The 57671-nt window shown below is 61.2% G+C and carries 52 protein-coding genes and 1 pseudogene (2 of these 53 only partly in view); 5 read left to right on the top strand and 48 right to left on the bottom strand.

Translation table 11 applies throughout. From position 1 onward, the window contains the following. From xdh to AAAX32_RS01545, 5 genes are all read right to left on the bottom strand, one after another. On the bottom strand, positions 1-2537 hold the 5' portion of the coding sequence (gene xdh, locus AAAX32_RS01565; protein WP_217108323.1) for a selenium-dependent xanthine dehydrogenase. It extends 241 nt beyond the left edge of the window; the window shows 2537 of its 2778 coding nt (coding positions 1-2537); it begins with the start codon at positions 2535-2537; its stop codon lies beyond the left edge, outside the window. 12 nt (positions 2538-2549) lie between these two features. Then, positions 2550-3029: a 4Fe-4S binding protein gene (locus AAAX32_RS01560; protein WP_055309382.1), complete on the bottom strand. Its 480-nt coding sequence runs from the start codon at positions 3027-3029 to the stop codon at positions 2550-2552. 11 nt (positions 3030-3040) lie between these two features. Further along, positions 3041-6040: a putative selenate reductase subunit YgfK gene (gene ygfK / locus AAAX32_RS01555; RefSeq protein ID WP_343011720.1), complete on the bottom strand. Its 3000-nt coding sequence runs from the start codon at positions 6038-6040 to the stop codon at positions 3041-3043. 148 nt (positions 6041-6188) lie between these two features. Continuing rightward, positions 6189-7544, bottom strand: a complete 1356-nt coding sequence (ssnA, locus tag AAAX32_RS01550; protein WP_226802699.1) for a putative aminohydrolase SsnA — start codon at positions 7542-7544, stop codon at positions 6189-6191. A gap of 195 nt (positions 7545-7739) precedes the next feature. Further along, on the bottom strand, positions 7740-9134 hold the full coding sequence (locus AAAX32_RS01545) for a solute carrier family 23 protein (protein WP_349099728.1): 1395 nt from the start codon (positions 9132-9134) through the stop codon (positions 7740-7742). A gap of 352 nt (positions 9135-9486) precedes the next feature. Here AAAX32_RS01545 and AAAX32_RS01540 point away from each other — a divergent pair, with 352 nt between their 5' ends. After that, complete coding sequence (locus tag AAAX32_RS01540; RefSeq protein WP_349099727.1) at positions 9487-10143, top strand: PAS domain-containing protein; 657 nt, start codon at positions 9487-9489, stop codon at positions 10141-10143. A gap of 122 nt (positions 10144-10265) precedes the next feature. On the opposite strand, the gene AAAX32_RS01535 is transcribed toward AAAX32_RS01540, so the two are convergent. Then, the gene (locus tag AAAX32_RS01535) at positions 10266-10643 is read right to left on the bottom strand and encodes a RidA family protein (protein WP_349099726.1); all 378 of its coding nucleotides are present in this window, start codon (positions 10641-10643) and stop codon (positions 10266-10268) included. 379 nt (positions 10644-11022) lie between these two features. Here AAAX32_RS01535 and AAAX32_RS01530 point away from each other — a divergent pair, with 379 nt between their 5' ends. Both AAAX32_RS01530 and AAAX32_RS01525 read left to right on the top strand, forming a co-directional pair. After that, a complete protein-coding gene (locus AAAX32_RS01530) occupies positions 11023-13515 on the top strand; it encodes a U32 family peptidase (RefSeq protein ID WP_349099725.1) in 2493 nt (830 codons plus the stop codon). A 15-nt stretch (positions 13516-13530) separates the two neighbouring features. Continuing rightward, positions 13531-14190 carry an RluA family pseudouridine synthase gene (locus AAAX32_RS01525; RefSeq protein WP_232049565.1) on the top strand — a complete coding sequence of 220 codons (660 nt, stop codon included), beginning with the start codon at positions 13531-13533 and terminating at the stop codon, positions 14188-14190. A 342-nt stretch (positions 14191-14532) separates the two neighbouring features. On the opposite strand, the gene AAAX32_RS01520 is transcribed toward AAAX32_RS01525, so the two are convergent. The 27 genes and pseudogenes from AAAX32_RS01520 to AAAX32_RS01390 form a co-directional block, all read right to left on the bottom strand. Then, positions 14533-15279 (bottom strand): DeoR/GlpR family DNA-binding transcription regulator, encoded by a 747-nt coding sequence (locus tag AAAX32_RS01520; protein WP_349099724.1) that lies wholly within the window; start codon positions 15277-15279, stop codon positions 14533-14535. 3 nt (positions 15280-15282) lie between these two features. Then, complete coding sequence (locus AAAX32_RS01515) at positions 15283-16362, bottom strand: Gfo/Idh/MocA family oxidoreductase (RefSeq protein WP_349099723.1); 1080 nt, start codon at positions 16360-16362, stop codon at positions 15283-15285. Between the two features lie 516 nt (positions 16363-16878). Continuing rightward, a complete protein-coding gene (gene rplX / locus AAAX32_RS01510; RefSeq protein ID WP_006235043.1) occupies positions 16879-17184 on the bottom strand; it encodes a 50S ribosomal protein L24 in 306 nt (101 codons plus the stop codon). Positions 17185-17197: 13 nt separating this feature from the next. Continuing rightward, positions 17198-17566, bottom strand: a complete 369-nt coding sequence (rplN, locus tag AAAX32_RS01505) for a 50S ribosomal protein L14 (protein ID WP_006235041.1) — start codon at positions 17564-17566, stop codon at positions 17198-17200. A gap of 118 nt (positions 17567-17684) precedes the next feature. After that, entirely contained in the window at positions 17685-17945 is a 261-nt protein-coding gene (rpsQ, locus tag AAAX32_RS01500; protein ID WP_006235040.1) for a 30S ribosomal protein S17, read from the bottom strand. Positions 17946-17961: 16 nt separating this feature from the next. Then, complete coding sequence (rpmC, locus tag AAAX32_RS01495) at positions 17962-18177, bottom strand: 50S ribosomal protein L29 (protein ID WP_006235039.1); 216 nt, start codon at positions 18175-18177, stop codon at positions 17962-17964. A 107-nt stretch (positions 18178-18284) separates the two neighbouring features. After that, positions 18285-18680 (bottom strand): annotated as a pseudogene (gene rplP / locus AAAX32_RS01490) (50S ribosomal protein L16); the annotation flags it as partial. Next, positions 18680-19390, bottom strand: a complete 711-nt coding sequence (rpsC, locus tag AAAX32_RS01485) for a 30S ribosomal protein S3 (protein ID WP_006235037.1) — start codon at positions 19388-19390, stop codon at positions 18680-18682. The gene rpsC and the pseudogene rplP, both read right to left, overlap by 1 nt. Before the next feature lie 6 nt (positions 19391-19396). Further along, positions 19397-19768, bottom strand: a complete 372-nt coding sequence (gene rplV, locus AAAX32_RS01480) for a 50S ribosomal protein L22 (protein ID WP_006235036.1) — start codon at positions 19766-19768, stop codon at positions 19397-19399. Positions 19769-19782: 14 nt separating this feature from the next. After that, positions 19783-20043 carry a 30S ribosomal protein S19 gene (rpsS, locus tag AAAX32_RS01475; RefSeq protein WP_006235035.1) on the bottom strand — a complete coding sequence of 87 codons (261 nt, stop codon included), beginning with the start codon at positions 20041-20043 and terminating at the stop codon, positions 19783-19785. Between the two features lie 32 nt (positions 20044-20075). Continuing rightward, on the bottom strand, positions 20076-20906 hold the full coding sequence (rplB, locus tag AAAX32_RS01470) for a 50S ribosomal protein L2 (RefSeq protein WP_055250219.1): 831 nt from the start codon (positions 20904-20906) through the stop codon (positions 20076-20078). 179 nt (positions 20907-21085) lie between these two features. Further along, a complete protein-coding gene (gene rplW / locus AAAX32_RS01465) occupies positions 21086-21373 on the bottom strand; it encodes a 50S ribosomal protein L23 (RefSeq protein WP_022094197.1) in 288 nt (95 codons plus the stop codon). Then, positions 21374-22000, bottom strand: a complete 627-nt coding sequence (gene rplD, locus AAAX32_RS01460; protein ID WP_006235032.1) for a 50S ribosomal protein L4 — start codon at positions 21998-22000, stop codon at positions 21374-21376. A 46-nt stretch (positions 22001-22046) separates the two neighbouring features. Further along, entirely contained in the window at positions 22047-22667 is a 621-nt protein-coding gene (gene rplC, locus AAAX32_RS01455; RefSeq protein ID WP_089572481.1) for a 50S ribosomal protein L3, read from the bottom strand. 449 nt (positions 22668-23116) lie between these two features. After that, positions 23117-23743 (bottom strand): histidine phosphatase family protein, encoded by a 627-nt coding sequence (locus AAAX32_RS01450; RefSeq protein ID WP_349099722.1) that lies wholly within the window; start codon positions 23741-23743, stop codon positions 23117-23119. Between the two features lie 39 nt (positions 23744-23782). Then, positions 23783-24937 carry a cation diffusion facilitator family transporter gene (locus tag AAAX32_RS01445; RefSeq protein ID WP_349099732.1) on the bottom strand — a complete coding sequence of 385 codons (1155 nt, stop codon included), beginning with the start codon at positions 24935-24937 and terminating at the stop codon, positions 23783-23785. 149 nt (positions 24938-25086) lie between these two features. Next, entirely contained in the window at positions 25087-26301 is a 1215-nt protein-coding gene (locus AAAX32_RS01440; RefSeq protein WP_349099721.1) for a PTS transporter subunit EIIC, read from the bottom strand. A gap of 40 nt (positions 26302-26341) precedes the next feature. Next, on the bottom strand, positions 26342-28066 hold the full coding sequence (accD, locus tag AAAX32_RS01435) for an acetyl-CoA carboxylase, carboxyltransferase subunit beta (protein WP_349099720.1): 1725 nt from the start codon (positions 28064-28066) through the stop codon (positions 26342-26344). After that, positions 28053-29396: an acetyl-CoA carboxylase biotin carboxylase subunit gene (locus AAAX32_RS01430; protein WP_349099719.1), complete on the bottom strand. Its 1344-nt coding sequence runs from the start codon at positions 29394-29396 to the stop codon at positions 28053-28055. The genes accD and AAAX32_RS01430 overlap by 14 nt, the downstream gene beginning before the upstream one ends. A gap of 10 nt (positions 29397-29406) precedes the next feature. Next, positions 29407-29829 (bottom strand): 3-hydroxyacyl-ACP dehydratase FabZ, encoded by a 423-nt coding sequence (fabZ, locus tag AAAX32_RS01425; protein WP_099432064.1) that lies wholly within the window; start codon positions 29827-29829, stop codon positions 29407-29409. 9 nt (positions 29830-29838) lie between these two features. Beyond that, entirely contained in the window at positions 29839-30315 is a 477-nt protein-coding gene (gene accB / locus AAAX32_RS01420; protein WP_349099718.1) for an acetyl-CoA carboxylase biotin carboxyl carrier protein, read from the bottom strand. A 3-nt stretch (positions 30316-30318) separates the two neighbouring features. Next, the gene (fabF, locus tag AAAX32_RS01415) at positions 30319-31566 is read right to left on the bottom strand and encodes a beta-ketoacyl-ACP synthase II (RefSeq protein WP_349099717.1); all 1248 of its coding nucleotides are present in this window, start codon (positions 31564-31566) and stop codon (positions 30319-30321) included. A gap of 39 nt (positions 31567-31605) precedes the next feature. Beyond that, positions 31606-32379 carry a 3-oxoacyl-[acyl-carrier-protein] reductase gene (gene fabG, locus AAAX32_RS01410; protein ID WP_349099716.1) on the bottom strand — a complete coding sequence of 258 codons (774 nt, stop codon included), beginning with the start codon at positions 32377-32379 and terminating at the stop codon, positions 31606-31608. A gap of 30 nt (positions 32380-32409) precedes the next feature. Next, positions 32410-33336, bottom strand: a complete 927-nt coding sequence (locus AAAX32_RS01405) for an ACP S-malonyltransferase (protein ID WP_349099715.1) — start codon at positions 33334-33336, stop codon at positions 32410-32412. Then, entirely contained in the window at positions 33324-34268 is a 945-nt protein-coding gene (gene fabK / locus AAAX32_RS01400) for an enoyl-[acyl-carrier-protein] reductase FabK (RefSeq protein WP_349099714.1), read from the bottom strand. The genes AAAX32_RS01405 and fabK overlap by 13 nt, the downstream gene beginning before the upstream one ends. 2 nt (positions 34269-34270) lie before the next feature. Next, on the bottom strand, positions 34271-34507 hold the full coding sequence (locus AAAX32_RS01395; protein ID WP_006235019.1) for an acyl carrier protein: 237 nt from the start codon (positions 34505-34507) through the stop codon (positions 34271-34273). A gap of 52 nt (positions 34508-34559) precedes the next feature. Next, positions 34560-35519 carry a beta-ketoacyl-ACP synthase 3 gene (locus AAAX32_RS01390; RefSeq protein ID WP_349099713.1) on the bottom strand — a complete coding sequence of 320 codons (960 nt, stop codon included), beginning with the start codon at positions 35517-35519 and terminating at the stop codon, positions 34560-34562. A 176-nt stretch (positions 35520-35695) separates the two neighbouring features. Here AAAX32_RS01390 and AAAX32_RS01385 point away from each other — a divergent pair, with 176 nt between their 5' ends. Then, positions 35696-36472, top strand: a complete 777-nt coding sequence (locus AAAX32_RS01385) for a biotin--[acetyl-CoA-carboxylase] ligase (protein ID WP_349099712.1) — start codon at positions 35696-35698, stop codon at positions 36470-36472. Positions 36473-36588: 116 nt separating this feature from the next. Here the strand turns inward: AAAX32_RS01385 and rpsJ are convergent, their stop codons facing one another. The 12 genes from rpsJ to AAAX32_RS01325 form a co-directional block, all read right to left on the bottom strand. After that, a complete protein-coding gene (rpsJ, locus tag AAAX32_RS01380; protein WP_022094184.1) occupies positions 36589-36897 on the bottom strand; it encodes a 30S ribosomal protein S10 in 309 nt (102 codons plus the stop codon). Between the two features lie 60 nt (positions 36898-36957). Next, positions 36958-39057 carry an elongation factor G gene (gene fusA / locus AAAX32_RS01375; RefSeq protein ID WP_099432072.1) on the bottom strand — a complete coding sequence of 700 codons (2100 nt, stop codon included), beginning with the start codon at positions 39055-39057 and terminating at the stop codon, positions 36958-36960. Positions 39058-39076: 19 nt separating this feature from the next. After that, positions 39077-39550, bottom strand: a complete 474-nt coding sequence (gene rpsG / locus AAAX32_RS01370; protein ID WP_006235013.1) for a 30S ribosomal protein S7 — start codon at positions 39548-39550, stop codon at positions 39077-39079. Positions 39551-39623: 73 nt separating this feature from the next. Beyond that, on the bottom strand, positions 39624-40001 hold the full coding sequence (gene rpsL, locus AAAX32_RS01365; RefSeq protein ID WP_006235012.1) for a 30S ribosomal protein S12: 378 nt from the start codon (positions 39999-40001) through the stop codon (positions 39624-39626). A gap of 524 nt (positions 40002-40525) precedes the next feature. Then, entirely contained in the window at positions 40526-41602 is a 1077-nt protein-coding gene (locus tag AAAX32_RS01360) for a DUF4179 domain-containing protein (protein WP_349099711.1), read from the bottom strand. Continuing rightward, positions 41553-42071: an RNA polymerase sigma factor gene (locus AAAX32_RS01355; RefSeq protein WP_349099710.1), complete on the bottom strand. Its 519-nt coding sequence runs from the start codon at positions 42069-42071 to the stop codon at positions 41553-41555. The genes AAAX32_RS01360 and AAAX32_RS01355 overlap by 50 nt, the downstream gene beginning before the upstream one ends. A gap of 310 nt (positions 42072-42381) precedes the next feature. Further along, positions 42382-46860, bottom strand: coding sequence for a DNA-directed RNA polymerase subunit beta' (locus AAAX32_RS01350; RefSeq protein WP_199411334.1), 4479 nt, complete (start codon positions 46858-46860; stop codon positions 42382-42384). A gap of 6 nt (positions 46861-46866) precedes the next feature. Then, entirely contained in the window at positions 46867-50358 is a 3492-nt protein-coding gene (locus tag AAAX32_RS01345) for a DNA-directed RNA polymerase subunit beta (protein ID WP_199411333.1), read from the bottom strand. A 287-nt stretch (positions 50359-50645) separates the two neighbouring features. Further along, on the bottom strand, positions 50646-51554 hold the full coding sequence (locus tag AAAX32_RS01340; protein WP_055250255.1) for a UTP--glucose-1-phosphate uridylyltransferase: 909 nt from the start codon (positions 51552-51554) through the stop codon (positions 50646-50648). Positions 51555-51868: 314 nt separating this feature from the next. Next, positions 51869-52246, bottom strand: coding sequence for a 50S ribosomal protein L7/L12 (gene rplL / locus AAAX32_RS01335; RefSeq protein ID WP_006235005.1), 378 nt, complete (start codon positions 52244-52246; stop codon positions 51869-51871). 102 nt (positions 52247-52348) lie between these two features. Further along, complete coding sequence (gene rplJ, locus AAAX32_RS01330; protein ID WP_055250258.1) at positions 52349-52870, bottom strand: 50S ribosomal protein L10; 522 nt, start codon at positions 52868-52870, stop codon at positions 52349-52351. 506 nt (positions 52871-53376) lie between these two features. Further along, positions 53377-54513: an aminotransferase class I/II-fold pyridoxal phosphate-dependent enzyme gene (locus AAAX32_RS01325; protein WP_349099709.1), complete on the bottom strand. Its 1137-nt coding sequence runs from the start codon at positions 54511-54513 to the stop codon at positions 53377-53379. Between the two features lie 93 nt (positions 54514-54606). Here AAAX32_RS01325 and AAAX32_RS01320 point away from each other — a divergent pair, with 93 nt between their 5' ends. After that, a complete protein-coding gene (locus tag AAAX32_RS01320; RefSeq protein ID WP_349099708.1) occupies positions 54607-55266 on the top strand; it encodes a hypothetical protein in 660 nt (219 codons plus the stop codon). A gap of 1 nt (position 55267) precedes the next feature. Here the strand turns inward: AAAX32_RS01320 and AAAX32_RS01315 are convergent, their stop codons facing one another. The 3 genes from AAAX32_RS01315 to AAAX32_RS01305 all read right to left on the bottom strand — a co-directional run. After that, a complete protein-coding gene (locus tag AAAX32_RS01315) occupies positions 55268-55831 on the bottom strand; it encodes a DNA-deoxyinosine glycosylase (RefSeq protein ID WP_349099707.1) in 564 nt (187 codons plus the stop codon). A gap of 3 nt (positions 55832-55834) precedes the next feature. After that, complete coding sequence (locus tag AAAX32_RS01310) at positions 55835-57211, bottom strand: alpha-amylase family glycosyl hydrolase (RefSeq protein ID WP_349099706.1); 1377 nt, start codon at positions 57209-57211, stop codon at positions 55835-55837. 153 nt (positions 57212-57364) lie between these two features. Beyond that, a protein-coding gene (locus tag AAAX32_RS01305) for an MFS transporter (protein ID WP_349099705.1) crosses the window boundary here: on the bottom strand, positions 57365-57671 show its 3' end. It continues 890 nt past the right edge of the window; the window shows 307 of its 1197 coding nt (coding positions 891-1197); its start codon lies off the right edge, out of view; it ends in the stop codon at positions 57365-57367.

The raw sequence follows: 57671 nt of genomic DNA, 5'->3' as shown, positions 1-57671 counted from the left end.
GGCACGCAGTCCTTGAGCGGCCAGTCCTCGGTAAGTGCGTAACCCATACCCATGAGCACACCGCCTTCGATCTGACCCTGGATGGAGATGGGGTTGACCACCTTGCCGGAATCGTGCGCGGCGTAGACCTCGCTCACGCGGCCGTCATCATCCAGAATGACCACATGCGTGGCAAAGCCGTAGCAGATGTGGCTCTTGGGATTGGGAACGTCGGCGCCCAGTTTGTCGGTCGGCTCCAGGTACACGTAGCCAAACTCGCATCCCTCGAGCGCCTTGATGGCGGCCGCGGGATCCTGAGGGTGCATACCCTGGCCGGCGACGAGTTCCTGCGTGTGCAGCTGATAGGCGCGGCCGTCGTCATACTCGATCTTGACGCCGTCGCCATGCGCACTCACGGGAGCGGCGGGCGCAGACTTGCCGGCCTCGATATCAAGCATGGCATCGCGCAGCAGGAAGGCGGCACCGCGCACGGCCTCGCCGGTCACGACCGTCTGACGCGAGCCAGACGTGGTGCCGGAGTCGGGAGCGTTCTCGGTGGAGCACTCGCCGTTGGCGATGCAGCGAAGCGGCAGGCCGCATGCCTCGGCAACGTCTTGCAAAAAGACGGTGTTACAGCCCTGGCCAATGTCGGACGTGGCGGCATAGACCACGGCCGCGCCGTTCTCGATGCGAATCTTGCAGCGGCCGGCATCGGGCAGGCCCACGCCCACGCCGGCGTTCTTCATGGCGCAGGCAATGCCGGCGTGTCCGGGATGCGCATAGTAGGCATCCTTGACCTCGAGCAGTGTCTCCTTCAGCGCCGTGGAGCAGTCGGCAATCTGACCGTTGGGCAAAACCTCGCCCGGCTCGATGGCGTTGCGGTAGCGAATCTCCCACGGATCCAGGCCGACCTTCTCGGCCAGCAGGTCGATTAGGCTCTCGAGCGCAAACTCGGACTGGCAGACGCCAAAGCCACGGTACGCGCCGGCGGGCGGGTTGTTGGTGTAGTAGCCATAACCGCGAATGTCGGTGTTCTGGTACTTGTAGGGGCCGACAGCATGCGTGCAAGCGCGCTCGAGCACCGGGCCGCACAGCGACGCGTAGGCGCCGGTGTCAAAGTTGATCTCGCAATCCAGGCCGGTAAAGTTGCCCTCGGCGTCGCAACCCAGCGTAAAGGTACCGTCCATGGCATGACGCTTGGGATGGAACGCGAGCGACTCGGCACGCGTGAGCTTGCACTTCACAGGACGCTGGAACTTATAGGCAGCAAGCGCGGCCAGGTGCTGGATCGAAACGTCCTCCTTACCGCCAAAGCCGCCGCCCACGAGCATGGTCTCGACGACCACGCGCTCGGGTTCGCTATCCCAGCCAAACATATGGGCACACTCTTTGCGCGTGTCGTAGGCACCCTGGTCGGTCGACTGCACCTTGACGCCGTTCTTGTACGGGAAGGCAACGGCGCACTCGGGCTCCAAGAAGGCATGCTCGGTAAAGGGCGTGGTAAAGCGCTGCGTCACGGTAAACGCGCTCTCTGCCAGCGCCTTGGCGGCGTCGCCGCGCGTCACGTGACGGCTCTGACACACGTTGTCCTTGAGCTCCACCGTGTTGCCGAAGGCAAAGAAGCTGTCATGCAGGCGCGGGGCATCGGCGGCCCTGGCCTCGACAATGTTGCGCACGGGCTCCAGCGGCTCGTAGTCAATCTTTACGAGCTTCTTGGCCTTCTCGAGCGTCGCCTCGTCCTCGGCGACCACCAGCACGATGGCATCGCCCACGCAGCGGGTGATATCGCCCTGAGCGATCATGACGTCCCAGTCCTGGATAAGGTGGCCGACCTGGTTGACCGGCACGTCCTCGGCGCGCAGGATGCCCACTACACCGGGCAGGGCCTCGGCCTTGGAGGTGTCGATGGAGAGCACGCGGGCGCGCGGATACCTGGAGCGCACGGCGCTGGCATAGGTCAGGCCCGGCTGATCGAGCTCGTCGATGTCGTCGGGATACTTGCCCTCGCCGAGCACCTTCTTGCGCACGTCAATACGGAAGGCGCGCTTGCCCACGCCGTAGTCATCGCCGCGCTCCAGGTCCTCGTCGATCTGCTTTTCGCCGCGGAGCACCGCAGCGGCCAGCGAGATGCCCTCGATAATCTTTTTGTAGCCGGTGCAGCGACAGACGTTACCGCGAATGGCGTACTTGATCTGCTCCTCAGTGGGCTCGGGGTCCTCGGCGATGAGCGCCGCACCCGCCATGACCATGCCGGGAATGCAAAAACCGCACTGCACGGCGCCCACGGCGCCAAAGGCGTACACAAAGGCCTCGCGCACGTCCTCGGGCAGGCCCTCGACGGTCACGATGTTGCGGCCGGCGGCAAGAGCGGTGGTCAGCACGCACGCCTTGACGGCCGCACCGTCCACATGAATGGTGCAGGTTCCGCAGGCGCCCTCGGAGCAGCCGTCCTTGGCGGAGTGAATGTGCAGGTCGTCGCGCAGATAGCGCAGCAGTGGCTTGTTCTGAGTCGTCGTGCACTCGACGCCGTTAACGGTAAAAGTGAATTCCTGTGCCATGGTGATTCCCTTCTACACGCCGGCGGCGATGCCGGTGCGGTCGTGGATGGCGCCATGCGGGCAGACGACGGCGCACATGCCGCACGACAGGCAGTCCACGCCGTCGATATGGGCGCAGTTGTCCTCGATGCGGATAGCGCCGGCAGGGCACTTTTTGGCGCACATACCGCAACCGATGCAGCTCGTGTCGCAGACCTTGCGCGCAATGGCGCCCTTATCGGTGTTGTTGCAGCGCACCAGAATGTTCTGGTAGCCGGGGACGAAGGCAATCACGCGCTGCGGGCACGCCATGCCGCACAGGCCACAGCCCGTGCACTTGGAGCGGTCCACGCGGGCGATGCCATCGACCAGCGCAATGGCGCCGTGGGGGCAGGCCGTGACGCAGGCGCCACAGCCAATGCAGCCTTCGCTGCAGTGGGCGTCGCCGCCTGCGGAGGCGCAACCGCTTCCGCAGGCAACGTAGGCCACGTTATGTTGAATGGATTTGGCCATAAGAGACTCGCCTATTTCTTAAGAAGGTACGAATAGTTGTCGCGCACAGCCCTGATGGTCAGGCGGACGGCCTCGGGAAGACCGGTGTTGACGGCATCGACCGAGACGGTGCGGACCGTGCCGGCGACGCGAACCTTAAAGTGGTCCTCGTCCACGGCCAGGAAGCCCTCGTTCTCGGAGTTCTCCATGTCCTCCTCGCTCCAGAACAGGGTGAGCTTGTCCTTGTAGGGACGACCCTCCTGGTAAGGGCAGAACACGGCGCAGTTGCCGCACTCATTGCACATGCCGTCGACATGGACGACCTGATGCTTGGCCAGGCCCGGCACCTTAATTGCCACGTTGGCGCGGTTGGGGCACACGTCGCAGCAGACCTCGCACACCGAGCCGCAGCCCAGGCAGCGGGTCTTGGTGCAGTTGCGCTTGTCGCGGCACAGCGACCCCTTGCGCTCGTAGCAGGTGTCCTCGCGGCCGGCCTGAGCATTCTGGTCGGCGTACTTGTTAAAGTCCACGCCGGCGATGGCACGGGCAACCTCGGCGGCATCGGCGATGGCCTCGACCACGGTGGCAGGACCGCGACGGCAGTCGCCCGCAGCCCAGACGCCCTCGACGCCGGTGGAGGTGGCGGCAAGGCGGCCGCGACGGTCGTGCTCGACGCCCGCGGCATCGTACAGGCTGGCGTCGATGCCCTCGCCCACGGCGCAGATCACCGTGGTGGCGGGAAGCTCGACGGTCTCGCCCGTGGCGACGGGGCTGCGACGGCCGCTTGCATCCGGCTCGCCAAGCTCCATAACATCGCAGGTCAGCACGGCGCCGTTGAACGCCTTGGGCGCCAGCAACTCGCAGAACTCAACGCCGTCGGTAAGAGCAAGATCGAGCTCTTCCTCGTCAGCGGGCATCTGCTTCTTGGTGCGGCGATACACCAGGCGCACGTTCTTCACGCCAGCCAGACGCTTGGCCACGCGGGCCGCGTCCATGGCGGTGTTACCGGCGCCAATGACCACGACGTCCTCGCCCAGCTCGAGTTTCTCGCCCTTCTTGGCGGCCTCGAGGAACTCCAGCACGTCGAGCTCGGCACCCTCGCCTAGGCCCGCAGAGCCGGGCATCCAGGCACCGGTGGCCACGACCACGTCGGTAAAGCCCTGGGCCTTGAGCTCGTCAATGGAATCAACGCGAGCGTTGAGCTGCACCTTGGCGCCAAAGGCCAGGCAGAGCTCGGCATCGTGGGAGATATCGTCGCTCGCGATGCGGAACTCGGGAATCACGTGACGGACCACGCCACCGAGCGAATCGCGGGCCTCAAAGATGGTGACGGGCACGCCGGCGCGCGTCAGGAAGAACGCCGTCGCCAGGCCGGCCGGGCCGCCGCCGATAACGGCAACGTTGCGCTCACCGTCGTTGGCGATGGCCTGGGCGCGCAGCTTGGGCAGCACGGCGGTCATGGCCTCACGGGCGGCCTTGAGCTTGCTGGCGCGAATCTGGGCACCCTCGGGCTCGTAGAACGCACGCTCGCAGGCACGACCGCAGGGATGCGGGCAGATGGTGCCGGTAATAAACGGCAGGGCGTTGCGCTCGATGATGATGTTGAGTGCGTCCTCGTAGCGGCCCTCGTCAACAGCCGCCAGATAGGCGGGAATATCCTGTTGGATGGGGCAGCTCGTGCGGCACGGCGTGGTAAAGCAGTCGGAAAGCGGGCTCTTGCCGGCGACCTTGCGGTCGGGCAGCGGACGCAGCGGCTTCTTGTAGAGCGGGTTGGTGAGCGAGTCAGCCTGAATCGCGGTCACAGCCTTGAGAGAGACGCCCGCGAACGGCTTGCCGTTCAGATCGCCAAATTCGCCGGCCATCTGACTAAAGCGCTCGTAGCCACCAGGCTTGAGTACGTCGGTCGCCAGGGTGACGGGCCAAATGCCGGCATCGTACAGGGCGCGGATGTTGTAGACCGTGGCACCGCCGGAGTAACTGATGCGCAGCTTGCCATCGAACTGCTCGGTAATGCGACGGGCGGCCTCGATGGTCAGCGAGAACAGCGAACGGCCCGACATGTACATCTCGGTGGAGGGCAGCTCGTTCCTCGTCACATCGACAGGGAAGGTATTGGTGAGCTTGACGCCAAACTCCAGGCCGCGCTCGGCGCACAGGGCAATCAGGCGCTCGAACATGGGCACGGCGTCGGCCCACTGCAGGTCCTCGCGGAAGTGCGTGTCATCGAAGACGATGTAGTCAAAGCCCAGCTCGTTCAGACGCTGGCGGGCAAACTCATAGCCCAGCAGCGTGGGGTTGCACTTGATGTAGGTGTTGAGACCCTTCTCGGTAATCAGATAGGTCGCGATGCGCTCGATCTCCGCCGGCGGGCAGCCATGCAGCGTGGACTCGGTAATGGAGTTGGAGACGCGCGCCGGGATGGACTCGACAAACGCAGCATCGACATGCTCAAACTTGTCCAGGTTAGCGAGCGCCCACGTGCGGCACTCGTTCCAAACCTCGGAGCCGCTGGCGTCCTTCATGCCCTCGATGTAGGCGTCGACCTTGGGGCTCTTGATGCCCTCCAGGTCATAACCCACCGACATGTTAAAGACAAAGCCGTCCGGGCTGCCCAGGCCGTACTCGCGAGCGATCAGGTGGCAGGCGAACCATGCCTTCACGTACTCGGCAAAGGCCTGCGGAACCTCGAGCTCGGTCGACCACTCGCAGTTGTAGCACTCGTCCTGTGCCACGATACAGGGCTTGTTAACGCACTTGGAGAGCTCCTCGCCGTCCATAACCTGAACGGTCTTGAGCTCAAAGAAACGAGAACCGGCCACGTAGGATGCCACGATGTTCTGGGCCAGCTGCGTATTGGGACCGGCGGCCGGGCCAAACGGAGTCTCGATGCGCTCGTCAAAAATGGGAAGCGCGCCCTCCTGGTTGGTCGTGACCATCTTGCGCACGCCAAAGATGGCGCCCTGAGTCTTGTGCTCCTCGATGATCCAGTTCATCAGCTGCGAAAACGGGATCGGCCTCATGATGTCGCTCATAATGAGCTCCTCTCTGTAACGCCCGGCGAGACCGCGCGGCGGGCGCAAATACGGTGTAGCGCTAGCACAGCGCCGGCGACCCCGCGGAGGCCGCCTATACGCGCGCCGGATGCGGCGAAACATCCGACGCGCGTGAATCTACTTGTAATTAGTAGGCGCGATCGTTGAGCGTGCTCCAGAGCTTCTTGGACTCGGCCATGGTCCACGCGTTGATCTTGTCCTCATCAATGCCAACGAACTCGCGATCCTTGTACAGGACGCGGCCGTTGATGATGGTGGTGCGGCAGTTTTTGCCCATCATGCCAAAGAGCATGTGGCCGTCGATGTTCTCCTCGCTCAGCGGCGTAAAGGGCTTGTAGTCCATGACGATGACGTCGGCGGCAGCGCCGGCCTCGAGCACACCGAGCTTGCGATCGAAGTACTTGCTGGCCATCTTGGCGTTGTTCTCGAACAGCATCGTCATTGCCTCGCACCAGCCCACGTTGGGCATAGCGGCGTTGTGACGCTGAATGATCAGGAAGACCTTGAGGCTCTCGAGCATATCGTGGGTGTAGGCGTCGGTGCCCATGCACACGGGGATGCCGCGGCGGAAGAACTCGAGCACGGGGGCGCAGCCCACGGCGTTGCCCATATTGGATTCGGGGTTGTTGACGAGCCAGGTGCCGGACTCCTTGACGATATCCATCTCGGCAGGCGTCACGTGGATGCAGTGGCCCAGCATGGTGTCGGGACCCAGCAGGTTGTGCTGCAGCAGGCGCTCGACGGGGCTGATGCCGCCGCGGTTGAGGCGGGAATCCCACACGTCGTTCATGCCCTCGCACACATGGATGTGGAAGCCGGTCAGGCCGTTGTTGGCCTCGGCCATCTTATCCATGGTCTCGTCCGAAAGCGTAAAGGTGGCATGTCCGCCAAACATGGCGGCGATCATATGGTTGTCGTTATCGCGACGCTCCTTGGCGGCCCACTGGGCAAATTCGGCGTTCTCGGCAATGGCCCGGTCGCATTTTTCCTGGCCGCGGCGATCGGAGACCTCGTAGCACAGGCACGAACGCATGCCCAGCTCCTGAGCTGCGTCCTTAATGGTAAAGAGGCTACCCGGGATCTCGCAGAAACTCGCATGGTGATCGAAGATCGTGGTGACGCCATCGCGGATGGAGTCCAAAATCGTGGCATAGGCGCTGGCCTTGGTGCCGTCGAGCGTCAGGTTGTCGTCGATCTTCCACCACTGCTGCTCAAGATTCTCCAGGAAGTTGGTGGGGTTGCAGCCCTTAATGGCGAGGCCGCGGGCCAGACCCGAGTAGATGTGGGTGTGGCAGTTGATGAGTCCGGGCATGATGAGGTTGCCCCGGGCATCGACGTACTCGGCATCCGGGTACTTGGCCTTGAGCTCGCGCTCGGGGCCCACTTCGACGATCGTATCTCCGTCAATGGCGACCGCACCGTTTGGAATGAACGGGGCCTGAGCGTTGCGGGTAAAGACGGAACCGTTAGCGACCAGAAGCATGGATGCTCCCTTCAACATCAGAGGCGGGGTTTGACACCTCTGACATGGCGGAGTGCGAAGCGCCGGCCTACACCGGAAACGGGCCCTCTCCCGTCAACGCTTCACCAAAGGGACAAACCCTTTGAAGTGCGGCTTGGTGCCGCATGGCGTCGGCGGACGAGGCGATGCGTCCGCCGACGAATAGCACCGAATTGGTTACTTCTTGCTCTCGGGCAAGACCAGATCCACGGCAGCGTCCTTGGCAGCATCGATGTGCTGAGCCACGACCGGCGTCTGCGGAAGGATCAGGTTAAGGACAATGGCCATGATGGCGGTGGGGGTTACGGCATTGGAGCCGATGACGGTGGACACCCAGGCGGGCATACCCTCGCCGGCAAGGCAGCCGCTGGCCATCCAGATACCCAGGCCAAAGACGACGGAGGTGCCGACGATGGTGGTAGTGCGCTGCGTGAGGCCCTCGCGGGTGAACATGCGCACGCCGTTCATGGTGATGGTGCCAAAGACGCCGACGGTCGCGCCGCCGATGACGGGCTGCGGGATAGCGGAAAGGACGGCAGAGAGCTGCGGGAACAGACCGGCGATGGCAAAGACGGCCGCAATGATCACAAAGACCCACTTGTTGACGACCTTGTTGGAGCAGATGATGCCCACGTTCTGGCCAAGGGCGCTGGTGGGAAGACCGCCCAGCAGGCCGCCGACCATAGAGGTGAGGCCCTGGGACACAATAGCGCCGGAGAGCTCGCGCTCGGTGGGCATACGGTCGATGGAGCCCAGGCAGGCGGCGGAAACGTCACCGATAACCTGGATAGCAACCATGGGGAACACGACGGCGAGGGTAATGCAGACCTCGGGATCAAACTCGAGCGCGTAGGGCATGAGCTTGGGAAGGGCGAAGACCTGAGCGGTGGCGACGCTGGAGAAGTCGATCATGCCAAAGGGGATGGAGACGATCATGCCAACGATCATGCCAAAGAACACGGATCCCAGCTTGAGCGCGCCCTTGCCAAAGTTGGCGAGCGCAAAGACCACGGCGAAGGTGATAAGAGCGACGCACCAGGCCTGCGGGGTGCCCCACAGCGGCGTACCCATACCGCCGGCCATATACTTGACGGCCGTGGGATACAGCGAAACGCCGATGGAGAAGATGACCGTACCGGTCACGACGGGCGGGAACAGCCACTTGATCTTGCTGTAGGCCAGACCAAAGAGGACCGCGACGGCGCCGCCGACGATCTCGCCACCCAGCAGCGCACCAAAGCTAAAGCCCGAGGCACCCATGGCCTGCAGGGCCGGCAGGAACGCGAACGAAACGCCCATGACGATGGGCAGGCCGCCGCCGATGCGACGGAAGGGAGCGAAGGCCTGAAGGGCCGTGTCGATCGCCGAAAGAATGAGCGCGACCTGGATGATGTCGGTACTCTGCTGGCTATTAAAGCCGTAGACGCCGGCCATGATGACCGCCGGGGTAATGATGCCGGCAAACGATGCCAGTACGTGCTGAAGGGCACACGGGATCATTTCCTTAACGGGAGGCATGCCTTCGCGAGTGAACAGGGCTTCAGTGCCGTTCGTAACCGTCTCCTGGGTCATTTGACCACCAATCCTCGAAGTAGTTGTTTTCGCATCTAACGCTCTATTGTGACGCAGTGCGGGGTTGAGGTTGTGCCTTCATTGCATATCGTATTAAAGATGATTCTCATTCTCAATAATAATTTTTTGTTATCAGACTATTCTTCAGCTGAAATAACGCATTTCCGCAGGTCAGGAAAGTGTCTTGTCAAAATAACATCTAACTTTTCTTTTGGTCAACCGTTTACCGCTAAATTCCTACCGTTCGTCTGCATTACGCAATGTACCTGCGGATATACGAGATGATGGGCAGCGTGTTACCATGAGAAAAAATTGTTATGAACATTTCCGATTTCACCCAAAGGAGTTGCCCGTGAACGAGACCGTACGTCGCTTTTTGCCGATGGTCGATTTTCTGGAGCAGATACTCGGCAAAAACAGCGAAATCGTGCTGCACGATTTCTCGGATCCCGACCACGCCATCGTCGATATTCGCAACGGCATCGTAAGCGGCCGCAAGGTCGGCGGTCCCGCCACCGATCTGGCACTCAAGATCATGCACGACGCCAAGTATCGCGACCTGCCGTTTATTACGGGCTACGAGGGGCGCGGTGCCGGCGGCAAGACGTTGGAGTCAGCGACGTACTTTATCCGCGAGAATGATGAGATCGTCGGTATGCTCTGCGTCAACACCGACCTCTCGACCGTGCGCTCCATCAACGTCATGGCGCAGCAGCTCATGGCCTGCTTCGACGCGGCGCCTAGACAGGCGGAGCCCGCGTCTATCGAGGTCGAAAGCCTTTCGGAGTCTACGCAGGAGCTCATCGACCGCAGTATTGCCGAGCTGCTGAGCGCGCGCGGGCTGGATGTAGCGTCACTTGGCCAGAGCGACCGCGTGGACGTCATTCGCCACCTCAACGGCAACGGGGTATTCATGCTCAAGGGCGCCGTGGCCTGCGCCGCCACCGCGCTGGGCATCTCGGAGCCCAGCGTCTACCGCTACCTGCAAAAAGTCCGCAAGGAAGGCTAAACGTTAACCCTTGGGGACGGAGGGAAACGGATCATTTTTGTCGCATCGCTTGACAAAAGACCCTGCAGTTCACAGTCACTGCAGGGTCTTTTTGCATGTCATGTTCAGTTGTTGCCAACGTCTTAGAGAGCGGCGACGACCTCGATCTCGACCAGACCGCCGGCCGGAAGAGCGGCAACCTGGAAAGCGCTGCGCGCGGGGAACGGAGCCTCGAACTTGGAGGCGTAGATCTCGTTCACGGCAGCGAAGTCGGCGATGTCGGCCAGGTAGACCGTGGTCTTGACGACATCGGCAAAGGTGGCGCCGGCAGCGCTCAGCAGGGCCTCGACGTTAGCAAGGGACTGCTTAGCCTGGGCCTCGACGCCCTCGGGCATCTTGCCGGTTGCGGGGTCGATGCCCAGCTGGCCGGACAGGAACACCATGTTGCCGGTCTGGATGCCGGGGGAATACGGGCCGATGGCTGCAGGTGCGTTATCGGAAGACACGACGGTCTTGCTCATGTTTATCTCCTTACGATCAATTGAGAGAGCGTGAGCGCGGTGTTCACACCGGGAGGCACAATTCGGTCTGAACACCGCGCTTGATTTGGGATAGTACTCAAGGTTTCCGCGCGATGCAAGATTATTATCACGTTGCGAGAATAATTTATCGCCCAACGGCGCCTGTCGGCCGCTGAACGGCATGACCGGACGGTGAAGTTCAAAATGATCCGTTTCCCTCCGTCCCCATCGGATCAGGCGATCCATAGGGGACGGAGGGAAACGGATCATTTTTGCTGCAAGGGCTGCTGAAGACTTTATCCTGCTTGGGCCACAGGGCTCGTCCGCCGCAACAGCACCACTATACTTTTGAGTATCTGAGCATTTTGAAAGGCAGGATATGACCGCAACCGCCAGTCGAACCACCAACCGCAGACCCGAGCTCTTGGCCCCCGCCGGAGGCCCGGAGCCCTTTGCCGCCGCACTCGCTGCCGGGGCAGACGCCATCTACTGCGGCATGGGCAGCTTCAACGCCCGCCGCAAGGCCACCAACTTTACCGACGAGGCCTTTGAGCAGGCCTGCCGTGCTGCACACCTGGCCGGGTCGCGCGTCTACGTCACGGTCAACATCGTCATCAAGCAGTCCGAGATGGGCGATGCGCTGCAACTCATCCATCGTTGCTCCACGCTGGGCGCCGACGCCTTCATCATCCAAGACTGGGGCCTGTTCTTTGAGGTCAAGCGCACGATGCCCGGCATCGAGACACATATCTCAACCCAGGCGAACATCCATGACGACCGCGGGACTATCTGGTGCCGCGAGCAGGGCGCCGACCGCGTGACCCTCTCGCGCGAGCTTTCCATCGACGAGATTGCCGCCATTCACGATGCCGCGCCCGATGTGGACCTTGAAGTCTTTAGCCACGGTGCCATCTGCTTTTGCTACTCGGGCCTGTGCCTGCTCTCGAGCTTTGCCATGGCGGGCCGCTCGGCCAACCGCGGCATGTGCGCTCAGCCCTGTCGCCTGCCTTACGAGCTGATCGACGAGAACGGCCGCACGCTCTCCCCTGCTGGTCGCGAGCGCGCTCTATGCCCGCGTGACACCAACACCTCACAGCTTGTTCGCCGTCTGTATGACGCCGGCGCCGCATCGCTCAAGCTCGAGGGCCGCATGAAGGCACCCGATTACGTGTACTCAATCGTCGATGTGTATCGTCACGAAATTGACGACATGCTGGCAGGGGTCGCCGTTGCCAAGGACGAGGAAGCCGCCCGCCAGCGCCAGCTCAAGCGCTGCTTCAACCGCGACTTTACGCACGCCTATCAGGACGGCACCTCGGGCGACGAGATGATGAGCTACGAGCGCTCCAACAACCGCGGCCAGATCGTGGGCACGGTGCTGGGCAGCCGCCCGGCCAACCGCGATGTGCGCGGCCTCAAGCCCGACGACCGCCGTCGCCGCGCCGCCATCGCCCGCATTGAGCTGTTTGAGCCCGTGGGCAAAGGCGACCTGCTGGAGCTTCGCCACGACGATGAGTTCGACCAATTTCTGACCACCATCGCCGCCGATGATGCCGCCGCGGGCGACATCATCGAATGTCGCGTTCCCCGCAGCATGCCTGAGGGCTGCCGCGTCCGCGTGATTCGCAGTCAGCGTGCCATTGACGCCGCCGGCACCGCGCTCAAGCGCGATGTGCTGCGCCGCCGAGCTGTTGACGTGTCCGTTGTGGCGCGTCTGGGCGAGCCGTTTGCCGTTACGCTCACCTGTTGCGACGATCCTTCGCTTACGGCCACGGCCACGGGCTTTACCGTCGAGGCTGCCAAGACCCGCGCCGTCGAGGCATCCGATCTGGTTGAGCACGTCGGGCGCATGGGCTCCTCTCCCTTTGAGGCCGCAAGCTTTGACGTTTCGCTCGACGCCGGCTGCGGTATGGGCTTTTCCGCCGTGCACAAGGTGCGCGCCGCCGCTTGTACGGCGCTGGAAGAGGCCATTCTGGCACCGTACGAGGAGCGCGCAAAAACGCTCGAGTTGCCGGTGCTCGACAAATGTACGCGCCCCATGCCCAAGCACTACCGCGACGAGCCGCAGATCTGCGCCACCGTCACCTCGCTCGAGGCCGCCGAGGCAGCCCGCGCGGAGGGTGCAACGCGCATCTATATGACCACCGACGCGCTCGAGGCTGTCGGACTCTCCCCTGCCGATGCATTTGAGCAGGGTATCGTGCCCGTACTCGACGAGGTCTGCCGCGCCGTCGACCACGAGCGCGTCGATCCTTGGATCAATGCCGGAGCCACCGTCGCCGTCGGCAATATCTCCGAGCTCGCCGTAGCCGCTCATGCCGGCGCCACGGCCGAGATTCGCTCTTGCCTGCCGGTGCATAACACGCCCTGCATGGAGGCACTTGCCGAGCGCGGAGCCGGTGCGTTTTGGCTCTCGCCCGAGATCACGCTCGACGAGATCGTCTCGCTTGCCACCGCCGCGCCCGCAGCCCTGGGCATCACTGTGTTCGGCCGCCCGCGCGTTATGACGAGTGAGCACTGCATCCTGCAGGTGGCCAATGGCTGCATCCACGATTGCGCTAACTGCCGCCCGCGCGCCCGCAAGCTGTCACTCAAGAATATCGACGGCAAGGTCATGCCCGTACGCACCGACATCCATGGCCGCTCTCGCCTGTACGACGCCTACCCCATCGACCTCACGCCGCAGGTTCCTCAGCTGCTCGATGCCGGCGTGCGTCGTCTCATGGTAGACGGAACGCTGCTCGAGACAGATGAGGTGGGCCGTGCCGTCGCCCGCGTCCGTCGTGCCGTCGAAGCAGCACAGGCCGGCCGCAAGCCCGCCGCCCGCCTGCGCGGCGCCACCTCGGGCTGCATGTTTGTGGGAATAAGCTAACCGAAAGGCTTACACGTGAACGAAGAACCTCAAGTCCTTTACTGCGACGCCTGGCTCATGGCCATCGACAAGCCCGCCGGCATGATCGTCCACGGCGACGGCACCGGCGAGCGCACGCTCACCGACTACGCCAGCGACCTGCTGCTGGCGATGGGTGACGGCTTTGCCGCGACCGACATGCAGCCGCTCAACCGCCTGGACCGCAACACCACCGGCGTGGTGTTGTTTTCGCTCGACAAACAGACGCAGCCCGCCTTTGACCAAATGGTCATCGACCACGCCTTCGAAAAGCACTATCTGGCGCTGGCCGAGGGCAAGATCGACTGGAACGAGAAGCTCATCGACAAGCCCATCGCCCGCGACCGTCACGACAGCCGAAAGATGCGCGTCGGCGCCAGCGGCAAGCCGTCTCAAACTCGCGTGAAGGTGCTCAAACGTCTTAAGAGCCGTCGTGGCCTGCCCGCGCGCTCGTATATCGATGTCGAGTTGCTCACCGGCCGCAAGCACCAAATCCGTGTGCACCTGGCAAGCGAGCATCATCCCCTGGTTGGCGACGACCTGTACGGAACGCCGCGCCCCTGCGGCCTGATGCTCCACGCCCACAGCGTGTCCTTCACGCATCCCGTAACCGGCGAGCACATCCACATCGAAGCCCCCTGCCCCTGGGAGCCCTAAACCACCACAATGGGGACAGGCACCTTTGTGGTGGTTTTGCCGCAATGGTTCAACCGCGGTCCCAAAATGTCTCGATCTGTAACAGTTAGAACCCATTTTCCGGTCTATCTGTTACAGATCGAGACATTCAAATCCCCCTTAAGGGAAAATCTCAATCTGTAACACCTAGCCCACTTTTAACGGTCCAGTTGTTACAGACTTAGACAAACCGGCAGACAACGAAAGCGGCAACGCCCGTGATGGACGTTGCCGCTTTTCTATTGAGAAAACTACTCGGTTTTCGTTACTAACCACCACAATGGGGACAGGCACCTTCGTGGTGGTTTTGGCCTTGTCCCGTCGCTAGACCGTGATGACGTTATCCATCGCCCGATACTTGGCGGGGACCTCACCTGCGGTAATAATCGTTGCGTCGCGGAAGTCCGCGAACTTAACGGGCGCCACCATGCCAAATTTACTGGCGTCCGAGATTACGAAGCGTTTGGCGGTATGGCGCATCGAGATACGCTTGACCTGCGCTTCCTCGATATCCGGTGTGGTGAGACCTTGCTCGGCGGCGATGCCATTGGAACCCCAAAAGCCGCAGTTGAAGTTATAGCGGTCCAGAGTTGCCAAGGCATCGGGACCGACGAGCGCCTCGGTCTCGGGCTTGAGCTCGCCGCCCAGCACCACGGTGCGCATACCACGCAGGGCGAGATGCTGAGCATGGAGCACGGAATCGGTCACATAGGTGACACCCTCAAGGCGCGGAAGGTGCTCGATGAGCTTGAGGGTCGTGGAGCCCGAATCGATATACACAAAGCTATCGGGCTCCAACAGGGCCGCCGCACGGGCGCAGATACGCTCCTTGTCATCGTTATGGAGATCACTGCGCTCGCTGATCGTCAGGTCGCGCGTCACGTGCGCGCGCAACAGACTCGTCGCGCCTCCGTGCACCTTGGCGATACGGTGCGCGCGGTCGAGCGTTTGCAAGTCACGGCGAATGGTGGACGGTGTCACGCCCAGGGTCTCGGCAAGCTCCGGCACGGTAACCGAGCCAGCCTGCTGCACCATTGACACGATCGCGTTGAGCCTATCTTCCGCAAGCATCGCTTACTCCTCCTCGGGGTACACGACTCCCCAATCGGCGCGGAGCTCGGTCATCAGCTCCATAACATCGGAAGCATAGCCCAGAAGCTCGCGCTTCGAATCATCGCCGGCGACGGCCTTCTCCAGGTCGGCCATCTCGTAGCACAGAGCGTAGGCCTCGGTGCCAGCGTGGACCTCCTCGCGGTAGCCGTCCGCAGTCCACACGATGGTCGCGTGGTCGGCACGCGGATACTCGTTAACCTCGATATAGCACTTGTCGAAGCTGATGACCGAGCGCTTTGGCTGCTTGGAGTGGAGCGTAAGGCTCACGACGCCCAGCTGCTGCTCGGCGTTACGGCAAACAATGCCACCCGCGACGTCAACGCCAGTCTCACAGGTGTTGCCCAGAGACACGACCTCCGCGGGCTGGCTGGCCATAAACAGGCGCATGACGGACAGGGCATACACGCCAATGTCGAGCATGGCGCCGCCGGCAAGACTACGGTTGTAGAAGCGGTTGGTCAGGTCGCCGTACTCCTTATAGCTGCCAAAGTTGAGCTGGGCGAGGTTCATCCGGCCAAAGTCGCCCGCATCCATGCGACGGCGCAGCTCCTGATACAGCGGCATGTGAAGCACCGTGGTGGCGTCCATAAGGACCACATTATGCTCGTCGGCGATGGCACGGGCCTCGTCGAGCTCGACAGAGTTGAGGGTAATGGCCTTCTCGCAGAGCACGTGCTTGCCGGCGGCCAGCGCGGCACGCAGATAGGTGATATGCGTGTTGTGCGGCGTGGTGATATAGACGGCATCGATGTCCGGATCGGCGTAGAGGTCCTCAACCGTTTCATAGACCTTCTCGACGCCATACTGCTCGGCAAAAGCCTGAGCCTTGGACAGCGTACGGTTGGCGACACCCGCGAGCTTGCGGCCGGCCAGAGCGAGGGACTGGGCCATTTGGTTGGCGATAACGCCGCAACCGATCACGGCCCAGCGGAGCTCAGGGGCCGTAAAGATATCATCGGGGAACGGCCGATCCTGGACCGAGGCAAACGCCGCCTTTGCGGCTGCCTCGGCGTCGAGCGGAGCCTGTTTGTAATCTGCCATGATGTGCCTCCTGAGTCATCGGAAGACCTTCATTTCAACAACCTTATATTCGCACAAATACGCGCACATTTGCTTGTGTTTGCGTGTTTATTTGCTTATCGGTCATTATTTAACCATAGTTAGCAGATATTTGCGCGGCCATGCGCATCATCGCGCAAGACTCTGCGCGTAAATGCGCATGTGACAATCCTTGTGAAACATATAGAGGCGGAGCACCAAAGCCCTAAAGACAGAGCCAGCTGTATTACTTCACCCCTCTGGGGGCACCAGACATCGAAGGACTGTCCCTAGGTGCCGCTTTCGTTGAAGCCTATCCTAGATGGCCAGATATACAGATCTAAAGACCGTCCCCATCAACTAGCCGTTTAAGAACGTCCCCAACGACTAGTCATTTATGTCTGTCCCCAATGAGTGCAATCACTCATTTAAGTCTGTCCCCAATGAGTGGGGATAGAAAAAGGCCCGGATGCCGTGGGGCATCCGGGCCTTTGCTAGCAACTTGCTGTTGCGGGCAGCTTAGAACTTGTGGCCGCACTTCTTGCAGACGCGCAGCTTGTTCTTGCCGTCCTTCTCGTGACCGACGCGGGTAACCTTACCGCACTCGGGGCAAACGAGATTGACGTTGGAGGCGTCGATAGGAGCCTCCTGCGAAACGATGCCGCCCTGCTGGTTGGCAGCGTTGGGCTTGACGGCCTTCTTGACGACCGAAACGCCCTCGACAACGACCTTGTTCTCGGCGGGGAGAGCACGCAGGACAACGCCCTGCTTGCCGCGATCCTTACCAGAGAGAACCTGGACCTTATCGCCCTTCTTGATATACATATATCTCCCCTAACTACAGGGTCTCGGGAGCGAGCGAGACGATCTTCATGTACTTCTTGTCACGAAGCTCGCGAGCGACGGGCCCGAAGATACGGGTGCCGACGGGCGAACCATCGTTGTTGATGACAACGCAGGCGTTCTCATCAAAGCGAATGTAGGAGCCATCCTTGCGGCGGATCTCCTTAACGGTGCGAACGACGACGCAACGGACAACGTCCTTCTTCTTGACGTTGGCGCCAGGGGTAGCCTCCTGGACAGCACCGATGAACACATCGCCGATGCCTGCATAACGACGCTTGGAACCGCCAAGCACCTTGATGCAGCGAATCTTGCGAGCGCCGGAGTTGTCGGCGACGTTCAGCATGGTTTGCATCTGAATCATGGTAGATGTTCCTCCGAACTAAGAACCGAAGAGAGGTGCGCAGCCTTTATACGGCCCGTGGTATGCAAGCCAGGCATACGCACATCTTCGGAAACGTACAAGTCGTAAGAGCGACTGCTTATTTAGCGCGCTCGACGACCTCGATGAGGCGCCAACGCTTCATCTTGGACATAGGACGGGTCTCCATAACGCGGACGGTATCGCCCACGCCAGCCGTGCACTCCTCGTCGTGAGCGTGCAGCTTCTTGGAGCTGGTCATCATCTTGCCGTACTTGGGGTGACGCTTGCGCTCGGTGATGGTGACAACAATGGTCTTGGCACCGGAGACGGAGGTAACGACACCCGTACGGACCTTACGCGAGTTACGCGAATCAGTCATGTTCTCTCCTTAGGTCCTACTCGGCGACAGCGGACTTCTCCGCTGCGATCTCGCGGGCGCGCTGCTCCGTGAGGACGCGAGCGATGTCCTTCTTCACGGTGTTGACGCGAGCGGTGTTGTCCAGCTGGCTGGTGGCCATCTGGAAACGAAGGTTAAAGAGCTCGGCGCGCATTTCCTTCAGCTTCTCAACGAGCTGAGCGTCCGAGAGCTCACGAATCTCTGCGGGCTTCATTAGTTCTCCTCCTTGGCGGCGGCGGCGTCCTCAGCAGCCCACTTGGCCTCGAGAGCGGCCTCCTCAGCCATCTCCTTCTCGATGCGCTGCTCAGCGTTCTTAGCAGCAACAATCTTGGTCTTGATGGGGAGCTTGTGCTGCGCAAGACGCAGAGCCTCGCGAGCGACCTCCTCGGGAACACCCTTGACCTCGAACATGATGCGGCCGGGCTTGACGACGGCCACCCACTCCTCGGGGTTACCCTTACCAGAACCCATGCGAGTCTCGGCAGGCTTCTTGGTGATGGGCTTATCGGGGAAGATCGTGATGTAGACACGACCGCCACGCTTCATGTAGCGGGTCATGGCAATACGAGCGGCCTCGATCTGACGGTTGGTGATCCAATGGGCCTCGAGAGCCTGGATACCAAACTCGCCGAAATGCAGCTCGGTATTACCCTTGGCCTGGCCCTTCATGGAGCCACGCTGCACCTTGCGGTGAAGAATACGCTTAGGGGCAAGCACTACTGACCCCTCCTCTCGGAGTTACGACGACGAGGACGGGAAGAGCCCTCGAGTGCAGGGTTGGGAACAGGCTGGCCCGGGAGCTTCTCGCCCAGGTAAATCCAGACCTTCACGCCGCAAGCGCCCATGGTGGTGCTGGCGACAGCCGTGCCGTAGTCGATCTTGGCACGGAGGGTGTGCAGAGGCACGCGACCCTCGCGGTACCACTCACGACGGCCCATCTCGGCACCGCCGAGACGACCGGAGCACTGGATACGGATGCCCTTAGCGCCGGCCTTGCGGGCGGACTGGACAGCCTTGCGCATAGCGCGACGGAAGGCAACGCGGCCCTCGAGCTGCTCGGCGATAGACTGAGCAACGAGGTTGGCGTCGAGCTCGGGGCGCTTGATCTCGACAACGTCGACGGAGAGCTGGCCCTTGGAGACGCCAGCGACCTTCTCGAGCTCGGTACGGAGGGTATCGATCTCGGCACCCTTCTTACCGATGACAACGCCGGGGCGAGCAGTGAGGATGATGACCTTCACCTTGTCGCCAGCGCGCTCGATCTCGACGCGGGAGACAGCTGCGCGGGAAAGACGCTTCTCGAGGTACTTACGAATCTCGAGATCGTTACCGAGGGTCTTAGCGTAATCCTTCTCTGCGAACCAGCGGGAGCGCCAGTTCTCGGTGATGCCAAGACGGAAGCCGGTGGGGTAGACTTTCTGACCCATACAGCTTTACGCCTCCTTTCGAGGAGCAACGACGACGGTGATGTGGGAAGTACGCTTCAGAATGCGAGAAGCGGAACCCTTGGCGCGGGGACGGATGCGCTTAAGCGTCGGACCCTCGTCAACATAGGCAGCGGCGACAACCAGGTTGTCGGCACGCAGACCGTTGTTGTTCTCGGCGTTCGCAACGGCGGAACGGAGAACCTTCTCGACATCCACGGCGACGGCGCGGTCGCAGAAGTGGAGGATGTCGAAGGCCTGAGCGACAGGCTTGCGGCGGATCAGATCGACCACCAGGCGGGCCTTGCTGGGGGAAACACGCACGTACTTAGCGACGGCGCGAACCTCGGTGGCCTCAGTTTCAATAGACTTAGTTGCCATTTACGGTTAACCCCCTATTTGGCCTTGTGGCCACGGAACGTACGAGTCGGCGCGAACTCGCCGAGCTTGTGACCAACCATGGACTCGGTAACATACACGGGCACATGCTTGCGGCCGTCGTGGACGGCGATGGTGTGACCAACCATCTCGGGGAAGATGGTGGACGCGCGGGACCAGGTCTTCACGACGTCCTTCTTGCCAGCCTCGTTCATCGCGGTGATACGCGAGAGAAGGCGAGTCTCCACGAACGGGCCCTTTTTGAGACTTCTGCTCATAAGTGCTTTCTCCTAAAACTCGGTATCCGAAATTACTTCTTACGGCGACGAATGATGTGCTGGTTCGAGACCTTCTTCTTCTTGCGCGTACGAAGGCCCTTCGTCGGCTTACCCCAGGGGGTAACGGAGGGACGACCAGAGGTGTGGTTCTTGCCCTCGCCACCGCCGTGCGGGTGGTCGACAGGGTTCATGACGGTACCGCGGACGGTCGGGCGCACGTTCATGTGACGCTTACGGCCGGCCTTGCCGATGACGATGTTGGCGTGATCGGCGTTGCCGACCTCACCGACGGTGGCGCGGCAGGTAACGAGGATGCGGCGCATCTCGGAGGAAGGCATACGGACGATAGCGTACTTGCCCTCCTTACCCATCAGCTGGCAGGAGTTACCGGCGGAACGGGCGATAGCGGCGCCCTTGCCCGGCTGGAACTCGACGGCGTGGATGAGCGTACCGACGGGGATGTCGGCGAGGGGCAGAGCGTTGCCCGGCTTGATGTCGGCGTCAGAACCGGACATGATGGTCTGACCGACCTCGAGGCCCTTGGGGGCCAGGATGTAGCGCTTCTCACCGTCAGCGTAGTGCAGCAGAGCGATGCGAGCGGAACGGTTCGGATCGTACTCGATCGTGGCAACCTTGGCGGGCACGCCGTCCTTGTTGCGCTTGAAGTCGATCACGCGGTAACGACGCTTCACGCCGCCGCCCTGGTGGCGGGTGGTGATGCGGCCGTTGTTGTTACGACCGGCCTTCTTGGGCAGGGGCTCGAGAAGAGACTTCTCGGGCTTGGTGCAGGTGATCTCGGAGAAATCGGAGATCGTCTGCCAACGCCTACCAGCGGAGGTCGGCTTAAGGTGCTTTACAGCCATTACAATCCCTTTCAATAGGAATCCGTTAGCCATCGCAGACAGGGATTCGAGGTTCTGCCTCGGGTGCGATGACACCGGACGTATACACGGTTCCGGGCGTGTCCATTTTTTACGCCCAAAACCTTGAGCTCTCGCCTCCCCTATTTGGGAGGCATGAGCTCACTCAACAGCAGCGAGTCTTAGGCCTGGTTGCCAAAGACCTCGATGGTGTCGCCCTCGGCCAGCGTGACGATGGCCTTCTTCCAAGAACGGGTCTTGCCGGCGACATAGCGCACGCGCTTGGTCTTGGGCTTGACCGTCAGGGTGTTCACGCGAACGACCTTGACGCCGAAGATCTCCTCGACAGCGTCCTTGATCTGATACTTGTTAGCATCCTTGGCGACCTCGAACGTGTACTTGTTCAGCTCCATGCCGGAGAAGGAACGCTCGGACACGATCGGACGGATGATGATCTCGTGGGCGGTCATTTATGCAAGCACCTCCCCGAAGTGAGCGGCGATGTCGGCGGGCATCAGCACGGCGTTGTTGTTGACGAGATCGTAGGTGTTGGCCTCGTCGGCAGTGATGATGAACGTCTTGGGAATGTTGCGGAACGACAGGTAGGCGTTGACGTCCTCATCGCGAACGATGATGGTCAGACGCTTGCCCTCAAGGCCGAGAGCCTTGAGCATGGCGACGGCAGCCTTGGTGGAAGGCTTCTCGAAGCCGTAGTCGTCGACGAGCACGAGCTCGCCATCGGCCAGCTTGGCGGACAGCGCGGAGCGCATAGCCAGCTTGACCTCCTTGTTGTTCATACGCTTAGCGTAGGAACGGGGCTTGGGGGCGAAGACAACGCCACCGTGACGCCACTGGGCAGCACGGATGGAACCCTGGCGGGCACGGCCGGTGCCCTTCTGACGCCAAGGCTTCTTGCCGCCACCGGAAACCTCAGAGCGGCCCTTAGCGGACTGGGTGCCCTGACGCCAAGAGGCCATCTGGCACTTGACGATGTGGTGCATAACGTGGATGTTCGGCTCGATGCCGTACACCTCAGCGGCGAGCTCGGCCTCGGCGACCTTCTTGCCCTCGCTGTTCTTTACTTCAAACTTTGCCATTTAAGTGTTCTCCTTGGTATGACGCTGGGCTAAATGGGCTGGGCCCTTAGGCCATACGGATGGCGACGAGACCATTCTTGGCACCCGGGACAGCGCCCTTGACCAAGATGAGGTTCTGCTCGGCATCGATGCGGACAACGGAAAGGTTCTTGACGGTAACGCGCTCGTTACCCATGTGACCGGCCATCTTGACGCCCTTGAGGACGCGCGCAGGATAGGCGCACTGACCGATAGAACCGGGGTGACGCTGGAAGTGAGAACCATGCGTCATAGGACCGCGGCGCTGACCCCAGCGCTTGATGCGACCCTGGAAGCCCTTACCCTTGGAGGTACCGATGACGTCGACCTTCTCGACATCAGCGAAATCAGCGACGGTGACGACCTCGCCGACCTTGTGCTCCTCGCCGTTCTCGACGCGGACCTCACGAAGGAAGCGGACAGGCTCGACGCCAGCCTTGGCGAAGTGACCAGCCATGGGCTTGTTCACGTTCTTGGCCTTGATGTCGCCGAAACCGATCTGGACGGCGTCATAGCCGTCAGTTGCCTGAGTTTTAACCTGCGAGACAGCGCAGGGGCCAGCCTGGATGACCGTGACGGGAACGACGTTATCGTTCTCGTCCCAAACCTGGGTCATGCCAATCTTGCGGCCGAGAATCATGCTGATCAAGATATGATCCCAACTCTCGCGTGGTCTTGGGACAATGCGTACGCCACCGAGCGTACGCCCCTAGAGGACCACTACTTACACGACGTGCTCCCCAGCCTTGTATTTCGCCCGGACTACCTGACAACCCTATTAAGCAGGCATTTTGTCCAGCCAGAATACTCCCCTGGTTTCACACAGCTGTTTAGTATACACGGCTGCGGGCGTATCCATCGAGATTCATATTTCACTCACATTGTTTACGCAGGTAAAGTGCGTGGATGGCTCCTGGGCTTGGCAGAGGGCCGGCGAAATATATTAAGTTTGCTGCTCTACAGTCCTGCGCAAGACGGAAAGCACATTAAGTGCTTTCCTTTGCGTGCGGAACTCGCGACAAACTTAATATATTTCGCCGGCCCTCTGCCAAGCTCGGGAGACGACACGTTGATGTCTGCTTAACTCTGCTCGCTCAGCTAATTACTATGTTGGGGGTCCACAATTTGCTGCAAGGTGAACTTGCATTGCATTGGCTCGCCCTCTGCTTGTGGCTTTGCCTCATCAAAATCGAAGATCATGATGGCGCAGTTGGGGAGTTTTGTTGGGAGTTCGAAGTCCTCTGGGGCTGCAGCCTTGATGAATTGGCGGCTGGCGCTGCCGTGGCTTACTGCTAGGAGGGTTTCGATACCCTCGGCGCCCATGAGATTGGTGAGGGTGCCTACCATGCGCTCCTGCAGCGCCTGGCTTCCCTCTCCTCCGAAGGGGACTAAGTCCTCGCCGGGGTCCCAGACGTCGGTGGGAAGGGCATCGTGGGGACCTTCTTCGAAGGAGCCGTAGCTGCGCTCGATGATGCCTTCGCAGGGCTCGACTGCTGCATCCGGGCCGAGGAGTTCGGTTGCGACGAGACTTGCCGTGTCCATGGCTCGGCCTAAGGGCGAAGAGACCACTTTGTCGGGGACGACGTCGTGGTCCTTGAGCCATGCGGCTGCCATTCCCGCTTGCTTGCGGCCCAGGTCGGTCAACGGAGAATCGCAGCGGCCCTGGACCAGCTTTTTAACGTTGAATTCTGTCTGACCGTGGCGGAGTAGATATAGGCGCTTCATGCTCTCCCCTTCTGTATAACCTGCTTTACCGGCGCAGCCCTACTCGTGGGTATGGCCTACGTAGTCTTCGTCGATCGTGATCTTGGCAATCGACTTGGGATATTCGGATTCGACACGTTTCGCCAACGCGCGCTTTAGGTCCTCGGCGTTCATCGTCAAATCCGAGGGTCGCACGCAGTCAAAAATCACATTGGTGTGCGTGGGGCCCGGTACGCAACGCAAGTCGTGAATCGAAAGGCGGCTATCAATCTCCTGAGCCATGGCGTTGATGCGCAGGCGCATGCTCGCCACTTTGGGGTCGTCGGTCACGATGGGGTCGTAATGGAGTGTGACGATCATGCCGTCTTCGTCCCTAAACGACTGTTCGATGTTATCGAGCGTGTCGTGACTTTCCAGCGGGCTGGCCTCGGCTGCCATCTCGGCGTGAGCGCTTGCAAACTTCCTGCCCGGGCCGTAGTCGTGAACCATCAAATCGTGAACGCCCAAAACGCCGGGGTAGCTCATAATCTTGTCTCGAATGTGCTTGACCAGCTTAGGATCGGGCGCCTGGCCCAAAAGCGGGCTCACCGTATCTTGGATAAGCTCAAAGCCGCTCCAGCCAATATAGGCGCCAACGGCAAGGCCAACCCATGCGTCAAGATTGATGTGCGTCACCTGCGAAACAATTGCGCACGCTAACACGGCGCCCGTGGCAAGGACATCGTTCTTGGAATCCTGCGCGGTCGCATGCAACGTCTCGGACTCAATGCGGTCACCGAGCTTTTGGTTGAGGGCCGCCATCCACAGCTTTACGACCATCGAAAGCACTAAAACTGCCACCAGGGCAAGTGAGAACTCGACAGGTTCGGGGTTGACAATTCGCTCAACCGACGACTTCACCAGCTCAACGCCAATCAGCAGCACGAGCGCCGCCACGACCAGTCCCGAGAGATACTCGTAGCGACCGTGACCGTAAGGATGCTCGGGGTCGGCCGGCTTGCTCGCCAGCCTGAAGCCCAGCACGCTCACGATATTCGAGCTGGCATCGGACAGGTTGTTCATGGCATCCGCCACGATCGAAACCGATCCCGACAGCACGCCAATTGCACCCTTCGCAGCGCATAGTGCCACATTGGCGAGAATACACACCACGCCCGTCAACGTGCCCACGCGCGCACGGTCGCCCTGCGCACGACGAACAATCCACTCGACCATCCTCATCAGTCCCCACGGTACTACCTAATATCTATTGCTCAAACGGATTGTAGTGTAGCCACTTTGTCCTCCAGATACAAAAAGGCCGCAACCCACACGAGCCACGGCCTTGGAACATGACAAAGGAATCGTCCTTTTGTCGCACAGGTTTATGCGCTTACTTCAGCAGCGCTCGCCACTGTTTCGGGCGAATCGGCTTCGTCTTCTGCCGCCCACCCCTTCGCCGGCACCACGCCAAAGCAGTAGCTCAGCGCCGCAGACACCGCAAATGCCACACCGCCGGCAACGCAGCACCACAGCAGGTTCGAGATGCCGCCCGTGGCAAAGCCAATGACCATGAGGACATTTGTCATGCCGATGGTATAGGCCGTAACGTGGCACACGGCTGCAACAAGGCCTCCGACGGCGCCGCCAATGGCCATGCACGTCAGGCACCTGCCATATTTAAAGCCGCAACCGTACAGCGCCGGCTCGCTTACGCCGCCAAGAACACCCGAGATTGAATAGCCCAGCATGAGCGCCTTCTCGTCCTTATCCGCAACGCGGAGCGACGCGCCAAAGGGCATGCCCCAAACGGCGAACGTTGCCATCGTCGCGGCGATCAGGATGCACGAATCCGTTCCCACACTCATAAACTGCGCATAGGCGAGCGATAGGACAACGTTGCTGACGCCCGCGATCTTAAGGAACTCCCAGCCCGCGGCAAGCCCCATGAGCGTGAGCAGCGACACGATGCCACCGGAATTGCCAAGCATAAACATAAGCTGGCCCAACAGCATGCCCAGATAGCTGCCCGCCGGCGCCGTGATACACAGCGAAACCGGAACCATGACAAGCATGGTCGCAAACGGAACGAACGAAAACGCCACGGCCTGAGGGATAACGCGTCGAAAGAAACACTCCACTCGCCATAGCACGGGCACCGAGATGAGAACCGGAATAACAGTCGTCGTGTAATCGTTGACCGGCGCGGGAAGCAGCCCGTACACGGAAGTCATCGATGCCCCCGTCGTCGATACGGCATCGACAAGCTTGAGCAGATCGGGTGCAATCAATACGCCGCCCAACATCATGCCCAACTGCTCCGAGCAACCGAGCTGGCGGGCGGCCGCCCAACCAAGATAAATGGGCAAAAAGTAGTAGCCGGCGTTATAGAGCCAACTGTAGAACAGGCGATAGATTTCGGAATCGGCAGACCACAGGCCCAGCATGCCTTCGCCCATAATGACGGCGACGGTGCGGAACAACGCCGCGCAGACAATAAACGGCAGCGCCGACATCATGCTTTTGGACAGATAGTCCACCACGGCCATGGCGTTTGATGAGACCGTCGTTGTAAACGAAGTGTTAGAAACTTGTGACATGGAACGCCTTTCCCAATGTGACATGCGGACTGTCCCTTTGTCACATCGTGCGGTACCGACCGATTGCGCGGTACTTTTCGTAGCGGAGGTTTGTGAGGGTCGCGTCGTCGAGCTGCCCAAGCGTATCGAAGGCATCAAATGCCGAGGACATGACGGCACCGGCGATCTCCTCATGCGACAGGCCCCTATCGTCAACAATGCCGTCGATGATGCCGAGCGCCAACAGATCGGGGGCCGTGAGCTTAAGCGCCTCGGCGGCCTCATTCGCGCGCTCGGTATCCTTCCACAGGATCGACGCACAGGCCTCGGGGCTCACGACCGAATAGGCCGAGCTCGAGAGCATCAGGATGCGGTCGGCCACGGACAGCGCCAGCGCGCCACCAGAGCCGCCCTCGCCTGTCACCACCGAGACAATCGGCGTCTTAAGGCCGCTCATCTCCATGAGATTCTGGGCAATCGCCTCGCCCTGGCCGCGCTCCTCGGCACCGATACCGCAAAACGCGCCCGAAGTATCAACCAGGCACAGAACCGGTCGACCAAATTTCTCGGCTTGGCGCATAAGGCGACGCGCTTTGCGGTAACCCTCGGGATGCGCCATGCCAAAGTTGCGGCGCATGCGCTCTTTGGTCGTGGTGCCGCGCTCGATGGCAATAACCGTCACGGGACGTCCGTCTTTCCAGCCAATGCCAGCCACCACAGCGGCGTCGTCGCCAAAGTAACGGTCGCCGTGCAGCTCCACAAATCCATCCAAGCCCAGCAAGATCATCTCGCCCGCCGTGGCACGATCTGCCGAGCGGGTCTGCTTGACAATCTCGATCGCGGTTTTTGGTGCGGCCGAGCGCTTGAACAAGTGTCCCAACTTTTTGCCGCGGCGACCCGTATGCACGATCTCATGCGGTGCCCCCAGGACGGGCGCGTGCCCTTCGTGCAGCGCCAGCAGCTCGCCTACCGTGAGCGCAATCTCGCCACGCGGAACAACGGCATCGCAAAAGCCGTGCTCCAGCAAAAACTCGGAGCGCTGGAATCCCTTGGGCAGGCGTTTGTGCATGTTCTGCTCGATCACGCGCGGGCCGGCAAATGCCGTCAGGGCATCGGGCTCGGCCAGGATAATATCGCCCTCCATGGCAAAGCTCGCGGTTACGCCTCCGGTCGTGGGGTCGGTGAGCACCGTGATATACAGACCGCCCGCCTCGCTGTGGCGCCTAACCGCCGCAGAAATCTTGGCCATCTGCATAAGCGACGTCACACCCTCTTGCATGCGCGCGCCGCCCGAAACGGTAAAGCCGACAACCGGCAATCCCAGCTCGGTCGCACGCTCAAATGTGCGACAGATCTTCTCGCCCACCACGGAGCCCATCGAGCCCATCATAAAGTTGGCATCCATAAAGAAGAGCGCGGTATCGCAGCCGCAGATTTTACCCCTACCGCACACAACGGCATCGCGCTCGCCCGAACGCTCGCTCACGCTCTTGAGCTTGTCGGCATAGCCGGGAAACGAGAGGAAGTCCTCCGACGCCAGATTGGCATCCCATTCCTCAAACGTGCCCTCGTCAACCGTCATGCGCATGCGCGCGCGACCGCTCACGCGAAAGTGTTTGCCGCAACGAGGGCAGACCTCGAGGTTGTCGTGCAGGCGTGCCTCATCGATCACACGGCGACACTCCGGGCACTTGATAAACACGTGGCGCGCGGGAAACTCGGCGCACGACTCGGTCATCGGCCCCTCGAGGACGTTGACCGTCTTCGCTTTTCTATTCATCAGCATAGAGATGCCCCATCAGATCGGTGTGGTACATGCCCGACAAGAACTCGTCGTTTGCCAGCACGTCGAGCTGAAGCTCGCTATTTTCGCTCACGCCCTCAATCACGAGCTCGCCCAGGGCCGAGCGCATCTTGCGAATGGCACCGTCACGCGTGGGCGCACACACGATGAGCTTGCCGAGCATGGAGTCGTAGTACGGCGGAACGTTCGCACCGGTAAACATGGCGGAATCCCAGCGCACGCGCGGGCCACCCGGCACACGCAACGCGGTGACCGTTCCGCACGACGGCAGAAAGTCCGGCGTTTCGGCATTGATGCGGCACTCCATGGCGTGGTTGCGCGCCGGCATGTCCTCCTGCTCAAAGGGCAGAGGCTGGCCGGCTGCCACGCGCAGCTGCCACTTGACCAAGTCGGTATCGGTTACAAACTCTGTAACCGGATGCTCCACCTGCAAGCGCGTGTTCATTTCCATAAAGTAGAAATTGCCGTCGTCCGAGTACAGAAACTCGATGGTGCCGGCGCCCTCATAACCGACGGCACGAGCCAAGTCGCGCGCCGCCTTGTGCATACGGGCACGAATATCATCGCGTCCGTCGAGGCACGGCGCGGGGCTCTCCTCGATCAGCTTTTGGTTGCGGCGCTGCACCGAGCACTCGCGCTCACCGAGCGAAAACACATGGCCCTGCTTATCGGCCATAATCTGTACCTCAACGTGATGCGCCGGCGCGACGAACTTCTCCATGTAGCACTCGCCGTCGCCAAAAACGGCCTCGCCCTCGGCACGCGCCTCGATGAACGCCTTTGCCGCGTCTTCCACGCGCTCGACCTTGCGAATACCGCGACCGCCGCCGCCGGCACGCGCCTTGATGAGCACGGGACAGCCGATGCGCTCGGCCTCGGCCGTCGCCTCCTCGGGGCTTTTGAGCAAATCGCAGCCCGGCACGATGGGCACGCCCGCGGCAGCGGCCGTTCGGCGTGCGGCGTCCTTGTCGCCCATGCTGTCGATCACCTCGGCCGAAGGACCGACAAACGCCAGACCGTACTTGTCGCAGTCGCGCACGAAGCTCGCCTTCTCGGAGAAAAAGCCATAGCCGGGATGAATTGCCTTAGCTCCCGACTTTACGGCACAGGTGAGCACGGCATCGTCGTTGAGGTAGCTCTCGGCAAGACGCGGGCCGCCGATGCAATACGCCTCGTCGGCAAGCTGCACGTGCAGCGCATCCGCATCGGCCGTGGAATAAACGGCGACGGTCTTGATGCCCATATCGCGGCACGCGCGGATAACACGGACCGCGACTTCGCCGCGGTTGGCGATGAGCACTTTGTCGAACATGAAGCCTTCCTTAACTTTCGTGCATGAGTGCAAAAGACATATCGGCGCGGCAGCAAACCTCACCGTTGACGCTCGCGGTACCCGTCGCAAAGCGGAACGGCCCGCGCGCACGCGTGATGGAGCACACCAGATCCACCGTGTCGCCTGGACGCACCGGACGCTTAAAGCGCACCTTGTCCAGACTCGTATAGAACGGCGTCGCGCCGCGCGCCTCCTCATCGCCCATCAGCAGCACGCAGCAGTTCTGGGCGAGCATCTCGCACTGAATCACGCCGGGGACGACTGGGTTTCCCGGAAAATGCCCCTGCAAAAAGTACTCGTCGCCCGTAATCGTGATCTTGCCGTGGGCCTCGTCGCCCACCAGCTCGGCTTCGTCGAGCAAAAGCATCGGCTCGCGATGCGGCAACAGCTTCTTGAGCTCTTCTTTGTTCATGGATATCACCTATCCGATCCTCATGAGGCAGCTGCCAAACTCCACGAGGTCGCCGTCGGCCACGCAGATCTCGAGCACCTCGCCATCCGTCTCTGCCGTCACCTCGTTGAGAACCTTCATGGCCTCGATGATGCAGAGGGTCTCGCCGGCCTTGACCTTGGAGCCCACGTGCACAAACGGCTCGTCGCCCGGCGCCGGGGCAGCATAGAAAACGCCGACCATGGGAGCGGTCACCTCGGTGCCCTTGGGCTCCGGTGCGGCGGCAGGCGCCTGCGCGGCGGGTTCCGGTGCGCAGGCAGGCATGGCGACAGGAGCCACCGCCGGAGCAGTCACGGCACCCGGTATGGGCATGGGCACGGCAACCGGCTGTGCGGCGCTCGCGCGCTCGAGTTCGACCGCGGTGCCATCGGGCTCCTCAACGCGCACGCGCGTGAGGCCGCGGTCCTCCATAACATCGGCTATCTCGGCAAGTCTTTTGGAATCCATGCTCTAGCTCCTTGCATATCTACGCAGCGCGATGGCGGCGTTGTGTCCGCCAAAGCCCAGATTGGTCGAAAGCGCCCAGGTAAGGTCGGCGCGAACCGCTCGATTGGGCGTGTAGTCAAGATCGCAGGCGGGATCGGGCGTGTGGTAGTTAATGGTCGGGGGTACCACGCCCTGCTCGAGCGCCATGGCACAGGCCATGACCTCGATGGCACCCGTAGCACCGATCATGTGGCCGGTCATCGACTTAGTCGACGAGACGTGCGCGGCGCGCGCCGCGTCCTCGCCGAGCGCACGCTTAATGCCCGCCGTCTCGGACGAATCGTTGAGCTTGGTCGAGGTGCCGTGGGCATTGATGTAGAGGCCCTCGGAAGGCTTGACGTCGCCCTCGGCCACCGCCAGCGATATCGCACGGGCAATGCCGGCAGCCTCGGGATCGGGACTCGTGATGTGATAAGCATCATCGGTGTTGCCATAGCCTACGACCTCGGCGTAAATGTGCGCCCCGCGCGCCTGCGCATGTTCCATGCTCTCGAGTACCAGCACGCAGGCGCCCTCGCCCATCACAAAGCCGTCACGGTCTGCATCGAACGGGCGACAAGCCGTCGCGGGATTGGGGTTGGTGGTCAATGCGCGGCAGGACGTAAAGCCCGCAACGGCATCGGGAATAATTGCGGCCTCGGCGCCGCCGGCCAGGATTGCATCGGCATAGCCGTGCTTGATGGCGCGGAACGCCTCACCCACCGCATGGGCCGAGGTTGCGCACGCGGTCACCACGGGCAGGGTCGGGCCTTTTGCCTTATGGCGGATCGCGATATTGCCCGAAGCCATGTTGGGAATCATCATCGCGATCATGTAGGGCGATGCGCGACGAGGCCCGCGATCGGCAATCGTGTGGACGTTGTCGACGAGCGTCTGCATGCCGCCCACGCCCGACCCCACGTAGACGCCCAGGCGCTCGCGATCGATGGCGCCTTCGACATCAAAGCCCGCATCGTGCATTGCCTCGTCCGAAGCCGCCATCGCAAACTGAACGCAGGGGTCCAGGTGCTTGGCGTCACGCTTGCCAAAGTACTCGTTGCCGTCAAAACCCTTGACCTCGGCCGCCACCTTGACGGTAAACGCATCGGTATCGAAGTGCGTGATCGGGCCGATGCCGCACGTGCCGGCGCACATGGCCGCCCAGGTGGCAAGCGCGGTGTTGCCGAGCGGCGATACGGCACCGATGCCGGTGATTGCAACTCTCTGTTCCATCTTGGTCTCCTCATTCAAGCCGTTCTTCGGCCCTGGTTTCTACATCGCCATTCCGCCGTCAACGCGTACGACCTCGCCCGTAATGTAGGCAGCCGCATCGCTCGCCAAAAAGCGCACCACGCCGGCCACTTCCTCGGGGCGCGCCATGCGCTTTAGGGGAATCTGCTCCTCGTTTGCCGCGCGAACCTTCTCCGAGAGCTTTGCCGTCATATCCGTCTCGACAAACCCGGGGGCGACCGCGTTCACTCGTACGCCGCGGGGCGCAAGCTCGCGCGCCACCGCCTTGGTCAGGCCGATCACGCCCGCCTTGGAGGCAGCGTAGTTGGCTTGCCCGGCATTGCCCATCAGGCCCACGACCGAGCTCATGTTGACGACGCAGCCGCCGCGCTGGCGCATAAAGGTCTTGGTGAGCGCGCGCGTCGTATTGAACGTGCCCTTGAGATTGACATCGAGCACGCGGTCGAAGGCATCGTCGCCCATACGCATGAGCAGGCCGTCGCGCGTGATGCCGGCGTTGTTGACGAGCGCCCAAATGGAGCCAAAGTCGTTGAGGACCGCTTCCACGCACGCGTTGGCGGCAGCGGGGTCGGCCACGTCGCATTGATATGCGCGTGCCGCGGCGCCAGCCGCCTCGCAGGCTTTGCACGTCTCGCGCGCCGCATCGACGCTGCCGGCATAGACGACGGCGATATCGTAGCCATCCTCCGCCAGACCCACGGCACAAGCGCGGCCGATACCCCGCGAGCCGCCCGTGACCAGTGCCACGCGACGTGAGTCGTTGCGCTCGAGCGCGCCGTTGTTCAAGTTGCCCATGTCATTCCTTTCGGGTTACAGCCCTGTGGACTATGCGAGCTCGTCGGCGATAGCTGCGACCTGCTCGGCCGTTTCGCACGAACACACGCGAACGTCACTCAGCGTACGCTTGACCAGGCCCGACAGCGTTTTGCCAGGGCCGACCTCAATAAACGTGTCGATGCCCTGACCCTGCAGAGTATGCAGCGTGTCGGCCCAGCGAACGGCATGACTCACCTGGTTGGCCAAGACATCCGATGCCGCTCGCGGGTCCGCCGGATAGGGCGCCGCCGTCATGTTTGCCATGACCGGAATCAGCAGCGGAGACGGCGCGTGGCCGTCTTGGATATACGTCGCCAGCCCCTCAGTCGCCTCGGCCATATAGGGGCTATGAAATGCACCCGACACCGCGACTTTCATAGCGCGGCCGCCAGCCTCTTTTACTAGGACGTCGAGCTCCTGCAGCGCCTCAGGCGCTCCGGCAACAACCGTCTGCTGGGGGCTGTTGTAGTTGACCGGCCAGCAGTCCTCGCCGGCCTGTTTTGCCAGGCCCTCGACTTGCGCCGCATCGAGTTTGATGACGGCGCGCATGCCGCCGGGGTGACGCTCGGCCGCCGTGGCCATCAATGCCGCGCGCTCACACACGAGCTCAAAACCCGCTCGCGTATCGAATGCCCCCGCAAAGGTGAGCGCGGCGACCTCGCCAAGCGAAAAACCCGCACAGGCGGCAGGTACCACGCCGCGCTCACGCAGGGCGACAGCCGCTGCCAGGTCGTGAACGAACACGCACGGTTGCGTGTTCTCGGTCTGCGAGAGCTCCTCCTTGGAGGCACTTCGGCACTGCTTGCTCGTCCCCGGGCGTACCTCGTCGGCAATGGCGAACACCTCGGCAGCCGCCGGCGATGTCTCGATCAGGTCGACGCCCATCGCGGGATGCTGGGCACCCTGACCGGCAAATAGAAACGCTACGCTACCCATGAGGACGCACCCTTCAGGACATGCTCGGCGCCATCGACCAGATCGTCGACGATTTCGCGTGCGCTCTGGCGTTCGTTGACCATGCCGGCAATCTGTCCGCACAAATACGAACCCTCTTCGTAATTTCCGTCCTTTGCGGCTTTACGAAGCGCGCCCGTGCCCATGGCCCCGAGCTCCTCGGGGCTTGCGCCCGCCGCCTCGTTCTTGGCATACGCGTTGGTGAAGGGGCTCTTGAGGGCGCGAACCGGATGTCCCGTCGAGCGACCGGTCGCACGCGTCGACGTATCGCCTGCCTTGAGCACCAGCTCTTTGTACTGTTCGGATACGGTGCACTCGTTTGCGACCAGAAAGCGTGTTCCCACCTGGACGCCGGCAGCGCCGAGCATAAAGGCGGCCGCCACACCACGGCCATCGGCGATGCCGCCGGCCGCCACCACGGGGATATCGACCGCATCGACAACCTGCGGCACCAATGCCATCGTCGAGGTCTCGCCAATATGGCCGCCTGATTCGGTGCCCTCGGCAACCACGGCAGTGGCTCCGCGACGCGCCACGAGACGCGCCAGCGCCACCGAGGCAACGACCGGGATGACCTTGATGCCCGCCTCGTTCCACGCCTTCATGTACTTGGTGGGATTTCCGGCGCCCGTCACGACGACCGGCACTCGCTCGTCAATAACGACCTGCGCGACCTCGTCGGCAAACGGGCTCATGAGCATGACGTTGACGCCGAAGGGCTTATCCGTCCTGGCGCGCAGCTCGTGAATCTGGTCGCGCAGCCAGTTGGCGTCGGCGTTCATGGCCGCGATGATCCCTAAGCCGCCCACCTCGGACACTGCGGAAGCCAGCGAGGCGTCGGCAATCCAAGCCATACCGCCCTGGAACACGGGCTTTTCGATGCCGAGCAGATCGCAGAGAGGAGTCTTGAGCATCTCTACTTCTCCAATGCCGCCTCGACCGTATCGGCGAACTCGCCGACCGTCTTGGGGTTCTCCTCGGTATCGAGCTGGATGCCAAACTCGTCCTCAACGGCGACGAGGATCTCGACGGTGCCCAGACTGTCGAGACCAATCTCCTCAAGCGTGGACTCGGGCTTCATCTCGACGTCGTCAAGGCCAGCGGTCTCGCGGATAACGTCGCAAACGCGCTCGAAGGTCTTCTGATCTGCCATGGTAGTTCTCCTTTGTTTGTGCCCTAGGGGCGGTTTTATTTCCTATGTGCGACTACTTCCAACGAAGCAGATAGCCACCTATATCCAGGCCGGCGCCAAATCCAACGAGGGCGATGGTGTCGCCCGCATTCAGTACGTCAGTGCGTGCCAGCCGGTCAAGCGCAAAGGGAATGCAGGCGCTCGAAATGTTGCCGGTCTCGCGTAGCGTTCGAACCACGCGCTCGTCTGGCACACCGAGGCGCTTGACCGCCTGACTCAGGATTCGTTCGTTAGCCTGATGGAATACAAAATGGTCGATGTCCTCGACCGAAACGCCCGCATCGCTCGCAAGCTTATGGACCGTGTCGCAGATGGCGTTGACGCCGAACTTGAACACGCGACGGCCATTCATGGACAGCACGCTCTCGCTATCTGCGGAGGCCTTAAACGGCGAGGTGCCGACCAGACCGGGAACACGCAACGTCTCGACGTCGGGCGCCGTCGAAAGCTCAACGGCAAGGGGGCTGTCTCCCCCAGCCCCAATCACTGCGGCGCCTGCCCCATCGCCAAAGAGCACGCAGGTGGCGCGGTCGGTCCAGTCGAGCGCGCGCGTCATCTGCTCGGCAGCAACGATAAGCACGCGCTTGGCACGACCCCGGGCGATATAGCCCTCGGCGACATCGAGCGCAAATACGAAGCCGGCGCAGGCCGCCGAAACGTCGAAGGCAGGGCACGTCGCGCCTAGTCGCTCAGCAACGGCACATGCCTCAGCGGGAACAAGGTGGTCACCCGTCGTCGTCGAGCAGACGATCAGATCCAGCTGGCTCGCGTCGATTCCGGACATCTGGAGTGCCCGCTCGCTCGCCGCTACGGCAAGGTCGTCGAGTGACTCGGTGGTGCACACATGGCGGCTCTTGATACCTGTGCGGGTAAAAATCCACTCATCCGAGGTATCGAGGAACTCGGACAGCTCGTCATTGGAAACACTGCGCTTAGGAAGCGCCGAGCCCGTTCCAAGAATCGTGAAACCCATCACTAACCTCCTTTGAGTTGTTGACGTGTTTACATCGACCAAGAGAGGATAGCGCATTTCAATCGTTGTTGACGTGTTAACATTAAATTGCCCAAATGCAACAAAGGCTTCACATTGTGTCTGCCTCTCGACACCATTGCGTTATTCACTTATTCATTAAGGAGGTAGCAGCCGTTATGGATGCCAAATTAACGATAGTCGACGTAACCGGATCGACCAACGATGACCTGCTCGAAGCAGGAAAACAGGGAGCGCCACACGGCACGGGACTTGCCGCCCGGGCTCAGACAGCAGGACGCGGCCGACGCGGCCACAAGTGGGATTCAACCGCCGGCAACCTGTTGCTCTCGATTGTCCTACGTCCACGTGTTGATCCCACCAAGTACTCTGGTCTTGCCGCCGTCAGCGGCTTAGCGGTGCTCGAGGCGCTCGAAAAGCAAGGTCTTGCTAACGAGATCGGCCTCAAATGGCCCAACGACCTCGTCGCGCGAGGGCGCAAACTCGGCGGCATCCTGGTCGAGGCGGCTCGTGACAACGAGGGCAAGCCCTTTGCCGTCTGCGGCATTGGCGTCAATGTGAACTATGTGCCCTCGGAGGTTCCCGATGGCGGCCTGCCGGCAATCGGCCTCTCAGACCTCAACGAGAATGTTCCCACCGTCGATGTGCTACTCAAGGAGGTTCATCACGCGATCGTGAATGCCGTAGGCACATGGACAGATCTGCTCAACGCCATGGAAGAAGACGCTGGTCCGATCGCGCCCGTCCACGATGATTATGTCGCTCATCTCAATTGGATTGGGGAGCACGTAATCGCCCGTTCCCCTGCCGGTGACGAGCTGGCGCGTGGCATCTTTCAAACCGTCGATGCCTTTGGTCGAGCGTGCATCAAGACGGAAGACGACTTGCGATCCTTCCATTTTGAAGAGGCATCGCTGCGTCCCATGGGTAAATAGGGCACCATAGCCACCCACTCGGCTGCATTCCCCGGCGGTCCAAACCCATCATGCAAAACAAAAGAGCCCCACTACCGTAATGGCAGCGGGGCTCTGTAAGCTATGAGCGATATCGCTTAGAGCTTGATGTCGATGTCGACGCCAGCGGGGAGGTCGAGACGCATGAGCGAATCAACAGTGCCCGAGGTGGGGTCGAGGATGTCGATGAGGCGCTTGTGGGTGCGCATCTCGAACTGCTCACGGGAGTCCTTGTTCACGTGCGGCGAGCGGATAACCGTGTACAGGTTGCGCTCGGTGGGCAGGGGGACAGGACCGGAAACGCGAGCGCCAGTCTTCTGAGCGGTCTCGACGATGAGCTTCGCGGACTGATCGACGACCTCGTGATCATAGCCCTTGAGGCGAATGCGGATCTTCTGGGTAGCCAACTTAAACCTCCAAAGAGTGCGAGAGATGTTCTCGCGGATTACGTAACAGGGAGCTCGAACTTAGGCGTTCTTGCTCATGACCTCGTCCACGATGGACTTGGGCGCGGGCTCATAAGAGTCGAACTGCATCGTGTAGGATGCACGGCCCTGGGTCTGGGAGCGAAGGTCGGTAGCGTAACCGAACATCTCGCCCAGCGGCACCTTGGCACGGATGAGCTTGCTGTTCTTGCGATCCTCCATGCCCTCGATCTTGCCGCGGCGACCGGAGAGGTTGCCCATAACGTCGCCCATGTACTGCTCGGGGGTCTCGACCTCGACAGCCATGATCGGCTCGAGCAGCTGCGGATCGGACTTCTTGAGGGCGTCCTTGATAGCCATGGAACCGGCGATCTTAAAGGCGGCCTCGGAGGAGTCGACCTCGTGGTAAGAACCGTCGAACAGGGTGACCTTAACGTCGAGGACCGGGAAGCCGGCGATAACACCGGTGTTCAGGGCCTCCTGGATGCCCTTGTCGATAGACGGGATGTACTCCTTGGGCACGACGCCGCCGACGATAGCGTTGACGAACTCGTAGCCGAAGCCCTCCTCCATCTTCTCGAGCTTGATGACGGCGTGGCCGTACTGACCGCGACCGCCGGACTGACGGACGAACTTGCCCTCAGCCTTCTCGACGTCGTGACCAGCGGTCTCGCGGTAGGCAACCTGGGGCTTACCAACGTTAGCGTCAACCTTGAACTCGCGGAGCAGACGGTCAACGATGATCTCGAGGTGCAGCTCGCCCATGCCGGCGATGATGGTCTGGCCGGTCTCGTGGTTGGTGGACACCTTGAAGGTCGGGTCCTCCTCGGCGAGCTTGGTCAGAGCCAGAGACATCTTGTCCTGCTCGGCCTTGGTCTTGGGCTCGATGGCAACGTCGATAACGGGGTTAGCGAACTCGATCTTCTCGAGGACGATCTCCTTGCCCTCGGTGCACAGGGTGTCACCGGTGGTGGAGTTCTTGAAGCCGACGCAAGCGACGATGTCGCCGGCGGCAGCGTCGTCGCGGTCGATACGCTCGGCGGCGTTCATCTCGAGGATGCGGCCGAGGCGCTCGCGCTGACCGTTGGAAGCGTTGACCACGTAGGAGCCGGACTCGGCACGACCGGAGTAAACGCGGACATAGGTAAGCTTACCGACGAACGGATCGGTCATGATCTTGAAGACCAGGCCGGAGAAGGGCTCGTCGAAGGAAGGATGACGCTGGATCTCCTCGCCGGTGTCCGGATCGGTACCGGTGACGGCCTCAACGTCGAGCGGGCTGGGCAGGTAGTCGACGACAGCGTCGAGCAGCTCCTGAACGCCCTTGTTCTTGTAGGCGGAGCCCACGAAGACGAGGTTGAGCTCATTGGCCAGAACACCCTTGCGCAGAGCAGCCTTGAGCTCCTCGACGGTGAAGTCCTCCTCCATGAGGATCTTCTCCATGAGCTCGTCGTCAAAGCTGGCAGCAGCGTCGAGGAGCTCCTCGCGCTTGGTGGCAGCGATGTCGGCGAACTCAGCCGGGATCTCGTCCATCGGCTCGGGGTAGGTCATGCCCTTCTCGTCGGCCTTGAAGTCCCATGCAGTCATGGTGACCAGGTCGATGACGCCCCAGAAGTTGTCCTCGGCGCCCATCGGGACCTGAGCGGCCACGGCGTTGGCGTCGAGACGATCCTTCATGGTCTCGATAGCGTTGAAGAAGTCAGCGCCCACGCGGTCATACTTGTTGATGAAGGCGATGCGGGGGACGTTGAAGGTAGAAGCCTGACGCCAAACGGTCTCAGACTGGGGCTGAACGCCGGCAACGGCGTCGAAGACGGCGACAGCGCCATCGAGGACGCGCAGGCAGCGCTCGACCTCGGCGGTGAAATCAACGTGGCCCGGGGTGTCGATGATCTGGATGCGGTAGTCGGTACCGTCCTTCTTCCAGAAGCACGTGGTAGCAGCGGAGGTAATGGTTACGCCGCGCTCCTGCTCCTGAACCATCCAGTCCATGGTGGCAGCGCCCTCATGGACCTCACCGATCTTGTGGGTCTTACCGGTGTAGTAAAGAATACGCTCGGTCGTGGTGGTCTTACCGGCATCGATGTGAGCCATGATGCCGATGTTACGGGTATCGGAAAGCTTGTACTTAGGCTTAGCCATGTTAGTTCCTTACCTTAACTTACCAACGATAGTGAGAGAACGCGCGGTTGGCCTCGGCCATCTTGAAGACGTCCTCACGCTTCTTGACGGAAGCGCCCAGGCCGTTGGAGGCGTCGAGGATCTCGTTGGCGAGACGCTCGGCCATGGTCTTCTCCTTGCGAGCGCGGGAGAAGTTGACGATCCAGCGGATACCCAGAGCGGTGGAACGACGGGAGTTGACCTCCATCGGGACCTGATAGGTAGCGCCACCGACACGCTTGGGCTTAACCTCGAGCGTGGGCTTGACGTTGTCCATAGCCTTCTTGAAGGTAGCGAGAGCGTCGCCACCCTCGGACTTCTCGGCAACGATCTCGAAAGCGGTGTAAACGATGCGCTCAGCGGTGGCCTTCTTGCCGTCAAGAAGGACCTTGTTGATGAGCTGAGTCACCAGGCGGTTGTTGTAAACGGCGTCAGGCTGAACCTCACGACGATTAGCTGCTGCACGACGCGGCATGTGAAATCTCCTTAAGTGTCTACCGTGCGGCGCTTAGGCGGCACACGGCGAAAGTATCAAAACGTTATCTGGCTTATTTAGCCTTGGGGCGCTTAGCACCGTACTTGGAACGGGCCTGCATACGGTTCTGGACCGGAGCAGCGTCGTAGGCGCCACGGATGACGTGATAACGGACACCAGGGAGGTCACGGACACGACCGCCGCGGACGAGCACGATGGAGTGCTCCTGCAGGTTGTGGCCCTCACCCGGGATGTAAGCAGTAACTTCGATGCCGTTGACGAGGCGAACACGGGCAACCTTACGAAGAGCCGAGTTCGGCTTCTTGGGGCTCGTGGTGAAGACGCGGGTGCACACGCCGCGCTTCTGGGAGTTGTGCTGCAGAGCAGCGTTCTTGGACTTCTTGGGCACGGAACGACGGCCCTGGCGAACCAGCTGGTTAATAGTAGGCAAAGCGTACTCCTTCTCGAATGATTCCAGCTTTCTGTAAAGTGCAACGGCTTGAATCGAGGGGTCAGCATCCCCCTACGAAACACGCAGTTCGATAGGATACGTGGCGTTAGCTGTGCCGTCAACAGACCACGCCGCCGGGCGTATCCCAAAATGAGCACATTTCCGCAAAGCCTACACAAAAGGAATCCCCTTCGGTGCGCGGGGGCGGATTCCCGGTCCGGGCGGCCCGCTGGTTAAGTTTGCTGCTCTACAGTCCTGCGCAAGACGGAAAGCACATTAAGTGCTTTCCTTTGCGTGCGGAACTCGCGACAAACTTAAACAGCGGGCCGCCCGGACCGGGAATCCGACGTGCTCGTCGGGGCAACGTTCCCTGCCAAAAAGGGACAGGTTTATTTTGGTCGGTTTTATCTGGGGAAACGTCGCGCTCCAGCGGTAATCTGCTCTCATCTGTCGCATGGAAATCGGCGGCGTTTCCATTTAACGCAAAAGAGGCCGCTTCCCCTAGTAGGAAGCGGCCCCAAATCTTACAAATAGACGATGGTAAAGGGTACTTCTGTTTCGGTCTCTCCTGTTGACGTGCACCTCGTGCCCTCAAGCGTTACTGAGACCACTTGGTCGACATCAATCAACTTCGTTGGCACCCAGATGTTCTCTCCGCTATTGCGCGCATAAGAAAAATATAAGTTGAACACCCCTGCGTCGTCATCTTCGATAGTCTGCTCCGATCCATCCTTGTAGCTGACGATCAGCTTATTATCAACTGCTTCATAGCCCAGATCATCGATGTGCGTCTGGATGGAAAACGGGCTAATCTCAAGAGTCGAGTCATCGGAGCGGAGTTCCTTTGTATCGACGTACGCTCCAACGCTAAACTCGGGCGTCGATGCCTCGAACGGCTTCGCATCCTCGCCTTCGCCCTCGGTCCACGAGATATTCCAGGTGACCGCATGTTGAAAACCTCGCTCGCGATCCATAGAAGCAAAGTACATCGTGCCATTAATGACAGTATCGCTTGATGTGTCCTTATCAATGGTGCAGCGTGTGTCAGCCCATTCCTCGCCGAACTTCATGCTGGGTGTACCGATGCCTTGTTCTTCTTCACCATAGAGAACAAGTTCGCCTGTCTCTGCTGCCGGCTTGTAGTAGTTAACGCCATTTGGATTGGACAACGTAAACGTCACGGCTCCGCAGCCGTTTTGGTCAATAGCCATCTCATGGATATCAAGCGTATAGCCGTTACCCTCGACGGACAGATTAACCTCCTGGACTGCACCCTCCAGGCTTTGGGGCGCGATGCCGTCACCAAACTCTCTGGTGTAGGTATATTTAGTTCCCGATGAGCCTCCGTTGGTCCAGGTAATGGAATCCCCATTGCCGTGGTTTCCCCAGGCTGAGGCAAAATAGCTGGAATTGACAACGGCGTAGGCGACCCCTCCGGTCGCCAACACTCCGGCAAGACATCCGATTACGGCAACATACAGAGGTTTCGCGTGACCCTTTCGACGAAGCGGCTTTCCAGCCGCAGCATCAATAACACGGTCGGCAAGATCGCTATCGGCTTGGATGGACTCGAAGGCCTGCTTGATTTGATTGGATTTCACGGTCGCCCTCCTCTAGGATGAATTTGAGCTTCGATCGACCACGAGCTAAACGCGTTCGAGCGGTCGCGGCTGGCACATGCAGTAACTCGGCAATCTCTGAGGTCGAAAAGCCCAGATAGTAATAGAGTACGATGGGAACACGGAATCGCTCCGGAAGTCGCATAACGTCTGACAGGACCGCCTTGGACTCCTCCTGCGCCGTCGAAAGCGAATCGGCCAGGTTCTCAATATCCTCCACACGCCTCCATGGCTTTCGAAAGAGCGATTTGCATTCATTGATCGTGACCCGGATAAGCCAGCGGCGAAGATGCTCCCGACTTTCAAAGTGTCCATCGCTTTTGAGCAACTTAAGAAAGACGTCTTGTGCAACATCGTCGGCATCGGCGCGATCGCGCAGGTACGTCAATGCGATTCGAAACACGACATCCCGGTGATCTTTGACCGCTTGTCTAAATGCTTGTTCTTCCATAATCACCTCCCGGTGACGGTAATGGTTCTCGATGAGGCCCTCACCATAGATACGCTTTGACCAAACGGAATGTTTCAAATTCAAGCAGGAATAAGCTACCAAAAGAAACCTGTCCCTTTTTGGCAAGGGATCAACGGAACGCAACAGGTTGAGCATACGCAAGCGAGCGGCCCCCAGAGCGTACAAGGTGGCATGAAAAAGGCAGGGCATTGACCTTTTGGTCATGCCCTGCCTTTTGAATGACAGATTGTAGCTCTGGGGGCCGCGCAGCGACGGAGGTCGCCGCCGTTCGTTAGAACGGCGGAACTAGTTACTCCTCGTCGTTGTCCTTGGCCTCTTCGGCGTCGTCGGTGTCCACGAGCTGGTTGAGCAGCTCGTCGAGGGACGCCATGTCCTCGTTGATGGCACCGTTGGCGGGAGCCTTCTTGTCGTCGATCGGAGCGCCCAGGAGCTCCTCGTCGGCGTCGGCGTGATGCGTCGGCGCGGCAGAGGTGCCCAGCAGGATGTCGTCCGGACCGTCGGGGCTAAAGACCATCTGCAGCAGCTGCGAGAGGTCTTCCTCGTCGGCAACGTCGTCGTTGTTCTCGAGGATGTAGAGCAGGTCGTGGGCCTCGAGGCCGTCACGGAGCTCCTCGATCGCCTTGGCACCGATGCCATCGATGCGCAGCAGATCTTCCTCGGACTTGCCGACCAGGTCGCCGACCGTCTCGATGCCGACCTCGCTGAACTTGTTGGTCCAGCGCTGCGACACGCCCAGGTCGTCGAACAGGTACAGGCGAGCCTTCTCGGCGGAGATGGTGTGGCCGTTGCGGGTGAACGAACCGTCAGCACCACCGAACTCGTCGTAGCCGGCCCAGTCGAGCTGCTGCGGGAGCTGCTCGTCCAGGTCCTTGAGCTCCACAGGAGCCCACTCGGGCAGCGACTTGGCGTTGGGCGAAGCCGGGCCGTCGATGTCCACGTAGCCGTCGGCCGTACGATACGTCAGCTTGGCGTTGGCGTACGGCTTGAGGCCGGTACCGGCCGGGATCTTCTTACCGACGATGACGTTGGACTTAAGGTCGAGCAGGTGGTCGACCTTGCCCTCGATGGCAGCCTCGGTAAGGACGCCGGCGGTACGGATGAACGAAGCGCTCGACAGCCAGGAGTCGATGTTGGACGCGACCTTGAGCGTACCCAGGATGACGGGCTCGGCCACAGGAGCCTGACCGCCCAGACGGGCAACGCGCTCGACCTCGTCGGCGAACTCGTAGCGGTCGACGTACTGACCAAGCAGGTACTTGGAGTCACCGGGGTTGGTGATCTGAACGCGACGCAGCATCTGACGTGCGAGCACCTCGATGTGCTTGTCGTTCAGGTCGACGCCCTGGCTGGTGTAGACGTCCTTGACGCTCTCGACGAAGGTGTGCATCGTCGACTCGATGTCAGTCAGCTTGCGCAGGTTGCGGAAGTTGACGAAGCCCTTGGTGATCTGGTCGCCGGCGCGAACCTCGCAGCCGTCCTCGATCTCGGGCATAAAGCGAACCGAAGCGGGGACGCGACGCTCGTCGAGGACACGGGTGTGGTCCTCGGAGTCGGTGAGCGTCAGCACGTACTCGGACTTCTCGGGCTTAATCGAGAGGTGGCCGGAGTACGGAGCCAGCTCGGCCTCGCGACCCAGAATCTTCTCGTTGACGTTGCCGACGATATCGAACATACGGCTGACCGTAGGCAGACCCTGCGTAATATCGTCGACGCCAGCGACGCCGCCGGAGTGAATGGTACGCATCGTAAGCTGCGTACCGGGCTCGCCGATGGACTGGGCGGCAATAATGCCGACCGCGGTACCGATGGCGACCGGACGACGGGTGGAAAGATCCCAGCCGTAGCACTTCTGGCACACGCCGTACTTGGAGCGGCAAGTGAGCAGCGCGCGGAGCTTGACCTTCTTAAGGCCGGCATCGACCATCTTCTGAATGTCGGCAACCTTCTCGATGTAGCCGTCCTGCTCAAAGAGCACGGTGCCATCGGGAGCCACGACGTCCTCGATGAAGCAACGGCCGACGAGGTCGGTGTTGAGGTCGGTGGTGCCGGGGATGATGAGGTTGTAGGTGACGCCCTCGTGCGTGCCGCAGTCCTCCTCGCGGACGATGACGTCCTGGGCCACGTCGACCAGACGACGGGTCAGGTAACCAGAGTCCGAGGTGTGGGATGCGGTATCGACCAGGCCCTTACGGGCGCCGTAGGTCGAAATGAAGTACTCGAGCGGCAGCAGGCCCTCGCGGAAGTTCGCCTTAATGGGAAGGTCGATCGTCTCGCCGGACATGTCTGCCATCAGGCCACGCATGCCGCCGAGCTGACGCAGCTGGGTCTTAGAACCACGGGCGCCGGAGTCGGCCATCATGTACAGCGGGTTCTCCTCGTCGAACATGTCGAGCATGAGCGCTGCGACCTTGTCGGTACAAGCGGTCCACTCGTTAACGACTTCGATGTGGCGCTCTGTCTCGTTGATGAAGCCCTCCTCGAAGTACTCGTTGATCTGGTCGACGTTGGCCTGGGCGCGGTCGAGCAGCTCCTGCTTCTCGGCAGGGATGAGAGCGTCCCACACCGAGATGGTGAGGCCGGCGCGGGTAGCGTAGTGGAAGCCGGAGTACTTGATGGCGTCGAGGATCGGGCCGACCTTGGCCTCGGGGTAACGATCACAGCAGTCCGCAACCAGCTTGGCCACATCGCCCTTGACCATCTTGTAGTTCATGAACTCGTAGTCTTCGGGCAGGCACTGGCGGTTGAAGATGATGCGGCCGATAGAGGTCTCGAAGCGCGCGGTCTTATTGCCGGTGACATCGTAGTCGACAAACTCGTTCTTGCCGTTCTTGACGCGGAAGATACGGGTGCCGTCCTCATTGATGACGTTGGCATCGGCAGCGGACACGCGGACCTGGATCTTGGCCTGCATGTCGACCTCGGAGCGGCAGTCATAGGCGTGCAGCGCGTCGTCGAAGCTCGAGAACACGTGGTTCTCGCCCGGCAGACCCTCGCGGACCTGGGTCAGGTAGTACACACCGATGATCATGTCCTGCGAAGGGATGTTGACCGGCTTGCCGGATGCCGGCGAGCGCAGGTTGTTCGCAGAGAGCATGAGCACGCGGGCCTCGGCCTGAGCCTGGCTGGACAGCGGCACGTGGACAGACATCTGGTCGCCGTCGAAGTCGGCGTTGAAGGGCGAGCAGACCAGCGGGTGCAGGTGGATAGCCTTGCCCTCGACCAGCACCGGCTCAAAGGCCTGGATGGACAGACGGTGCAGGGTCGGTGCACGGTTGAGCAGCACGACGCGGCCGTCGATGACCTCTTCGAGGATATCCCACACAAAGGTGGCACCGCGGTCGATAGCGCGCTTGGCGCCCTTGATGTTCTCGACCTTGCCGAGCTCGACCAGGCGCTTCATAACGAAGGGCTTGAAGAGCTCCAGCGCCATGGTCTTGGGCAGACCGCACTGGTGCAGCAGCAGCTTGGGGTCGGTAACGATAACCGAACGGCCGGAGTAGTCGACACGCTTACCCAGCAGGTTCTGACGGAAACGACCCTGCTTGCCCTTGAGGGCCTCGGCGAGCGACTTGAGCGGGCGACCGCCACGGCCAGAGACCGGGCGACCACGACGGCCGTTGTCGAACAGGGCGTCCACGGACTCCTGGAGCATGCGCTTCTCGTTGTTCACGATAATCGCAGGGGCGTCCAGGTCGAGCAGGCGCTTGAGTCGGTTGTTACGGTTGATCACGCGACGATACAGGTCGTTGAGGTCGGACGCGGCGAAGCGGCCGCCATCGAGCTGGACCATCGGGCGCAGATCGGGCGGAATGACCGGGATGACGTCCAGGATCATGTTTGCGGGGCTGTTGCCGCCCTTCAGGAAGGCGTCAACGACCTCGAGGCGCTTGACGGCCTTCTCGCGCTTCTGCTTCTGGGAATCCTCGTCGGCGATGATGGCCTTGAGCTTCTCGGCCTCGGAGGGGAGGTCGATAGCAGCGAGCAGGTCGCGGACAGCCTCGGCACCCATACCACCCTTGAAGTACATGGAGTAGTAACGGGTCATCTCACGGAACAGCGGCTCATCGGAGATGAGGTCGCGCTCGGTGAGCTTCATGAAGGCGTTGAAGGCGTCCGTGCGGAGCTGCTTCTCGTCCTTGCACTCTTCCTCGATGTCGACGATGCCAGAGGCGATCTCCTCGGGGGTCAGCGGCTCCTCGTCGGAGAACTCGTCAAAGTTCTCGGGGTCGCCCTGCTCCTTGAGGGACTCGATCTGACGGGCGCACTCGGCATCGATCTCTTCCAGATCGGCGGCGAGCTCCTCGCGCAGGTCGTCGGCGTCGGCCTCGCGGGCCTCATAGTCAACCTCGGTGATGATGTAGCTGGCAAAGTACAGAACCTTCTCGAGGTCCTTGGACTTGATGTCGAGCATACGGCTCATCGGGAAGCTCGTGGGGCTCTTGAAGTACCAGATGTGGGACACGGGAGCGGCGAGCTCGATATGGCCCATGCGGTCGCGACGCACCTTGGCCGAGGTAACCTCGACGCCGCAGCGCTCGCAGACGATACCCTTAAAGCGGATGCCCTTGTACTTGCCGCAGGAGCACTCCCAGTCCTTGGCGGGACCGAAGATCTTCTCGCAGAACAGGCCGTCCTTCTCGGGCTTGAGGGTACGGTAATTGATGGTCTCCGGCTTCTTGACCTCACCGTGCGACCAGGAACGGATCTGGTCGGCGGAGGCAAGGGAGATCTTTACCGAGTCAAAATCAGTAGCTTCGAAATCTGCCACAGTCAACTACTCCTTATCAGTGGTCGTGGCGGCGACAGCCTCGGGTGCCTCGACGGTCTCGGCATCCTCGGCCTCGACGTCGGCGTCAACGCCGGCGAGCGCAGCCAGGTCGTCGAGAGCAGAGGTCTCCTCGGCGGTCACAGGGGCGGAGGCGTCCTCGTCAGCATCGTGCATGGGCTCGATGTCCAGCGCGAGGGAACGGATCTCCTTGACGAGAACCTTGAAGGACTCGGGGATACCCGGAACAGGAACGTTCTCGCCCTTGACGATGGACTCGTAGGTCTTGACGCGGCCCACGGTATCGTCGGACTTGACGGTCAGAATCTCCTGCAGGACGTTGGAAGCACCGTATGCGTACAGTGCCCAAACTTCCATCTCGCCGAAGCGCTGGCCGCCGAACTGGGCCTTGCCGCCCAGAGGCTGCTGGGTAACCAAGCTGTAAGGGCCGGTCGAACGGGCGTGGATCTTGTCGTCGACCATGTGGCCGAGCTTGAGGATGTAGGACGTACCCACGGTAATGGGCTCGCGGAACTCCTCGCCGGTGCGGCCGTCGAACAGGCGGGTCTTGCCGCGCTCGTCAAGCTGGGTGACGAACTCGGGACGCATGTGATCGCCAAAGGCAGCGGTGGCCTTGTTGAGCATGTTCTTGTTGGCACGACGAATGACCTCGGCGATCTCGTCCTCCTTGGCGCCGTCGAAGACGGGCGTCGCGGTGAAGAACGGACCGGGGACGTACTTGTCGGAGTCGGCCTTCTCGGTATCCCAACCGCAGGCAGCGGCCCAGCCAAGGTGGCACTCGAGCAGCTGGCCGACGTTCATACGCGAGGGAACGCCCAGCGGGTTGAGGATAACGTCGATCGGGGTACCGTCAGCCATGTAGGGCATGTCCTCGACCGGCAGAACGTTACAGATAACACCCTTGTTGCCGTGGCGGCCGGCGATCTTATCGCCCTGCTGGATCTTACGACGCTGGGCGACGTAGACGCGCACCTGCTCGTTGACGCCGGGGGCCAGATCGTCGCCGTTCTCGCGGCTAAAGCGGACGACGTCGATGACGCGACCGTAAGCGCCGTGAGGCATCTTAAGGGAGGTGTCGCGGACGTCGTGGGCCTTGGCACCGAAGATGGCGCGCAGCAGGCGCTCCTCGGCGGTCAGAGCGCTCTCGCCCTTAGGCGTGACCTTGCCGACCAGGATGTCGCCAGGGCCGACCTCGGCGCCGATGCGGATAATGCCGTCCTCGTCGAGGTTGGCAAGCATATCCTCAGAGAGGTTCGGGATCTCGCGGGTGATCTCCTCGGGGCCGAGCTTGGTGTCGCGGGCATCGATCTCGTGACGGGTGATGTTGATGGTCGTCAGCAGGTCCTCGGCCACCAGACGCTCGGACACGACGATACCGTCCTCGTAGTTGAAGCCTTCCCACGGCATGTATGCCACGGTGAGGTTCTGACCCAGTGCGAGCTCGCCATGATCGGTCGAAGGACCGTCAGCCAGGGGCTCGCCCTGCTCAACGGTGTCACCGACGCGCACGAGCGGACGGTGGTTGATGCAGGTGGACTGGTTGGAGCGCTGGTACTTGGCCAGGTGATACTCGTCCATGCCGCCGGCATGCTTGACGATGATCTTGGCAGCGTCGGCAAAGATGACCTCGCCGGCGTTCTTGGCCAGGGTGACCTCGCCGGAGTCCAGAGCGGCGCGACGCTCCATGCCGGTACCGACATAGGGAGCGGCAGGGTGAACCAGCGGCACGGCCTGGCGCTGCATGTTAGCGCCCATCAGCGTACGCTTGGCGTCGTCGTGCTCGAGGAACGGGATCAGCGTGGCTGCGACGGAGAGCATCTGACGCGGCGAGACGTCCATGTAGTCGACGTCCTCGACAGGCACGTCGGCGGGAGCGCCGAAGGAGCCGTCGAAGTCGCGGGTACGGGCGATCACGGTGTGCGGGCGGACAAGCTTGCCCTCGGCATCGGTCGTGATGAACTCGTTGGTCTTGGGATCGAGCGGCGTGTTGGCCGGCGCGATGACGTGCTTCTCTTCCTCGTCAGCGGTCATCCAGTCGATCTGGTCGGTGGCAACGCCGTTCTCGACGCGACGGAACGGAGCCTCGATGAAGCCGTACTCGTTGACGCGGGCGTAGAGAGCGAGCGAGCCGATCAGGCCGATGTTGGGGCCTTCGGGGGTCTCGATCGGGCACATGCGGCTGTAGTGCGAGTTGTGAACGTCGCGGACGGCCGTCGGCACGTTGGTGCGGCGGCTGGAGCCGGACTTGTGGCCGGCAAGACCGCCAGGGCCGAGTGCGGACAGACGGCGCTTGTGGGTCAGACCGGTCAGGGGGTTCGCCTGGTCCATGAACTGCGAGAGCTGCGAGGAACCGAAGAACTCCTTGATGGAGGCCACGATCGGACGGATGTTGATGAGCGACTGCGGGGTAATCTCGTCGATGTCCTGGGAGCTCATGCGCTCACGGACGACGCGCTCCATACGGCTCATGCCGATACGGAACTGGTTGGCGACGAGCTCGCCGACGGTGCGGATGCGGCGGTTGCCAAAGTGGTCGATGTCGTCGACCTTGAAGCCCTGCTCGCCGGCAGCGAGGGACAGCAGGTAGCGCAGCGTCGCGACGATATCCTCGTCGGTGAGCACCGTGACCTCTTCCTCGGTAGTGAGGTTGAGCTTCTTGTTGACCTTGTAACGACCGACACGGGCCAGATCGTAGCGCTGCGGGTTGAAGAGCAGGCCCTCGAGCAGGCTGCGGGAAGCGTCCACGGTGGGAGGCTCGCCCGGGCGCAGGCGACGGTAGATCTCGATAAGGGCGTCCTCGCGGGTGAGGGCGGTGTCGCGCTCCAGGGTGCGCTTGATCACATCGGAGTTGCCGAGCAGCTCGATGATGTCGTCGTTGGTGACGGCAATGCCAAGGGCGCGCAGGAACATCGTGGCGCTCTGCTTGCGCTTACGGTCGATGGAAACCATGAGCTGGTCGCGCTTGTCGACCTCAAACTCAAGCCAAGCACCGCGGGACGGGATGATCTGGGCCTTGTAGATCTGCTTGCCCGAATCCATCTCGGAGCTGTAGTACACGCCCGGGGAACGGACAAGCTGCGAGACGACGATACGCTCGGTACCGTTGATGATGAAGGTGCCCTGATCGGTCATCATGGGGAAGTCGCCCATAAAGACGAGTTGCTCCTTGATCTCGCCGGTCTCCTTGTTGGTGAGACGGACGTCGGTCAGAAGCGGGGCCTGATAGGTCATGTCCTTCTCGCGGCACTCCTCGACGGTGTGCGCGGGGTCGCCGAACTGATGCTCGCCGAAGGTAACCTCGAGAACATGGTTCTGGCTCTGGATGGGGCTGGATTCCTTGAACGCCTCACGAAGGCCCTCGTCCTTAAAACGCTCAAAGGATTCCCTTTGAACAGAGATAAGGTTGGGGAGCTCCATGGCCTCCGGGATTTTCCCGAAGCTGACGCGCTTGCGCTCAGTGGCAGTGTATGCGTAGGTCACCAGGTTTTTCCTCCTTCACGGAAATGCTCGGTGGGTTGGCGAAGCATAGCTTCGCCAGTTATCGCAACCTAATAGTTTATCAGGTAGCGACCGTTGGGCAAGAAAAGCCTTGACGCGATTGAGTTTTTGGAGTAGCAAAGTTTTTCGGCAGAAAACACGCAGGTAGATGTATGTGTATCGAACATCTGTTCATATATTTTCTGTGAACAGAGAGCCGGCAATCGCAGCTCTTATAAAAAACGGGCGCGAACCGAGGTCCGCGCCCGTAAATGTCGATGCCCGAAGGCTTACTTGCGCATCAATCCGCCGCGCTCGTCGATGGCGTCCCAGAAGGCATCGGCAAAGCGGGGGTCGCTTGCAGCCATGAGGGCGTTAGTGGCCATCCAGCCCGAGGGAGTGCCGGTGTCGTAGCCCGACAGCGGGTCGATGACGACTGCATACATGGCCTCACGGTCGAGCGAACGGGCCATGGCGTCGGTGAGCTGGATCTCGCCGCCCTTGCCGGCCTGCTGATCTGCCAGCAGGTCCATGACCAGCGGGCTCAGCAGATAGCGGCCGACAATGTACAGGTTGGACGGAGCAGCCTCGGGAGCGGGCTTCTCGACCAGACCGCCGATACGCCAGACAGCGCCCGGCTCGGCATCGGCAACGTCCTCGGCGCCCTCGAGCGAACCGACGCGCTCGCCGGCGATAACGCCGTAGCGGCTGACTTCCTCGGGCGAACAAGCAGCGACGGCGATAACCGAAGCGCCACCGTGCTCCTTGGAAACGGCGAGCATCTTGTCGCAGATGTCGCGGTTAGGCACAACGTAGTCGCCCAGAAGAACCAGGAAGTTCTCCCCTGCCACGGCGTCGGCAGCAGAGCGAATAGCATGGCCGAGGCCCTTGGGCTCGTACTGATAACGGAAGTCGACCGGCATACCGCCAGCGTGGGCGACGGCATCGGCATAGGCGTTCTTGCCGCGCTCGCGCAGCAGGTTCTCGAGCGAGCGATCGGGCTGGAAGTAGTTCAGCAGTTCGGGCTTGCCGGGCGAGGTAACGATGATGGCGTCGTCGACCTCCTCGGGGTCGAGTGCCTCCTCAACGACATACTGAATGACGGGCTTGTCGAGCACCGGCAGCATCTCTTTGGGCGTGCACTTAGTGCCAGGCAGAAAACGCGTGCCAAGACCGGCGGCGGGGATGATTGCCTTCATGTTATTCAAAGATCCTTTCGCAGGCGCAAAAGCGCCCCATGCGTGCGGCACACAGCCGCAGACCAAATTGCGATACCCAAGCATCTTACCGCTGGAACTATATGTCGCTACAAGGCAGAGACAATTCTTCAGCAGGTCAACGCAAATTATTGCTCGAATGGTGCAATTTTATTGCCCAAGGGCAAGGCAGCCGATACGACGCAAATCACAGAACATGGCAGTTTGAGCAACCGATGTTGAGGGACCGAAAAACAAAAAAGACGGGGCTCGCAATGCGAACCCCGTCTGCAAAGAAATCTGGCGAGAAAGCCTGATTACTTGAGGGTGACAGCAGCGCCAGCAGCCTCGAGCTTCTCCTTGGCAGCCTCGGCGTCCTCCTTCTTGGCACCCTCGAGAACAGCCTTGGGAGCGCCCTCGACGACCTCCTTGGCCTCCTTCAGGCCAAGGTTGGTGAGCTCACGGACGGCCTTGATGACCTGGATCTTGTTGTCGCCGAAGCCCTCGAGCACGACGTCAAACTCGGTCTTCTCCTCGGCCTCAGCAGCGCCAGCAGCGGGAGCGGCGACAACAGCGGCAGGAGCAGCGGCGGAAACGCCGAAGGTGTCCTCGATAGCCTTGACGAGCTCGGAAGCCTCGAGAAGGGTCATTTCCTTAAGAGCATCGATGATCTCATCGGTGGTAAGCTTAGCCATTTCTAAGTCCTTTCGGTTTCCGTGCGGATGCACGGAGATCAGTTAAAACACGGCGCGAATGCGCCAGGGGTGCGGCGTTGCCGCCGCGGGTGAAAACAGCGACTAGGCTGCCTTCTGCTCGGAGACCTGCTGGATCGAACGAGCGAGACCAGAGGAAACGCCGTTGACGCAGACAGCAATGTCGCGAGCGAAACCGGAGATGAGACCGGCGATCTGGCCGAGAAGCTGATCCTTGGTGGGCAGCTCGGCGATAGCCTTAACATCATCAGCGGAAACGGCCTTGCCGTCGGAGATACCGCCCTTGATCTCAAGGACGCCCTTAGACTTAGCGGAGAAGTCCTTAAGGGCCTTAGCGGCCTCGACCGGCTCGGTCTCGTAGAACACATAAGCGACGGGGCCGGCGAGGATCTCGTCGATCTCGGGCTGCTCCTGGTTCTTGAGAGCGATCTTGACCAGGTTGTTCTTGTAGACCTTCATCTCGGCGCCGCACTCGCGAAGCTGATGACGCAGCTCCTGAGCCTGCTTAACCGTCAGACCGTTGTAGTTGACGACGAACAGACCGGCGTTCTCGGCGATACGGGACTCGATCTCTGCAACCTTGTCGATTTTGTACTGCTGGGGCATGAATTACACCTCCTCGAATTCTTTCCGGGCACGGTCCGCCACAAGGACGTGACGGGGGCATGTCCAAAAAGAAAGCCCCCGCGCTGCATGAGCGACGGGGGCGAGAAGACATATCTACTCGACCACCTCGGCTGGCGGGATATCCCATTAAGCTCGCGGGCGATGCCCGTTTGCACCGGCTGTCTCTGGCAGCGGATTCGTGCGTGAACCGAAAGTATTATGGCGGGGACCCCGGCGTCGGTCAACGGAAAACCGGGCTGCACACAATTCCACCATCCGGCACGCTCCGCCGAAGGCCGGGCGCAAGGTTTTCGCTCGGTCAAGTCCTGGGCTCGCACGAAGGCCACATTAAGTGGCCTTCGGCTCGTGCGGAATCTACGAAAACCTTGCGCCCGGCCTTCGGCGGCGCGGCCTGCGGTGACTTTGGGGCAGCCCGGGTTTTCGTTGGCTGACGCCCCCACTCATAGTGCTTGAGTCGGTGGGCTGATGTGTTGCGTCCCGTTGGGCTATAAGGTTGAAATGAAGGTGGACAGGCGATTTAGGCCTTCGTCCAGATCTTGGTCGGAGACGCAGTAGCTTAGGCGGATGTGGCCTTCGGTGCCGAAACAGTCGCCCGGGACTAGGGCTACGTTTGCCTCTTTGATGGCTTTGATGCAGAAGTCTTCGCTTGTTAGGCCGAATTGTTTGATGCTGGGGAAGGCGTAGAAGGCGCCTGCCGGTTCCACTACGTCGAGGCCCATGGCGTCTAAGGCTGCGAGTACGCGCTCGCGGCGGACTCGGTAGACTTTGAGCATGGGGGCTGGGTCGACGGTGAGGGCTCGGGCTGCGGCGTCCATCTCGAAGGAGACGGCGCTCGATACTAGGTATTGGTGAGCTTTTGCGATCTCGGCGATGACGGGGGCTGCGGCTGCGAGCCAGCCCAAGCGCCAGCCGGTCATGGCCCAGGGCTTGGAGAAGCTCTCGATGACTACCGTCTGCTCACGCAGCTCCGGGTGACGCTGGGCAAAGCGCTCGTAGCCATCCACATAGACCAGGCGGTTGTATACATCGTCGCAGACCACGTAGATGCCCGCCTGCTCCGCCACGTGCGCCACGGCGTCGAGCGAAGCCGCGTTGAGGATACAGCCAGTAGGATTGTTGGGCGAGCAGATGACGATGGCCTTGGTCGCCGGCGTCACGCAAGCACGAAGCGCATCCTCGTCAATCTGGAATTGCGCGGGCTCCGTATCCAAAAAGACTGCTTTGGCGTGGTTGGCCACGACGATGCTCTCGTACAGGCCAAAGGCCGGCGTGGGAATAATGACCTCGTCGCCGGGGTTGAGCATAGCCATGAATGTTGCCGACAGGGCCTCGGTCGCGCCGTCGGTCAAGATGACCTCATCGGCGGAAAACGCCAGGCCCGCGTCATCCATATATTTGGACAGTGCATCGCGCAGGGCGGGGCGACCGTTGTTGGGCGGATAGTGCGTGTCACCGCGGTCCAGTGCGGCGGTCACCTCGGCGCTAATCACATCGGGCGTGGGAAAATCGGGCTCGCCAAGCGCAAGCGCGATGCACCCCGGGTGCTGGGCGGCGAGCGCGTTGATCCGGCGGATACCGGAGGGCTTGAGCGTGGCAAGCGAGGTATTCATGGGCAGTCGCATGGCGTTCCTTTCGTAAGGGTTGCACTAGGATAGCGCGGCGAGGCGCCGCCGGACGGTGTAACCTAAACGGAAACCAACCGGAAAGGAGGCGGCATGGAGACGACCGCGCGCGGGGATGTACCAAAAACGCTGCAAACCATTGCATATATCAGCATTCCCAATAGCGCCGATCTTGAGTTTTTGCTCTGGGACCTGCAGGATGCCATCGCCGCCTATGCACAGCTTTCCGGCACCGCACTCCCCCGCCCGGTGGACTTGGAGGCGGATGATGGCAGTGCAGTCGATGGCATGGTGCTCGCTGTTGATGATGCATTTGATGATGAGGTCATGATCGCTGTCGAGCAGATACTCGATCGCCTTGGGAATGCAGAGACACGCATCTATGTCATCATCCAGGCCCTGTCCAAAAACAACAAGCAGACCGACGAAGTCCTCGACCGCCTGTACCGGGCATGTATTCTACGTGACCTTCCATGGTGCGGTGGCGTTGTCGTCTGTGCCGGCAGCGGTATTGCGGCGCTTCGCCACTCCCCGCGTATGGGCCTCTTGCGCCGGCCATTTTCCGAAGCGATGGACAAGCTCGTAGGCGCCGTTCGCATGGGCTGCTCCGTCGAGCATGCGCAGCGACTTGGTGGTGGTAATGCCGAGGACGTCGACGCCGGCGGCATGGCTTGCGCCGAGCCAGCCGTGCCCGTGCCGATCTGGCGAGGCGTTCTGAAACACCTCGGCGCCCGCACTCAATCAATAATCTAAATTAATGAGCTGCCCAGTCAACGGCTTCACTCCAACGCTCGACAAGCCGCTCCAGGCGCCAGGCGGCATTGGCGGGACTTGTCGAGGGCAGGACGATGGCAGGCAGCCCCGTCCGATCTTGCAAGTAGCGTTTGTAGAGTCGCCCTGCCGTACCGCCGTTACAGACAACGATCTCGATCGGCGTGGCATCCGCAATGCGTTCAATATGTGCCGGCACAACGTTTTTGATGCTAGCGTCACTCGAGCCCTTAATGTCGCAGCTCTCGATCACATCCCACAGGGCCACGCCGCCGTTCAGCAGCATAGCCCGCTTGGCGGCGATGGAGGCATCGAGCGTCGCGAGCTCGCCGCGCGCCAAAAGATCGCCCTCGTTGGGCGGCACGGGCACACCGAGGCACGCGGCCATCACACGCCAAAAGCGATTCTGAGGGTTGCCGTAATAAAAGGCATTGGCGCGCGAAAGCACCGAGGGAAACGATCCGAGCACCAAAACGTGCGAGTGCTGGTCGAACACGGGCTCAAACCCATGCTCAATATGTTGATGGCCCTCGTCAGACACAGGCATGGGCTAGGCTCTCAACAGATAGCGCACGTCGTAGGGCGCAAGCTCAAGGGAGCCAGCCAGCTCGACCGTGGGCACGCCGTCGGCAAGCAGGTCGACAAAGGACCCGTTGAGCTCGCCGGCGCCAAAGGTGTAAGGCTCGCCCACGGCGTTCACCGCCACGAGCACCGTCGCGCCGTCACAGGCGCGCTCGAACAGCAGCTGCTTGTTCTGGATCACCACGTTGCGATAGGCACCATAGTTGAGGGCACGGGCCGCCGCGTCGTCGGCCGAGCGAAGGTGCGCAAGCTGCGTGATGAACGCCGTCAGCTCGTTGGGCGCAGGCTCATCGAGCGCAGGTCGCAGCGCCCAGTCGCCATCGGGGCCACCCTTTTCACCGGCAATTCCCCACTCGCTGCCATAGTAGACGCACGGGATGCCCGGCATGCCAAAGAGCATGCCATAGGCGGGACGCAGGCACGACTTGTCGGTGAGGATACTTGCCAGGCGCGGCACGTCGTGGTTGTCGACAAACGACAGCAGGTGCTTGCCGCGGTAGATGCACCACGGATCGCCGCCAAACTGGCGGTGCAGCGAGTGGGCGATCTCGAACATGTTGACCGAATTAAAGCTGGAATACAGGCCCTTGTAGCACTCGTAGTTGGTGCAGGAGTCGAGCATCTCATCGTTGACGATCTGGTTGTAGTCGCCGTGGAGCGTCTCGCCGATCAGCACAAAGTCGGGCTTGAGCTCACGGGCAAAGGCGTGCAGGCGGCGCATAAAGTCGCGGTCGAGCATATAGGCAACGTCCAGGCGCAGGCCATCGACGCCAAAGACGTCGGCCCAACGGCGCACGGACTCGAGCAGGTAATCGACCACGGCGGGGTTTTGCAGGTTGAGCTTCACGAGCTCAAAATGGCCTTCCCAGCCCTCGTACCAAAAGCCATCGCCATAGCAGGAGTCGCCGTCAAAGCTGATGTGGAACCAATCCTTATAGGGCGAGTCCCACTTGCGCTCCTGCACATCGCGGAAGGCCCAAAAGCCGCGACCGACGTGGTTGAAGACGGCATCGAGCACCACGCGGATGCCATGGACGTGCAGCGTCTCGCACACGGCGGCAAAATCGGCATCCCCACCCAGGCGACGGTCGATATGGCGCAGGCTGCGCGTGTCGTAGCCATGGCTGTCGGATTCGAGCGGCGGGTTAATGAGCACAGCACCGATGCCGAGCTCTTGCAGGTAGTCGGCCCATTGGGCGATCTTCATGATGGGCGCATCGGGGTTGGGCGCTGCGTTGGCAGCCTGGGCGAGCTCATCCTCGGCAACGGGGGCGGCGTTTTCGCGCGGAGCTCCGCAAAAGCCCAGCGGATAGATCTGATAGAACGTCGTCTCGTATGCCCACATAGCAACCTCCCGGTAAGCTCAACACAACGACATCCATTGTATGCCCGGCTTGTATCCTCTTCCCCAAAATAAGTTGCGGTGGAATAGTTCCCGCTTGGGCCTTCAGAGGCCTTAAACAGGAACTATTCCACCGCAACTGATGAGGGGACGTGATTAGGCGACGGGCTTTGCGCGGCGTATGGCCGGGAACAGCACCGTAATGGCGAGGATGACGCCCACGACGGTAATCGCCCCGCCCGCGAAGCCAATCCAGGAGATGCCGGGACCCGAAACCACGGCGCCGCCGATCGCGGTGCCCGTGCCGATACCGAGGTTAAACAGGCCCGAGAAGATCGACATGGCGACGGCCGACGAGTCCGCCGGCGTGTACTTGATGAGCTCGGCCTGAAACGCCACGTTAAAGGCCGTGGCGCAGCAACCCCACAGCGCGCAGACGGCAAGCACCGCCGCGAGCGACGAT

The organism is Collinsella sp. CLA-ER-H3, assembly GCF_040092425.1.
Lineage (GTDB): Bacteria > Actinomycetota > Coriobacteriia > Coriobacteriales > Coriobacteriaceae > Collinsella.
Note: the sequence above shows the minus strand (reverse complement) of the source record. Positions and strands in the feature narration are given on the sequence as shown.

Excerpts from the sequence above, each read along its gene's own strand:
- AAAX32_RS01560 (WP_055309382.1), bottom strand. The coding sequence starts at position 3,029 with ATGGCCAAATCCATTCAACATAACGTGGCCTACGTTGCCTGCGGAAGC.
- ygfK (WP_343011720.1), bottom strand. The coding sequence starts at position 6,040 with ATGAGCGACATCATGAGGCCGATCCCGTTTTCGCAGCTGATGAACTGG.
- ssnA (WP_226802699.1), bottom strand. The coding sequence starts at position 7,544 with ATGCTTCTGGTCGCTAACGGTTCCGTCTTTACCCGCAACGCTCAGGCC.
- AAAX32_RS01545 (WP_349099728.1), bottom strand. The coding sequence starts at position 9,134 with ATGACCCAGGAGACGGTTACGAACGGCACTGAAGCCCTGTTCACTCGC.
- AAAX32_RS01535 (WP_349099726.1), bottom strand. The coding sequence starts at position 10,643 with ATGAGCAAGACCGTCGTGTCTTCCGATAACGCACCTGCAGCCATCGGC.
- AAAX32_RS01530 (WP_349099725.1), top strand. The coding sequence starts at position 11,023 with ATGACCGCAACCGCCAGTCGAACCACCAACCGCAGACCCGAGCTCTTG.
- AAAX32_RS01520 (WP_349099724.1), bottom strand. The coding sequence starts at position 15,279 with ATGCTTGCGGAAGATAGGCTCAACGCGATCGTGTCAATGGTGCAGCAG.
- AAAX32_RS01515 (WP_349099723.1), bottom strand. The coding sequence starts at position 16,362 with ATGGCAGATTACAAACAGGCTCCGCTCGACGCCGAGGCAGCCGCAAAG.
- rplX (WP_006235043.1), bottom strand. The coding sequence starts at position 17,184 with ATGTATATCAAGAAGGGCGATAAGGTCCAGGTTCTCTCTGGTAAGGAT.
- rplN (WP_006235041.1), bottom strand. The coding sequence starts at position 17,566 with ATGATTCAGATGCAAACCATGCTGAACGTCGCCGACAACTCCGGCGCT.
- rpsQ (WP_006235040.1), bottom strand. The coding sequence starts at position 17,945 with ATGACTGATTCGCGTAACTCGCGTAAGGTCCGTACGGGTGTCGTTACC.
- rpmC (WP_006235039.1), bottom strand. The coding sequence starts at position 18,177 with ATGAAGCCCGCAGAGATTCGTGAGCTCTCGGACGCTCAGCTCGTTGAG.
- rpsC (WP_006235037.1), bottom strand. The coding sequence starts at position 19,390 with ATGGGTCAGAAAGTCTACCCCACCGGCTTCCGTCTTGGCATCACCGAG.
- rplV (WP_006235036.1), bottom strand. The coding sequence starts at position 19,768 with ATGGCAACTAAGTCTATTGAAACTGAGGCCACCGAGGTTCGCGCCGTC.
- rpsS (WP_006235035.1), bottom strand. The coding sequence starts at position 20,043 with ATGAGCAGAAGTCTCAAAAAGGGCCCGTTCGTGGAGACTCGCCTTCTC.
- rplB (WP_055250219.1), bottom strand. The coding sequence starts at position 20,906 with ATGGCTGTAAAGCACCTTAAGCCGACCTCCGCTGGTAGGCGTTGGCAG.
- rplW (WP_022094197.1), bottom strand. The coding sequence starts at position 21,373 with ATGACCGCCCACGAGATCATCATCCGTCCGATCGTGTCCGAGCGTTCC.
- rplD (WP_006235032.1), bottom strand. The coding sequence starts at position 22,000 with ATGGCAAAGTTTGAAGTAAAGAACAGCGAGGGCAAGAAGGTCGCCGAG.
- AAAX32_RS01450 (WP_349099722.1), bottom strand. The coding sequence starts at position 23,743 with ATGAAGCGCCTATATCTACTCCGCCACGGTCAGACAGAATTCAACGTT.
- AAAX32_RS01445 (WP_349099732.1), bottom strand. The coding sequence starts at position 24,937 with ATGGTCGAGTGGATTGTTCGTCGTGCGCAGGGCGACCGTGCGCGCGTG.
- AAAX32_RS01440 (WP_349099721.1), bottom strand. The coding sequence starts at position 26,301 with ATGTCACAAGTTTCTAACACTTCGTTTACAACGACGGTCTCATCAAAC.
- accD (WP_349099720.1), bottom strand. The coding sequence starts at position 28,066 with ATGCTGATGAATAGAAAAGCGAAGACGGTCAACGTCCTCGAGGGGCCG.
- AAAX32_RS01430 (WP_349099719.1), bottom strand. The coding sequence starts at position 29,396 with ATGTTCGACAAAGTGCTCATCGCCAACCGCGGCGAAGTCGCGGTCCGT.
- fabZ (WP_099432064.1), bottom strand. The coding sequence starts at position 29,829 with ATGAACAAAGAAGAGCTCAAGAAGCTGTTGCCGCATCGCGAGCCGATG.
- accB (WP_349099718.1), bottom strand. The coding sequence starts at position 30,315 with ATGGATTCCAAAAGACTTGCCGAGATAGCCGATGTTATGGAGGACCGC.
- fabF (WP_349099717.1), bottom strand. The coding sequence starts at position 31,566 with ATGGAACAGAGAGTTGCAATCACCGGCATCGGTGCCGTATCGCCGCTC.
- fabG (WP_349099716.1), bottom strand. The coding sequence starts at position 32,379 with ATGGGCAACTTGAACAACGGCGCGCTCGAGCGCAACGACTCACGTCGC.
- AAAX32_RS01405 (WP_349099715.1), bottom strand. The coding sequence starts at position 33,336 with ATGGGTAGCGTAGCGTTTCTATTTGCCGGTCAGGGTGCCCAGCATCCC.
- fabK (WP_349099714.1), bottom strand. The coding sequence starts at position 34,268 with ATGCTCAAGACTCCTCTCTGCGATCTGCTCGGCATCGAAAAGCCCGTG.
- AAAX32_RS01395 (WP_006235019.1), bottom strand. The coding sequence starts at position 34,507 with ATGGCAGATCAGAAGACCTTCGAGCGCGTTTGCGACGTTATCCGCGAG.
- AAAX32_RS01390 (WP_349099713.1), bottom strand. The coding sequence starts at position 35,519 with ATGGGTTTCACGATTCTTGGAACGGGCTCGGCGCTTCCTAAGCGCAGT.
- AAAX32_RS01385 (WP_349099712.1), top strand. The coding sequence starts at position 35,696 with ATGGATGCCAAATTAACGATAGTCGACGTAACCGGATCGACCAACGAT.
- fusA (WP_099432072.1), bottom strand. The coding sequence starts at position 39,057 with ATGGCTAAGCCTAAGTACAAGCTTTCCGATACCCGTAACATCGGCATC.
- rpsG (WP_006235013.1), bottom strand. The coding sequence starts at position 39,550 with ATGCCGCGTCGTGCAGCAGCTAATCGTCGTGAGGTTCAGCCTGACGCC.
- AAAX32_RS01355 (WP_349099710.1), bottom strand. The coding sequence starts at position 42,071 with ATGGAAGAACAAGCATTTAGACAAGCGGTCAAAGATCACCGGGATGTC.
- AAAX32_RS01340 (WP_055250255.1), bottom strand. The coding sequence starts at position 51,554 with ATGAAGGCAATCATCCCCGCCGCCGGTCTTGGCACGCGTTTTCTGCCT.
- rplL (WP_006235005.1), bottom strand. The coding sequence starts at position 52,246 with ATGGCTAAGCTTACCACCGATGAGATCATCGATGCTCTTAAGGAAATG.
- rplJ (WP_055250258.1), bottom strand. The coding sequence starts at position 52,870 with ATGCCCCAGCAGTACAAAATCGACAAGGTTGCAGAGATCGAGTCCCGT.
- AAAX32_RS01325 (WP_349099709.1), bottom strand. The coding sequence starts at position 54,513 with ATGCGACTGCCCATGAATACCTCGCTTGCCACGCTCAAGCCCTCCGGT.
- AAAX32_RS01320 (WP_349099708.1), top strand. The coding sequence starts at position 54,607 with ATGGAGACGACCGCGCGCGGGGATGTACCAAAAACGCTGCAAACCATT.
- AAAX32_RS01315 (WP_349099707.1), bottom strand. The coding sequence starts at position 55,831 with ATGCCTGTGTCTGACGAGGGCCATCAACATATTGAGCATGGGTTTGAG.
- AAAX32_RS01310 (WP_349099706.1), bottom strand. The coding sequence starts at position 57,211 with ATGTGGGCATACGAGACGACGTTCTATCAGATCTATCCGCTGGGCTTT.